Below are 56,662 nucleotides of genomic sequence, written 5' to 3'. Positions count from 1 at the left end.
AGAAGACGATCCGGCTGCTGAAGGCCTGCGTGCCCGCGGCGGTGCCCGGCATCGCCTTCCTCTCCGGCGGCCAGTCGGACGAGGAGGCGACCGCGCATCTCAACGCCATGCACAAGCTCGGCCCGCTACCCTGGGGCCTGACCTTCTCCTATGGCCGCGCGCTGCAGGCCGCGCCACAGAAGGCCTGGTCCGGCAAGGCAGAGAACGTCGCGGCCGGCCAGCGCGCCTTCAGCCATCGCGCGCGAATGAACGGCCTTGCCGCCAAGGGTGAGTGGCAAAGCAGCCTGGAACAGAAGGCAGCCTAGATCTTGTCGAACAAACCGCCTCCGCCGCGCCCGGCGCCGCGCCTTTATCTCGCGACGCCTGTCGTCGATGATCCCGCTGCGCTTGTCGCCGAGCTGCCGGGTCTGCTCGGCTCGGCCGACGTCGCGGCCGTGCTGCTGCGGCTGAAGGAGACCGACCAGCGCACCATGATCTCGCGCATCAAGGCGCTAGCGCCGCCGGTGCAGAAGGCGGGCGCAGCGCTGCTGGTCGAGGGCCATGCCGAGCTGGTCGCGCGCGGCGGCGCCGACGGCGCGCACCTGCCCGGCATCGCCGCGCTGAAGCAGGCGCTGCCATCGCTCAAGCCCGATCGCATCGCCGGCGTCGGCGGGCTGACGACGCGGCACCATTCCATGGATGCGGGCGAAATGGGCGCGGATTACGTGCTGTTCGGCGAGCCCGATGCGAAAGGCCAGCGTCCCCAGGCGCAAGCGATCGCCGAGCGGCTGGACTGGTGGGCCGAGCTGTTCGAGCCGCCCTGCGTCGGCTTTGCCACCTCGCTCGAGGAAGCCCACGACTTCGCCCTCAGCGGCGCTGATTTCGTGCTGGTCGGCGACTTCATCTGGTCCGATCCGCGCGGGCCCAAGGCCGCGCTGGTCGAGGCGGACGCCGCGATCAAGAAGGCGCACGCGACGGCGACGGCGAGCCAGAATGCTGCCGGCGGCGAGCACGGCTAGCGCCCGACATGAAGCTCCCCTGCATCACCATGCTGGCTACGCTGCTGCTCACCGGACCGGCGGCCGCGCAGCTTCAGATCACCCCGCCGGCCACCATACCGAGCACGACGCCTGAGAAGCAGAAGCCCGCGCCCGCCAAGAAGAAGGAGGCTGCGCCGAAGCCTGCGGCCTCGCCCAAGCCGGCCCCCTCCGCCAAGCCGACGCCGGCCCCGACCGTGATCCCGGCGCCGCCGACCGACAATTCCAACGCCGATCTGGTGTACGGCGCCTATCAGCGCGGCCAGTACAAGACGGCGTTCGAGCTCGCCACCGCCCGCGCGCAAGCCGGCGATCCCAAGGCGATGACCATGCTCGGCGAGCTCTATTCCAATGCGATGGGCATTCGCCGCGATTATGCCAAGGCGGCCGAATGGTACAAGCGGGCTGCGGACGCCGGCGACCGCGAGGCGATGTTCGCGCTCGCCATGCTGCGCATTTCCGGCCGCGGCGGCCCGGTCGACAAGAGCGAGGCCGTCAAGCTGATGGCGTCCGCCGCCAAGCTCGGCGAGCCCAGAGCGGCCTATAACCTCGCCCTGCTCTATCTCGATGGCCAGACCCTGCCGCAGGACGTCAAGCGCTCGGCCGAGCTGCTGCGCCAGGCCGCCGACGCCGGCCTGCCCGAGGCGCAATACGCGCTCGCGACGTTCTACAAGGAAGGCACCGGCGTTCCGAAGGACCCGGAACGCGCGGTGCGGCTGCTTCAGGCCGCCTCGCTCGCCGACAATGTCGACGCCGAGGTCGAATATGCCATCGCCATGTTCAACGGCACCGGTACGCCGAAGAACCAGCCGGCCGCCGTCGCCCTGCTCCGCAAGGCCTCCCGCCAGGGCAGCGCTATCGCACAGAACCGGCTGGCGTGGGTGTTGATCAACGGCGTCGGCACGACCATGGACAAGGTCGAGGGCTTCAAATGGCATCTGGTGGCCAAGACCGCCGGCAAGGGCGACCCGGAGCTCGACAAGCAATTGTCCGACCTGCCGGCCGAGGAGCGCGCCAAGGCGGAGGCCGCCGCCAAGAAGTGGCTCGGGAACAAATGACTTGACCCAATGACTTGACGCCAGCGCCCCTGCAGGGCACCCAAGGCGTCAAACAGGCGCGATGTCCCGCCCTTTCCCCCCGATCAAGACCGAAAGCTCATGCTGTATTCCGCCACTATCAACGTCATGGTCAAGGCTGCGCGCCGTGCCGGCCGCAGCCTCAAGCGCGATCTCGGCGAGATCGAGCATCTCCAGGTCTCGCTGAAGGGGCCGGCGAATTTCGTCTCGCTTGCCGACAAGCGCGCCGAGGAGATGCTCTACCAGGACCTCGCCAAGGCCCGCCCCGGCTACGGCTTCATCGGCGAGGAAGGCGGCACGCGGGAGGGCAGCGACAAGAGCCATACCTGGATCGTTGATCCGCTCGACGGCACCACCAACTTCCTGCACGGCATCCCGCAATTTGCGATCTCGATCGGGCTGTCGCGCGAAGGCACGATCATCGCGGGCGTGATCTACAACCCCGCCAATGACGAGCTCTACATTGCCGAGCGCGGCAAGGGCGCCTTCCTCAACGACCAGCGCCTGCGGGTGGCCGGCCGCCGCCAGCTGAACGAATGCGTGGTGGCCTGCGGCCTGCCCCATATCGGCCGCGGCAATCACGAGGAATTCCGCCGCGAGATGACGGCGATCCAGGACCGCGTCGCAGGCCTGCGCCGCTTCGGCGCCGCCTCGCTCGACCTCGCCTTCGTCGCCGCCGGCCGCCTCGACGGCTATTGGGAGCGCAATCTGCAATCCTGGGACATCGCGGCCGGTATGCTGATGGTGCGCGAAGCCGGCGGGACAGTGAGCGACATCAGCACGCCCGGCGATGCGCTGGTGACCGGGGACGTCGTGTGCGGCAACGAGTTCGTGCACGGGGAATTGGTCAAGATTCTGCGGAAGCCGGCGTAAGGCGGAAGCTGGCGCTCCAAATCCACTGTCATCACCCGCGAAAGCGGGTGATCCAGTATTCCAGAGACATCAGTTGGATACGGAGAAGCCGCGGCGTACTGGATGCCCGCCTTCGCGGGCATGACAGTCTGCCTTAGGGCTTCACTGGCGCCGGCGGACTATACCGCTCGCGTTCCTTCGCCGCCGCCGGCTCCCGATCCCCGCTCAGCACGCGCTGCACCGAGACGAAGAACACCGGCACCATCAGAAGCGCCAGGATCACCACCGCGATCATGCCGCCCATCACGATTGAGCCGAGCGCCTGCTGGCTGGCGCCGCCGGCGCCGTGGGCGATCGCCATCGGCAGCACGCCGCAGATGAAGGCAAGGCCGGTCATCAAAATGGGGCGGAAGCGCAGGCGGCAGGCTTCGATGGTGGCTTCCACCAGCGGCTTGCCTTCCTTGCGCAGATCCTTGGCGAACTCGATGATCAGGATCGCGTCCTTGGCGGCAAGGCCGATGATGGTGATCAGGCCGACGGTGAAATAGACGTCGTTGGGCAGGCCGCGCAGCATGGCGGCGACGACGGCGCCGACGATGCCGAGCGGCACGGTGAGCAGCACCGCGAGCGGAATGGTCCAGCTCTCGTAGAGCGCGGCGAGACACAGGAACACCACGAACACCGACAGCGCGAGCAGGAACGGCGCCTGCGAGCCGGACAGCTTTTCCTGCAGCGACTGCCCGGTCCATTCATAGCCGAAGCCGCGCGGCAACCTGTCGGCAAGCTGCTCCATCTCGGCGATGGCGTCGCCCGAGGTGAAACCGGGCCTGGCTTCGCCGGAGATGCGCACCGCCGGATAATAATTGAAGCCGGCGATCTGCGTCGGCCCGCGCGCCCATTCGACCGTGGCGAAGGACGAGAACGGCACCAGCTGGCCGCGGCTGTTCTTGACGTTGTAGTTGAGGATGTCCTCGGTCCGCATGCGGTCGCGGGCGTCCGCCTGCACCACGACGCGCTGCATGCGGCCGCGGTTCGGGAAGTCGTTGATGTAGTTCGAGCCGAGATTGGTCGAGATCGTGTTGTTGATATCCTCGAAGGTGACGCCGAACGCGCCGGCCTTCTCGCGGTCGATCATGAGATTGACCACACCTGCCTCGGGCAGGCCTTCGATATAGACCTTCTGGAGCACCGGGCTCGCATTGGCCGCCGCGATCAGTTGGTCGGCAGCGCGCATCAAGGCCGGATAGCCCTTCTGGCCGCGGTCCTGGAGACGGAACGAGAAACCGGAGGAGTTGCCGAGATTGTCGATCGGCGGCGGCTGCAGCGCCGAGATCTTGGCATCGCGGATCGACGAGCCGAGGTCGCGATTGACGTCGTTGACGATCGCGGCGGCGGAGTCGTTCGGGCCGCGCTCCGACCAGTCCTTCAGGGTGATGAACGCCTGCGCGGTGTTCATGCCCTGGCCGGAGAAGCTGAAGCCGGTGAGGAAGGTGACGTTGTCGACACCCGGCCGCGCGGCCAGATATTTCTCCACCTTCTCGATCACGGCCTCGGTGCGGGCATAGGACGAATCCGACGGCGTCTGCACGTCGGTGGTGATGAAGCCCTGGTCGTCGACGGGCAGGAAGCCGCCGGGCAGATTGACGAAGGCCCAGGACAGACCAACCAGCAGCGCGGCATAGACCAGCATCAGCCGGCCGGTGCGTTTCAGCGAAAAGCCGACGGTGCGCCCGTAATGGAATCTGGCCGCCTCCAGCAGGTGATTGAACCGACTGAACACGAAGTTGGTCGAATGACCGTGCCCCTTCGGCACCGGCTTCAACAGCGTCGCGCACAATGCCGGCGTCAGCGACAGCGCCAGGAATGCGGAGAAGCCGATCGCCGCGACCATGGTGACGGAGAACTGGCGGTAGATGATGCCCACCGAGCCCGGGAAGAACGCCATCGGCACGAACACCGCCATCAGCACCAAGGTGATGCCGATGATGGCGCCGGTGATCTGCGACATGGCTTTGCGCGTCGCTTCCTTCGGCGGCAGGCCTTCCTCGGCCATGATGCGCTCGACGTTCTCGACCACGACGATGGCGTCGTCGACGAGGATGCCGACCGCGAGCACCATGGCGAACATCGAGAGCATGTTGATGGAATAGCCGGCGAGCAGCAGTGCGGAACAGGCGCCGAGCAGCGCCACCGGCACCACGATGGTCGGAATGATGGTGTAGCGGATGTTCTGGAGGAACAGGAACATCACGACGAACACCAGCACCACGGCCTCGACCAGCGTCGTCAGCACCTTCTTGATCGAGGCCTCGACCACGGGCGTGATATTGTAGGGGATCTCGTAGGTGATATTGGCCGGGAAGAAGCGCGACAGCTCCTTCATCTTTGCTTCGACGGCGCTCGCGGTCGCCAGCGCATTGCCGGTCGGCGACATCAGCACGGACAGGCCGGCGGTCGGCTTGCCGTCGAGGCGGGTGTTGAACTGATAGCTGAGACCACCGACCTCGACGCGCGCGACGTCGCGCAGGCGCACGGTCGAGCCGTCGGCGTTGGCGCGCAGGATGATGGTGCCGAACTCGTCCGGCGAGGAGAGCTGGCCCTTGACCAGCACCAGCGCGGAGGTGCGCTGGTTCGACGTCGAGGGCTCGGCGCCGATGCTGCCCGAGGCGACCTGCGCGTTCTGCGCGGCAATGGCCTTGTTGACGTCGTCGGCGGTGAGCCCGTAGCCGACCAGCTTGGCCGGATCGACCCAGACGCGAAGGGAACGCTCGGTCGAATACAGCGTGGCGCGGCCGACGCCGGGAATGCGGCGGATTTCACCGAGCACGTTGCGGATCATGAAGTCGCCGAGTCCGACCTCGTCGAGGCTGCCGTCGGTCGAGTTCAGCGTGATGATCTGAAGCACGGCGCTGGAGGCTTCCTCGATCAGGATGCCTTGCTGCATCACCGCGCGCGGCAGGCGCGCCTCGACGCGCTTGATGCGGTTCTGCACCTCGACCGAAGCGGCGCTGGTATCGGTGCCCGGCTGAAAGTTGGCGATGATCTCGACCTGGCCGAGCGAATCGCTGGTCGATTCGAAATTGAGGATGTTGGCGGCGCCGTTGAGCTCCTCCTCGATCAGCCGCGTGACGCTGTTGTAGAGGTTTTCCGGCGAGGCGCCGGGATAGCTGGTCGAGACCGAGATCGAGGGCGGTGCGATGATCGGATATTGCGCGATCGGCAGCAGCGGCACGGCGATCGCACCGATCAAGCAGATGAACAGCGCGACCACCCAGGCGAAGATGGGCCTGTCGATGAAGAAACTCGCCATGGCGCGTTACCGCGTGAGCTGCTGGGCGTGCCGATTGTCCGCGGTCGCGTCCGCCTCCGACCAGGATTGCGGCCTGACCTTGTCGCCGGCCGCGAACTTCTGGAACCCTTCCACCACGACCTTGTCGCCGGCCTTCAGGCCCTCGGTGACGAACCAGAGTCCGTCTTGCACCGATCCGGTGCGCACCGCCTGCACCGCGATGTGGTTGTCGTCCTTGACGACGAACACCTCGCTGCCGCCGCCGCCATTGCGCTGGATCGCCTGCTGAGGCACCGCGATCGCATCGGAATCGAGACCCTGGTCGATACGAACCCGGACATACATGCCCGGCAGCAGCTCGCGCTTGGGGTTGGGGAACTCGCCACGCAACGTCACCTGCCCGGTCTGGGCATCGACCTTGGCGTCGGAGAACAGCAGCTTGCCGTCGAGCGAATAGAGCGTGTTGTCGTCGAGCACCAGATGCACCTTGGCGGCATCGGAGGCGATGCGCTCAAGGTCTCCGGTTTCGAAGGCGCGGCGGAGCTGGTTGAGCTCGGTCACCGACTGGGTGAAGTCGGCATAGATCGGGTCGAGTTGCTGGATGGTGGCGAGATTGGTCTCGTTCTGCACCGCGAGGGCGCCCTCGCTGACGAGGGCCGCTCCGACCACGCCGTCGATCGGCGCGCGCACGGTCGCGTAGTCGAGATTGAGTTTGGCGCGGGCGAGGTCGGCCTTGCGGCCTTCGACCTCGGCATGGGCCTGGCGTTCAGCCGCAATCGCCTTCTCGTTCTCGGCTTCCGGGGCGGCGCGATCCTTGGTGAGGGTGGCGATACGGTGCGCCTGCTGCTTCGCCTGCATCAACGCGGCCTCGGCCTTGGCGAGCGCAGCTTCGTTGGCCATCACCTCGACCTCGAACGGGCGCGGATCGATGCGGTAGAGCGCGTCGCCCGCCTTGACCTCGCTGCCCTGGCGGAACAGGCGCTCGACCACGATGCCGGACACGCGCGGCCGCACGTCGGAGACACGCGTCGGCGCGATGCGGCCCGGCAGCTCGCGCACCACGGCGCGCGGCTGCGGCTTGACGATGACGACGCTGACATCAGGGTGGGCCGACGGAGCGGTAGAGATGGCCGAGCTGGATTCCTCGCAAGCGCCCAACAGCGGCGCTAAGGCCGCGAGCATCATTGCAACGCATGCCGATCGCGCACGAAGTCCTGACATGAAGTGGGGTGCCCCGATATTGTTGAAACTCATCACTTCCGCGCGGAGCCCGTTCTGGACCGTTTCGCGCGCGGGTGATGTCGACAAAATAGAAGGCCCCTGCTGCGATGCAACGCACAGCGCAGGCGGCTCATTGTCACACAGCTTAAGCTACTGAGTTCAGAAGGCTTTTCCCGAGTCACTTGATTGTGAGTCGGGGTCCATCAACGCGTGCTGCGACGGAACGGCGCAATTACCCGGCGGCTTTCATCCGGTAGTGGCTGACGCCCCATTCGGTTCCACGGGCGTAGCCGAACAGGCCCGACGTCGCGAGCAGGAACCAGCGCCAGCGCCGCAGCCAGCGTGCGGTCTCCTCGCCGTAGACCTTGCGCAACGACGCCTCGATCGCGTCGCGATGCGCGTCGAAATTGACGAGCCAGTCGTTCGCGGTGCGCTGATAATGCGTGCCGCTCCAGCACCATTCCTTCTCGACCGTGAAGATGTCGTCGAACTGCCTGACCAGGTGATGGCTTGGCATCAGCCCGCCCGTGAAGACATGCTGCGCAATCCAGTCGTCACGATCGAGCCGGTCGACCAGCTGCGAGCCGGAGCGATGGGTGACGATTTGCATGAAGAACCGCCCCTCGGGGGCGAGCCATGACCGCAGACGGGTCATCAGCTTGCGCCAGTTCATCATCTGCTCGAACATCTCGACCGAGACGATGCGGTCGAACTGGCCGTCGGGCGCGAACACGTTCATGTCGGCGGTGACCACGCGCAGGTTCAGCAGGCCGCGCCGCTGCGCCTGCTCCTCGACATGGGCGCGCTCCGCCTGCGAGGTCGACACCGCCGTCACCTTGGCGTGCGGAAATTGCCGCGCCATCCACAGCGACAGCGAGCCCCAGCCGCAGCCGAGCTCGAGGATGGTCTGGCCATCGGCAAGACCGGCATGCTCGACGGTCTGACGCAGCGCTTCCTCCTCCGCCTCCTGCAAGGTGGTCGCTTCGGTCTTGTAGAAACAGCAGGAGTATTTGCGGCTCGGGCCGAGCACGTCCGCGAAGAACGCCGCGGGCACCTCGTCACGCCCGGCCGCGGCACCCTCGGCGATCGGCCGCAGCATCATCCGACCAGCGAAGGCGGCGTCAGTGGCCGCATCATGGCTGCCGAGGCGCGTTGCGGTGCGGGAGCACAGGCGCTGGATCGCGGCGCGGACCACTACGTCCGGCAACGGCACGCGTTCGGCAGTCCCGATGATCGCGGAAACGACGCTCATGCGCCCCCGAATGGCGAACTTCTGCAGATACCTGGGTATCAAAGCGCCGCTTCCGGCGCGGGTTCCCTGAGCCGGCCCCGAAATCGGCGTATCCGGCGCTTTTTTTGGGCCGGCGCTGTGCCATAGTGCGCACCGCAAGCAGCTTCGTAATGGATGATATCGGCCATGCCGTCAGGCACTTCGTCCCGCTCCACCATGGATATCGAGTACACCAAACTGTCCTCGCCCAGCGTCTTCCTGGTGCGGATGCTGGTCTTCCTGGTGCTGTGCACGCTGGTGGGCGTGGTGCTCTACAAGCAGATCATCCAGGCCTTCTTCGCCAATCCGGGGCTCAATGCCCTGATCGGAGGGGTGCTGTTCATCGGCATCATCCTGGCGTTCCGCCAGGTCATCCGGCTCTACCCCGAGGTCTCCTGGGTCAACAATTTCCGCATCGCCGATCCCGGCCTGGCCCCGGCCCGGCACCCGAAGCTGCTGGCGCCGATGGCGGCGATCCTCGGCGGCGAGCGTTCCGGGCGGATGTCGATCACCCAGACCACCATGCGGCACCTGCTCGATTCGATCGCGACCCGCCTGGATGAAGCCCGCGACATCTCGCGCTACATGACCGGCCTCCTGGTCTTCCTCGGTCTGCTCGGCACCTTCTGGGGCCTGATCGAGACGGTCGGCTCGGTTGGCAAGGTGATCGACGGGCTCAAGGTAGGGAGCGATTCGGGGGCGCTGTTCGACACGCTGAAGGAGGGCCTCGCCGCCCCCTCGGCGGCATGGGCATCTCGTTCTCGAGGCTCCCTGTTCGGCCTCGCCGGGTCGCTGGTCCTCGGCTTCCTCGATTTGCAGTCGAGCCAGGCCCAGAACCGCTTCTACACCGACCTCGAGGACTGGCTGGCCACCACGGTGCGCGAATATGGCAGCGGCGAGGTTGCGGTCGCCTCCGGCGGCGGCGGGGTCGCCAGCGGCGAGCTGCAGGCCGCGGTCGAACGGCTGCGCTCCGTGCTCGAGGAAGGCGGCACCAGCCGCGGCACCACCGCGGCGATGGCGAGCCTTGCCGAAGCGATCCAGGCGCTGGTCTCGCACATGCGCACCGAGCAGCAGATGATCCGCGAATGGGCCGACGGCCAGGGCGAGCAGAACCGCGAGATCCGGCGCCTGCTGGAGCGCCTCGCGCGCCAGCCGGAAAAGAGTTGAGACGGTGTCGTGCCCCCGCGATGCGGCATGAAATGATGCATCGCTGAGCCGGGGCCCAGCGTCAGGGACAATATGGGTCCCGGCTCTGCGCAGCAGCGTTGCACGCTGCTAGCCACGTCCGGGACACGAAAGTGGAGACGTAAATGGCTCTTGCCCGCGCCCGCCGCAACGAAGGCGGCCTCAATTACTGGCCCGGCTTCGTCGACGCGCTGTCGACGCTGGTGCTGTCGATCGTGTTCCTGCTGTCGGTATTCCTGGTGGTGCAGTTCTTCCTGTCGCAGGAGGTCACCGGCAAGGACAAGGCGCTGGAGCAGCTCAACGCCAAGATCGCCCAGCTCAACGAGCTGCTGTCGCTGGAGAAGCTCGGCAAGCTCACGCTCGACGACCAGGTCTCGCAACTCAAGGCCGGCCTCGCCTCGGCCGAGAGCGAGCGCGACCGCATCAAGGGCCTCTATGACGGCCTGGCGGCCGCCGGCAACGACGCGCAAGGCAAGACCTCCGAGCTCGGCAAGGCGCTGGATTCGGAGAAGGCGGTCTCGGCGCGGGCGCTGGCGCAGATCGAGGTGCTGAACCAGCAGATCAGCGCGCTCAGGCGGCAATTGGCGGCGCTGGAAGAGGCGCTCGACGCCAGCGAGAAGCGCGACAAGGAATCGCAGAACCGCATTGCGGATCTGGGGTCGCGCCTGAACGTCGCCTTGGCGCAGCGGGTGCAGGAATTGTCGCGCTACCGCTCCGAATTCTTCGGCCGGCTGCGCGCCATCCTCGGCAACCGCCCCGACATCCGCATCGTCGGCGACCGCTTCGTGTTCCAGTCGGAAGTGTTCTTCGACACCGGACAGGCGATGCTGCTGCCCGAGGGCCGCGCCGAGCTCGACACGCTCGCGACCGCGCTGATCGAGCTCGACAAGAAGATCCCGAGCGAGATTCCCTGGGTGCTGCGCGTCGACGGCCACACCGACGTGCGGCCGGTGAGCGGAGCGAACTTCAAGTCGAACTGGGACCTGTCGGCGGCACGCTCGATCTCGGTGGTTCAGTACCTGATCTCGCTCGGCGTGCCCGCGCAGCGGCTCGTCGCGGCCGGCTTCGGCGAATTCCAGCCGCTCGACCCGGGAAATACCGAGGAAGCCTACAAGCGCAACCGCCGCATCGAGCTGAAGCTGACGGAGCGGTAGTGGTGATTTTCGAGGCTGTCATTCCGGGGCGATGCGAAGCATCGAACTCTGGTGCGCGCTTGCGCACCAGAGATCCGAGGTTCCGGGTTCGCGCTTCGCGCGCCCCGGAGCGACCGTGTGGATCAATGAGCGCCCTGACCCTCCGCCCCTATCGTCCCGAGGACGAAGCCGCCGCGATCGACCTCTGGCATCGCACCTGGCAAGAGGCCTATCCGCAGATCGACTTTTCGGCCCGTCTGGAATGGTGGCGCGAGCGCTGGCGCAAGGATCTGGTGCCGAAGGCCTCGATCGTGGTGGCGGAACAGGACGGCGCGCTGACCGGCTTCGTCACCATCGATGGCGAGGGCTATCTCGACCAGCTCGTCGTCGATCCCGCGCATTGGGGCTCGGATGCCGCGCGGTTGCTCGTCGATGAAGCCAAGCGCTTGTCGCCCTCGGGCGTGACGTTGCTCGTCAACAAGGACAATGCCCGCGCCATCCGCTTCTACGAGCGCAACGGCTTTGCCCATGCCGGCGACGACGTCAACCCGACCTCGGGGCGGCCGGTGCTGAAGATGGCGTGGCAGGCGTGATCGCCCAAATGCAAACTGAGCTGTCATCACCCCGCCTAGTGCGCAATTGCGCACAGAGGCGTGTGATCCTGTATTCCAGAGACAGCAGTGATTGAACCGAGACGCCGCGGCGTACTGGATCGCCCGCCTTCGCGGGCGACGACATTGTGGATGAGGCAGCGATCGCAGCGCTTCACGTCGATCGCGCTGCGCCCTCACGCCCCCTCGAACTGCAGCCGCGCTAGCCGGGCATAAAGCCCGTTGGCCGCCACCAGCTCGGCATGGGTGCCCTGCTCGACGATCCGGCCCTGGTCCATCACCAGGATGCGGTCGCAGGACAGCACGGTGGCGAGGCGGTGCGCGATCACCAGCGTGGTGCGGTGGCGCATCAGCTCTTCCAGCGCGGTCTGCACCAGCGTCTCGCTTTCGGCATCGAGCGCGGAGGTGGCTTCATCGAGCAGCAATAGCGGCGCATCGCGCAGGATGGCGCGCGCGATCGCGATGCGCTGGCGCTGGCCGCCTGACAGCGTCACGCCGCGCTCGCCGAGCGGGGTCTCGAAACCTTCGGGCAGGCGGCGGATGAATTCGGCGGCATGGGCGAGCTCGGCGGCGCGTTCGACCTCGGCATCGGTGGCATCGGGCCGGCCGAAGCGGATGTTCTCGCGGGCGCTCGCGGCGAACACCACGGATTCCTGCGGCACCAGTGCGATGCGCGCGCGGAAATCCCTGGGATCGGCGGACTTGACCGGCACGCCGTCGAGCGAGATCGTGCCGCTGCGCGGGTCGTAGAAGCGCAGCAAGAGGTGAAAGATCGTGCTCTTGCCGGCGCCGGATGGGCCGACGATCGCGACCTTCTCGCCCGGGCGCACGGTGAACGACACGGCATCGAGCACATTGACGTCGCGCCGCGCCGGATAGGCAAAGCTGACCTGATCGAAGCCGACCTCGCCGCGTGCCGGCACCGGCAGGGCGCGCACTGAGGCGGGCGCGGTGATGTCCGGCTTCACGTGCAGGATCTCGAACAGGCGCTCGGCCGCGCCGGATGCCGCCGAGACCTCGCCCCAGACCTCGCTGAGCTGGCCGAGGCCTGCCGCGGCGAACACCGCATACAGCACGAACTGACCGAGCCGGCCCGGCGAAATCGCGCCGGTAAGGACGTCATGCGAGCCGACCCAGAGGATCGCGACCACACTGGCGAACACGATGAAGATGATGATGGCCGTGAGCACGGCGCGCGCCTGGGTCGAGGTGCGCGCGGCCTCATAGGCGTGCTCGACCTCGCCGCCGAAACGCTTCTCGGCGAACCCTTCGCTGGTATAGGCCTGCACGGTGCGGATCGCGCCGACCAGCTCGCCCGCATAGGCGGAGGCCTCGGCGAGCGTATCCTGCGCGTTGCGCGACAGCCGTCGCACCCAGCGCCCGAAGGCAACCAGCGGCAGCACGATCAAGGGGATGGCGAGCAGCACGAAACCCGACAGCTTCGGGCTCGTGATCACCATCATCGCCGTGGCGCCCAGGAACATCATCAGATTGCGCAGCGCGATCGACACGGAGGCGCCAACCGCCGATTTGAGCTGGGTGGTGTCGGCGGTGAGCCGCGAGATCAATTCGCCGCTGCGCGCGGAATCGAAGAAGGCGGGGGAGAGCGAGAGCAGATGAGCGAAGACATCGCGCCTGAGGTCGGCGACGATGCGCTCGCCGATCGTCATCACGAGGTAGTAGCGCGCAGCGCTGGCCAGCGCGAGCACGCCGACCACCGCGAGCATCACCGAGAAGTAGCTGTTGATCAGCTCGATGCCCTCGGGCGTCAGGCCGAAATCGATCATCCGGCGCACCGCGATGGGCACCAGCAGCGTGGTCAGGGCCGCGACCGTGAGCGCGACGAAGGCCAGCGCCGCCCGGCCGCGATAGCGGCTGACATAGGGCGCCAGCGCGAGCAGCGGCCGCAGCTTGGCGCGGCCCTTGGCCGGCTCTTCGATCAGCTCGGCTTCGATCGAGGGGGTGTCCGCGGCTTTCATTCCGGGCTGATCGACATATTGGTCATCAAGCCGTTCCACTGCGCTCATGAGATCTGGCCCATTGCATTCGTTTGCTCCCAATAGGCCGGTGCAAGAGTAGTGGCAAATCCGGGATGTCCCTTAGGGGCAAACCCGGTTTAGCCGCGCAAGCCCGCTTGTTTTGGCTGATGCCGTGAGGTATAGAGCCGGCCAAATCCGTCATTCGCGAGCCATCAGAACAGGCGCCGGGCGCCGAGGAATTTGCCATGAAAGCCGAAATTCATCCGGATTATCATACGATTAAGGTCGTGATGACCGACGGAACCGAGTACCTGACCCGCTCCACCTGGGGCAAGGAAGGCGACACGCTGAACCTCGACATCGACCCGAAGTCGCACCCGGCCTGGACCGGCGGCAATGCTCAGATCATGGACCGCGGCGGCCGCGTCTCGCGCTTCCAGAAGAAGTTTTCGGGCTTCCTCAAGAAGGACTGATCCGGCCCGCAAGGCTGGAGACGAAAACGCCCCCGGAAACCGGGGGCGTTTTTGTTTGTGCAACTGTCGTTCCGGGGCGATGCGTAGCATCGAACTCTGGTGCGCAAATTGCGCACCTTAGAATCCGGATTCTCAGGTGCGCAAGTGCGCACCTGAGTTCGCGCTTCGCGCGCCCGGAATGAAAGGCGGGACCTTACCGCTCGAACGCGGCCTTCAGCGCGTTGAGGTGCGGCACCAGCGGATTGCCGATTGCGACGTGCTCGGCCGGCGGGGTGTGGATGGTGGTGTCGAGGCGGCGCACGCGGGTCTGCAAACTCATCGAGCGATGGATCAGGTCCTGGAGCTGCGCAGGCAGCTTCTCGATGGTGTCGGCGGGGCCGGGATCGGCGGCGCTGAGCTTGACCTTGGTCTTCTCGCGATTGGCCTGGCTCAGCGTCATCTCGCCTTCCTTCACCGCGCGGTGCAGCAGCAGCCACGAGGCGAGCTGCATCAGGCGGGTGGTGAGGCGCATGCTCTCGGTCGCGTAGGTGAGGCTGACGGCACGGTCGAGCGCCTTGGCCTCGGTGCGGCCGGCACCGTCGAGATAGGCGGCGGTCTCTTCGACCAGATCCATGCCCTCGCGGAACAGAACGCCGAACGCCGCGGAATTGGTGAACCGCTCGCTCAGTTGAACGAGCGCGCCGTCGGCCTGCAAACGTTCCATGGTTAACGCCTCATACGCAACTGTTTGACTGTCCGGCTTTGGCGCCGGCTTTATGATGAACAAATCATTGCGCGGGCGAGACGCGGAGTCCAGTGACAAGCGCGGATATGGTTTCCGCGGGTCATTCCCAGGAATTCAACCGGGAATAGACGCAAAAAAAGAGCCGCCGGAGACCGGCGGCTTTGAAAGTTGATAACAGGGAGGCGTCAAACAGAGTGGACAGGAGCCACTCGGTGTCCAAACGAGGACAGTTCCAGTCATAAACTCGAAAGCTTAATCTGGAGTAAACGAGCGATTTTTTTGAGGGTTCGTTAGCCATGTCGGCCAGTGGCCGAGTGGGGTGCGGTGGCGCGTCTCTCTCCGCCGTCATTCCGGGGCACGACGAAGTCGTGAGCCCGGAATCCATAACCGCAGGCGGATGTGACGGTCGTTCACTAACGGCGTGCCCCTTTTCCATCGCCTGTGGCTATGGATTCCGGGCTCGGCGCTGCGCACCGCCCCGGAATGACGGGCGGGACTGGTCGAGATGGGTCCCGGCTCTGCGGAGCGTTCACTGCGTGCCGCACCGCGTCCGGGACAAGAAAGTGGCGACGACCGCTACGTCTTGAAAAAACTATCCGCCGCATCGCGCGAGGCGCGCTTTTTGGTGGCGGCTTGTTCCAGTCTTGCGATCTCGGTCTTGAGCAGGAGGACGCGCTCGGTCAGCTCCTCCACGGACAACAGTGAGAGATCCTGTCCGATCTCATGTGTGATCTTCCTGCGCGGGCGGTCGTCGTCTTCCGTCGCCATTCTCCTACCTCCCAAAGTTCACGCCGGCCCACAACGCCGAGGCGGTTGCCAGCCCGGATCGCGCTGGCTAAGCAAGGGCTCGTTCATCCCAGCACCTTTGCTCAAGGACACATCATGGACAAGCTGCCCGCGCAAATGACCGTGGTCGCCATCTCCAAGCCCGGCGGACCGGAGGTGCTGATCCCGGAACAGCGCGCCGTGCCGCAGCCCGGCCCGGACGAGATCCTGGTCAAGGTGATGGCCGCCGGCGTCAACCGGCCCGACGTCGCACAGCGCTCCGGCGCCTATCCGCCGCCGCCCGGCGCCAGCGACCTGCCCGGCCTCGAGATCGCCGGTGAGGTGGTCGCGGTCGGCAGCAACGCCAAGCGGCACAAGGTCGGCGACAAGGTGATGTCGCTGGTCGCCGGCGGCGGCTATGCGCAGTACTGCATCGCCCAGGACGCCCAGGCCATGAGCGTGCCGCCGGCGCTGTCGATCAAGGAAGCCGGCGCACTGCCGGAAACCCTGATGACGGTCTGGCACAACGTGTTCGAGCGCGGCGGCCTCAAGGCCGGCGAGACGCTGCTGATCCATGGCGGCTCCTCCGGCATCGGCACCATGGCGATCCAGCTGGCGAAGGCGTTCGGCGCCAAGGTGTTCGTCACCGTGGGATCGCAGGACAAATGTGATGCCTGCCTCAAATTGGGCGCCGACCGCGCCATCAACTACAAGACCGAGGACTTCGTCGCCGTGGTCAAGGAAGAGACCAACAAGGAAGGCGTCAACCTGATCCTCGACATGGTCGCCGGCGACTATGTCGACCGCAATTACGATGCCGCCGCGGTCGATGGCCGGATCGTGCAGATCGCAACCCTCAACGGACCCAAGGTCAGCGTCAACATCGCCAAGGTGATGGTCAAGCGCCTCACCCATACCGGCTCGACCCTGCGCCCCCGTACGAATGCGGATAAGGCGGCGATGGTGGCCGCAATCGAGCAGAAAGTGATGCCGCTTTTGCGCGAAGGCCGCGTCAAACCGCTGATGGACAGCACTTTCCCGCTGGAAAAGGCCGCCGACGCGCATCGCCGCATGGAGACGAGCGCACATATTGGCAAAATTGTGTTGGAGGTCTAGGCCGCTGACCCACAGGGCGGGCCGGAAACCCTTTGATTTTCCTCGCTTTCGTGGCATCTATCGCGACGCACCGAACCACTTAGGTCCGGTCTGAAATCAGCTCTTACTCAGAGTTTGCGTCGAACGCGGAGAACTGACCGTGCGTCTGATCAGGTGCCTCGCGCCCATCGCGCTGGGCCTCATGATTCTCGTCGCCGCGTATCCGGCGCGCGCGCTCGACGCCGTCAGCGTGCGCAGTGACGCGCCCGCGATCGACCTCACCGGCGTGCTCGAGCATCAGCGCAGCGATGCCGATCGCATCCAGGTCTCCACCGCGCCCGGCACCGACGGCATCGTCCGCCGCATCGAGGTGCGCGCCCGCGAAGGCGGCCAGAACTGGGTGGTGTTCGCGCTCGCCAACAACACCGACGACCAGCTCGATCGCCTGATCGTCGCCCCGCATTACCGCATCGTCTCCTCAGGGCTCTTGTGGCCGGACCTCGGCCTGTCGCGCATCGCCACCATCACGCCCTCGACCGGCGACCGGCCGGAGCGGCAGGAAAGCCCGACCGCGGACGTGTTCCGCATCACGCTCGATCCCGGCGCCGTCATCACCTTCGTCGCGGAGCTGCGCACCGACAAGCTGCCGCAGCTCTATCTGTGGGAGCCGGAAGCCTACAAGGACAAGGTCAACTCGTTCACGCTGTACCAGGGCATCGTGATCGGCATCTCCGGCCTGCTCGCGCTGGTGCTGACCATTCTGTTCGTGGTCAAGGGCAGCATCATGTTCCCGGCCGCCGCGGCGCTGGCCTGGGCCGTGCTGGTCTATATCGGCGTCGATTTCGGCTTCTGGGGCAAGGTGCTCGACATGTCGAACAACGCCGAGCGCATCTGGCGCGCGGCGGGTGAGGCGATCCTGGCGGCCACGCTCTTGGTGTTCCTGTTCGCCTATCTCAACCTCAGCCGATGGCATGTGCGCTATTCGCACATCACGGTGGGCTGGCTCGCCTTCCTGGGATCGCTGGTCGCGCTTGCCTTGTTCGATCCGGCGGTGGCCTCCGGCATCGCGCGCATCTCGCTGGTGCTGATCGCCTTCGCCGGCTTCGCGCTGATCGTCTATCTCTCCACCCACGGCTTCGACCGCGCCGTGCTGCTGATCCCGACCTGGTTCCTTCTCGTGGTCTGGGTGGTCGCGGCCGGCATGACCGTCGCGGGCTCCGTCACCAACGACATCGTCGGCCCGGCGCTGCTCGGCGGCCTCGTGCTGATCGTGATGCTGATCGGCTTCACGGTGATGCAGCATGCCTTTGCAGGCGGCGGCGCCACCACCGGTGTCGTCTCCGACATCGAGCGGCGCGCGCTGGCGCTGGCCGGCTCGGGCGATCTGATCTGGGACTGGGACGTGTCCGCCGACAAGGTCTTCACCAGCCCCGAGACCGAGGCCCTGCTTGGACTGAAGCGCGGCACGCTGGAAGGGCCGGCGGCCTCCTGGCTCGAAGTGCTGCATCCGCTCGACCAGGACCGTTTCCGCGCCGCGCTCGACAGCGTGCTCGACCAGCGCCGCGGCCGCCTGGTGCAGGATTTCCGCCTGCGCACCCCGGACGGCCATTTCATGTGGTTCGCGCTGAAGGCCCGCCCGGTGGTCGGCTCGGACGGCGAGGTCTCGCGCGTCGTCGGCACGCTCACCGACGTCACCGAGCTGCGCAACGCCGAGGAGCGCCTGCTGCACGATTCCGTGCACGACAACCTCACCGGCCTACCCAACCGCAAGCTGTTCATGGACCGGCTGGGCGCGGTCGCCAACTTCGCCAAGACCATGCCGACGCTGCGGCCGACGCTGATGGTGATCGACCTCGACCGCTTCAAGCAGGTCAACGATTCCGTCGGCATCGCGGTTGGCGATTCGATTCTGCTCACCCTCGCCCGCCGCCTCACCCGCATCCTGAAGCCGCAGGACACGCTGGCGCGGATGGCCGGCGATCAGTTCGGCCTGATCCTGCTGTCGGAGCAGGATCCCGCCCGCATCACCGCCTTCGCCGAGACCATCCGCAAGACCATCCGCGCGCCGATCGCCTTCAACGACCGCGAGATCTTCCTCACGGCCTCGATCGGCCTCGCGCTGTCCGATCCGCAAACGCAGCTGACGGACGAGATCATCAAGGACGCCGAGCTTGCGATGTATCATTCCAAGCGCATCGGCGGCGACCGCATCGACGTCTACAAGCCGGCGATGCGGGCGCGGAAGACCGATCGCCTGACGCTGGAGAGCGAGCTGCGCCGCGCCATCGAGCGCCAGGAGCTGACGATCCTGTACCAGCCGATCGTGCGGCTGGAGGATCGTTCGGTCGCAGGCTTCGAAGCGCTGGTGCGCTGGGATCACCCCAAGCTCGGGCGCATGGCGCCGTCGGAATTCATCAGCATCGCCGAAGAGACCGGCCTGATCGTCGACCTCGGCATGTTCGTGCTCGACCAGACCGCCAAGCAGCTCTCGGTGTGGCAGCGCGCGATGCGCTCGCGCGAGCCGATCTTCGCCTCCGTCAACGTCTCGTCACGGCAATTGCTGCGCCATGACCTGATCCACGACATCCGCACCGTGCTGTCGCGCTCCTCGGTGGCGCGCGGCACGCTCAAGCTCGAGTTGACGGAATCGCTGGTGATGGAGAACCCGGAGCACGCCGCGCAGATGCTGACGCGGATCCGCGAGCTCGGCACCGGGCTCTCGCTCGACGATTTCGGCACCGGCCATTCCTCGCTGGCCTATCTGCAGCGCTTCCCGTTCGACACCATCAAGATCGACCAGTCCTTCGTGCGCACCACCAACCGCGGCACCCGCCCGGTGATCCTGAAGTCGATCATTGCGCTCGCGCACGACCTCGGCATGGACGTGGTGGCCGAAGGCGCCGAGACCGATTCGGACGCGGTCGAGCTCTACCAGATGGGCTGCGAATACGCCCAAGGCTTCGCCTTCGGCGAGCCGATGGACGCCGACGCTGCGATGCGGCTGTTGACCGAAGTGCGGCTGGAAGCGGCGAGCTGATCGCTCTCTTGCTCTCCCCTGGAGGGGGAGGGTAAGTCTCTCGCTACCGCCGCCGATCGCTCTTCTGCTTCCTGAACCGCACGCTCGCACCATCCGGCATCCGTGTCGCGACGAAGCCCGCGGCGAGGCAGGCTTCGCGCTGCGGCATCTGGATGTCGGGGCTGCGCAGGCTGTCCCACCACGAGGCGCGATTGGCCGCGCGCGGCAGGGCCGCGCCGATGATCTCCTCGATCTGCTCGAAGCTCAGCACCAGCTCGTCCTGCTTCTGCCGCATCAGATAGTCGCGCAACGCGTCGTAGTCGTTCACAATCGTCCTCTCGTCCGAAAGCGGGTCTGCTCACACCGGGTCTGCCCAAAACCGTGAGCTGCGTAAACCGATTCTTAACTCACTACGGCAGCGCCGTCCCGCCTTAAACATCGCGCAAGCTTTCGGGCGCATCCACTTATGTCGGGAGCAAACGATGCTGTCTGTATGGCGCGACGCCATGGCCCGGCGGCCGTGGCGGATTTCGGCGAAACTGCTGATCATCTCGTCCGTCGTGACGGTGATCGGCTTTTCCGCCGTTTGCGTCAACGTGATGCTCGACATGCGCCGCGGCGAGGAGGCGCTCGCCCGCCAGACCCTGGAGAACCTCGCGACCACCATTCAGTCCGACGTCAGCCGCAACTTCGAGATCTACGATTTGTCGCTGAAGGCGGTCGCCGGCAACATGCTGCTGCCCGAGCTCGCGACGGTGTCGAAGCCGATCCGACACCTCATCCTGTTCGACCACGCCACGACGGCCAGGCATTTCGGCGCCATCCAGGTGTTCGATACCGAGGGCCGGCTGACCATCGACGCCTCCACGCTCGATCCCCTGCCCGAGAACCGGAGCGAGGAGGATTACTTCAGGATCCATCGCGACAATCCCGGCATCGGGCTGTTCATCAGCCGTCCGATGCTGTTTCGCGGCACTTATGCGATCGTGCTGAGCCGGCGCATCAGCGACACCGACGGCGGGTTTCTCGGCGTCGTCGCCGGCTCGATCCGCTTCAGCTATTTCCACGAATTGTTCGAGCAGCTGAAGCTCGATCCCGAAGACACCATCACCGTCCTCAAGCGCGACCGCACCATCATGATGCGGCGGCCGTTCGATCTCGACATCATCGGCACCAACCTGAACGATCGCCGCAGCTGGAGGGCCGACAATCTCCGAATCGGCGCCGCCTATTCGGGACAGGGCCCGGTCGACCCGACGCCTCGGCTCTATGTCCGCGGCGGCGACAGCGGACCGCTGTTCGTGGTGGCGGGCAAACCCCTGGCCGCCGTCTTCGCGCTCTGGGAGAAGGAGGCGTTCCGCATCGGCGCCGTGGTGCTGGCGCTCGCACTGTTCGTGCTGGGGTCGACGCTCGTGCTGGCGCGCGAGATCGGCCGGCGCGCCGAGGCCGAGCGCAAGCTGGAGGAGATGGCGACGACCGACGCGCTCACCGGCCTGAAGAACCGCCGCAAGTTCGATTCCGTCATCGACGTCGAATGGCGGCGCGCCATGCGCCAGAAGGCGCCGATCGCGCTGGTGATGATCGATGCCGATCACTTCAAGGCCTACAACGACAGCTTCGGTCATCAGGCAGGGGACCAGGTGCTGGTCGGCATCGCCATCTGCATTTCCGATTCGGTGAGCCGGGCCGGCGATTGTGCCGCGCGCTATGGCGGCGAGGAATTCGCCGTGCTGCTGCCGAATACGTCGCCCACCGACGCCTTCAAGGTCGCCGAGGCGATCCGGACCAAGGTGCAGGGCTGGTCAGATGAGCAGGTGATTTCGACGGTGTCCTGCGGCGTCGCCAGCCTGGTTCCCACCGCCGGCATGGACTGGTCGATCCTGGTTGCGGCCGCCGACAAGGCGCTCTACGCCGCGAAAGCCGGCGGCCGCAACCAGTCGGTGGTCGCGAGCCTGCCGAAGCTGTCGCTGGTGGCGTGAGGGCGGCTCCTCGCCATCATTGCGCGACGCGACTCACCAAACCATCGGTGTCGTCCCTGCGAACGCGACAGCGAAGTTTGTGGCTCGCTACTGCCCCAGATACTTCTTCATCTCCGCGATCAAGCCGTCACGCAGCTCGGGGCGCTTCAGGCCGTAGGCGATGTTGGCGCGCAGGAAGCCGGGCTTGGAGCCGCAATCGTGGCGCTCGCCCTCGAACTCGACGCCGTAGAACTTCTGCGATCTGGCAAGGCCGATCATGGCGTCGGTGAGCTGGATCTCGCCGCCGGCGCCGCGCTCCTGCGTTTCCAGGATCTTGAAGATCTCGGGCTGCAGGATGTAGCGGCCGGTGATCGAGAGGTTTGAGGGCGCGGTGCCCTTGGCCGGCTTCTCGACCATGCCGTCGACCTCGAACATCTTGCCGCTGCGCTTGCCGACGCCGCAGATGCCGTATTGATGGGTGAGATGGTCGGGCACCGCCTCGACCGCGACCAGATTGGATTTCTCGCCGAGCGATGATGCCATCTCGATCATCTGCTTGAGGCAGCCGGGCGTGTTGAGCACGAGCTCGTCGGGCAGCACGACGGCGAACGGCTCGTTGCCGACGATGTCGCGCGCGCACCAGACCGCGTGACCGAGGCCGAGCGGCGCCTGCTGGCGCGTGAAGCTGACGGCCCCCGCGTCGGGCTGGTTCTGCGCCAGGATGTCCTGCTCGGCCTTCTTGCCGCGCGCCGCCAGCGTCGCGTCGAGCTCGTACATCCGGTCGAAATGATCTTCGATGACGTTCTTGTTGCGGCCGGTGACGAAGACGAAGTGCTCGATGCCGGCCTCCTCGCCTCGTCATAGACGTACTGGATCAGCGGCTTGTCGACGATGGTCAGCATTTCCTTCGGCATCGCCTTGGTGGCGGGCAGGACACGGGTGCCGAGGCCGGCGACGGGGAATACGGCTTTGCGAATTTTCATGTGATTGATCGAATACCTGAGAGCCCATGGGAACGAAGCTGGGAACGGAGCAATTGCATTTGCTAACCTGTTTGCAGCCGCCAACAAAGGCGGATGTGGGGCCTCACTCGCGCAGAGTTAAGAAAAAGGCCGCCACCAAAATTTCACCTTTGTTAAGCTATTGGCAACCGTAACCAGGCCTCCTGATGGCGGATTTTTGAAAAGCCCGATGGGTGGGACATGATGCGATCGGTGGCAGGACAGGCAAGACGGACGGTATCCGCGACCGGCGCGATGATGGTTGCGGCCGCTTTGCTGCTGCCCGCCGGCGCGCACGCTCAGGCGCAGAACGGCCTGTCCAACCTGTTCGGCGGCATCTTCTCCGGCTCCAACGCGGCGCCATCGCAAGCCCCGCCGGCACCGGGCGGCGGTCAAACGGGAGCATTGCCCTGGACCGGCGAGGACGGCGCCTCCGGCCATCCCTTGATGACGGCGGCAGCAATCCGCGAGGCCGCCGGCAATTTCAACAATTGCGTCGCCGGGATGTGGCCCGATGCCGCACGGCGCGGCGTCACGCAGGAAAACTTCCAGCGCTTCACCGCCGGCCTCAGCCCCGATCTGCGCATCATGGACCTGATGGATTCGCAGCCCGAATTCACCAAATCGATCTGGGCCTATCTCGACATCCTCGTGAACGACAACCGGCTCGCCAAGGGCCGCGAGATTCTCGCCACATACAAGGCGCAGTTCGACGCCACCGAGAAGGCCACCGGCGTCGATCGCTACATCATCGCCTCGATCTGGGGCATCGAGTCCAATTACTCGACGCAGATGGGCGACCGCAGCGTGCTGCAATCGACCGCGACGCTGGCCTGCATCGGCCGCCGCCAGGCCTATTTCAAGGACGAGTTCCTGTCGGCGCTGGAGATCCTCAACCGCGGCGACCTCAGGCCGGAGCAGATGCGCGGCTCCTGGGCCGGGGCCTTCGGCCCGACCCAGTTCATGCCGACCGCGTTCAAGCGCTTTGCCGTCGATGGCGACGGTGACGGACGGCGCGACGTCGTCGACAATCCCACCGATCTGATCGCGTCGACCGCCAACAATCTGAAGAAGGACGGCTGGCAGGCCGGCCAGACCTGGGGCTTCGAGGTCGTGGTGCCCCAAGGCTTCAACTACATGCTGGCCGACCGCGCCAAGGCGATGCCGATCGCGCAATGGGAGAAGCTCGGGCTGAAGCGGGCGACGGGCCAGCCATTCCCGCATCCGGGCGAGAAGGCCTATCTGCTGGCGCCGGCGGGCGCGCAGGGACCGGGCTTCCTGATGCTGCAGAACTACCGCGTCATCATGAAGTACAACCCGGCCGAAGCCTATGCGCTGGCGATCGGCCATTTCGCCGATCGCCTGCGTGGCGGGCAGCCCTTCGTGCAGCCCTGGCCGCGCCAGGAGCGCGAGCTGTCGCGCACCGAGCGGCTGGAGCTGCAGCAGCTGCTGGCCCAGCGCGGCTTCTACAAGGGCACCCCGGACGGCCAGTTCGGCGGCCAGACGCGGGAGGCGCTGCGCAACTTCCAGGCCTCGATCGGGGTGCCGGCCGACGGCTTTGCCTCCTCCGATGCGCTGGATCGGCTGCGCGGACGGTAGAATCGCCCCGAAAGTAACCCTGAACAGGGATTTCGCCCGCCGCGCTTGACGCAGGCGGCTGTTCCCCGGTGTATGGGGCGAGAATCTGCAACGGAATTTGCCCGTTTCGCGCCCGATTCCGTTACTATATTGAGCCACTCCCGATTCCCGTTGCGCGTGCCCGAGATCGCATGTTGAAGAAGTCTTTGTTCAAGGCACTGACCGAGACCGGCCCGTTGATCGCGCTGGGGACGGCGCTTGCGATCCTGGTGGTGGTCGCAGGACCTGCCTCGGCGCAGTTCTTCAACTTCCCCGGCTTCGGCGGCCCGCCGCAGCGCTCGGCGCCGCCGCCACCCCGAGGTGGAGGCGGCGGCTGGTTCGGCGGCGACTTCTTCGCACCGTTCCAGCAGCAACAGCAGCAGGCGCCGCGGCAGGATTTTTCCCGTGCCCCGGCGCCGGCCAAGCGCGACACCATCCCCGAGAAGAACGTGCTGGTGCTCGGCGATGCCATGGCCGACTGGCTCGCTTACGGCCTGGAAGACGCCTACGCCGAGCAGCCCGACATGGGCGTGATCCGCAAGCACAAGACCGTTTCCGGCCTGATCAGGTACCAGCCCAAGGGCGAGCCCTCGGACTGGGCGGCGGCGGCAAGGGGCATCCTCGAGACCGAAAGGCCCGACGTCATCGTCGTCATGCTCGGCCTCAACGACCGCGCCGCGATCCGCGAGCCTGCGGCGGAGAAGACGGACAAGCCGGCCGCGGACAAGGACAAGAAGAACGACAAGGGCGCGCGCGGCAAGCCACCGGCAAAGCCCGGCGAGACGAAGCCCGGCACCGACACGGCTGCCAAGCCCGAGGACAAGCCGGCCGACGCCGACCTGCCGCAGGACGACGCCGACAACGCCGACACGCCTGCGGCCGCGCCGGAAAAGACTGCGCGCAATCCGAACGGCCTCTACGAATTCCGCGACGAGCGCTGGATCGAGCTCTACAGCAAGAAGATCGAGGAACTCGCGGCCGTCCTCAAATCCAAGGGCGTGCCGGTGCTGTGGGTCGGCCTGCCCGCGGTTCGCGGACCCAAGGGCACCGCGGATACGCTGTTCCTGGATTCGCTCTATCGCGAGGGCGCGGCCAAGGCCGGCATCACCTATGTCGACGTCTGGGACGGTTTCGTCGACGAAGCCGGCCGCTTCCTGCAGAAGGGCCCGGACTTCGAAGGCCAGATCCGCCAGCTGCGCAGCTCTGACGGCGTCTATTTCACCAAGGCCGGCGCGCGCAAGCTCGCGCATTATGTCGAGCGCGAGATCACGCGCCTGTTGGCCGGACGCTCCGGCCCGATCGCGCTGCCGAGCGAGCCCGCGACGCCCGACACCAGTGCCGAGCCCGGCAAGCCCGCGCCGCGGCCGCTGGCGGGGCCGATCGTGCCGCTGGTCGCGGCCTCGATCTCGACCGATCAATTGCTGGGCGGCCCGGGCTCGCGTCCCGCCGCCGTCGATGCGCTCGCTGCCAGGACGATGGTGAAGGGTGAGCCGCTGGCGGCGCCGGCCGGCCGCGCCGACGATTATGCCTGGCCGCGCCGCGAAGTCGGCCGCGAGCAGGCCAAGGGCGATACGCCGGTGGCCGCGACGACGCCTGAGGGCAATGCCGCCAATCCGACCGCGGCTGGCGCCGCCGCCGCGATCGCGCCGCCGAAACTGGCGCCGAAGAAGCCGCCGGTGCCGCCGCAGCAGCCGGCCCAGGCGACGCCCTCGTTCCGCGATTTCTTCGGCTTCGGCTCGCCGCAGCCAGGGCCGCCGCGTCAACTGGCGCCGGCACCGGGGCCGCGCAATCCGGCTCCCAATCCGGCGATCCCGCGTCCACCGGGCAACGTCGGCCGCTCCGCCGAGATGTTCCGGTAATCGCCGAACTGTCCCGGACGCGGCGCAGCACCTCCTGGTGATGCGGCGCAGAGCCGGGACCCAGCTCTCTCTACGTTCACAGAAGAATGAACCCCGGCTCTGCGCCGCAGCGCTTTGGCGCTGCAGCGCGTCCGGGGCACAAAAAGCGTGAGTTGCGTCAGCCCTTAATAGCGCCAGCGCGGCGGCGGACGGCGGGCGGGGCGCGACATCAGCAGCGCGAGCGCAAAACCGATGCCGCCGGCCACCATCAGGGCGCCGAGCGGATTGTCCTGCACCTTCTTCGACAGCGCCTGCGTGCCGTCGCGGAAGGTGTCGCCGCTGTTCTCATAGGCATCCTTGGCGTAGCTCGTCGCGGTGTCTGCGGCATCGCGCACGGCGTCCTTGGCCTGGCCGTAGAGATTCTGCACCGTGCCCGCAGCCTCGCGCGCCTTGCCCGATGCCTGTGTCTTGGCATCGCCTGCCATGTCTCCGATCGCGCCCTCCGCGCGCCCGGCAAATTCCTTGGCCGATCCAACAATCCGATCCGTGTCCATGATGCTCCTCCTCGGGGGTCAGCCCAAGTAACCGATCAGGAGCAGCGCAGTTCCAAGCGGTGACGAAAGTGTTGTCCGGACGGCTACAGAATCAGCCCGCCATCGACGACCAGCGTCTGGCCGATGATGTAGGACGACAACGGCGAGGCCAGGAACAGCGCCGCGCCCGCCATGTCGGCCGGCGTGCCCAATCGCCGCAGCGGAATGCGCGCGAGCGCGCCTTCGAGCCGCTTGGGATTATCGGTCGTCACCTTCGTCATCTTGGTGTCGACGAGCCCGGGAGCGATGCCGTTGACGCGGATGCCGTCCTCGGCCCAGGCCTCGCCCAGCGTTCGCGTCAATCCGACCGCGCCGGTCTTCGACGCGTTATAGGCGGGATTGCCCATGGTGGAATGATAGGCCGCAGTCGATGACACCATGATCAGCGCGCCCTTGGCATCCCGCAACATGGAATGAAACCGCGTCGCACAAGCCATCAGGCTCATCAGGTTGACCTCGACCACCTTGCGAAAGCCAGCCATCTCGAACTCGCCGCGGCGATAGAGCACCGCGCCCTGCGCCAGCACGAGCACGTCGAGCCTGTCGAAGGACGGCTTGAACGCCTCGATTGCACCGGGATTGCCGACGTCGAGCTGCGCGTAGGAAAGGCCCGTGAGATCGGAGCCTTCCTCCGCAGAATATTCCGCTGCGCGAGCCCGCGTGCCGCACACCGCGACCTGCGCGCCCCGCGTGCGAAAAGCCTGTGCGATGCCGTTGCCGATTCCGCTCGAGCCGCCGACGACCAGCACCTGCTTGCCTGAGAAATCGAGCTCGTTCGCCATCGCGGCCTCCCTTTTGTCTTGCTTGTTTGACCTGTCTGCGGATCGATGCCAGCCTTGTCAATCATAACAAGAACAAGCAGCGTTCCGAGGAAGCAGCATGTCAGGGTTCAAGGAGCTCAGCCGGTCCGTCAAGGGTCTGACCGTTCTCGTCACCGGCGCGGCCAGCGGCATGGGGCGCGCCACCGCGCGCGTGTTCGCCGCCGAAGGCGCCAACGTCGCCGTCACCGATTACGACGCGCAGGGCGCGCAGGCGGTAGCCGGGGAGATCGCCGCGCGCGGTGACGCAGGAAAAGCGTGGAAGCTCGACGTTGCCGACGGCGGCGAGATCAAGCGCGTGGTGAACGAGGTCGCCGCGCATTTCGGCGGGCTCGACATCGTCGTCAATAACGCCGGCATCTCCGTCCGCGTCGCGATCGACGACGAGAGCTATGAGGATGCCTGGGCCAGGGGCATTGCCGTGATGCTGACGGCGCATCCGCGCATCATCCGCGCCGCGCTGCCGCATTTGCGCAAGTCGCGATGCCCGCGCATCGTCAACATCGCCTCGACCGAGGCGCTCGGCGCCACCGCACTGCACAGCCCCTATTCGGCGGCGAAGGGCGGCGTTGCCAGCCTGACCCGCTCGCTCGCCGTGGAGCTCGGCCGCGAGGGCATCACCGTCAACTGCATCTGCCCCGGCCCGATCCGCACTGGGATCACCGACCGCATCTCCGAGGAGCACAAGACGATCTACGCCAAGCGCCGCACCGCGCTCGGCCGTTACGGCGATCCCGAGGAGGTCGCGCATATGACCTTGAGCCTGTGCCTGCCGGCCGCGTCCTTCCTCACCGGCGCGGTGATCCCGGTCGACGGCGGGCTGATGGCGCGGAACGCGTGAGTGGCTTGGATCCGTAGCCCGGATGGAGCGCAGCGCAATCCGGGGTGTCTTTCCGCGGGTGAGAATCCCGGATTACGCTGCGCTCCATCCGGGCTACGGGCAGCCATGCATAGCCAACGTTGACAACCAGGAGCGCGGGAGTAGCCTTTTCGTCGACAGAGCGGGACCAACCGCTCGCGACACGCGGGAGACAACGTCATGACGATCGCCATCCGGCAGCTGCAAAAACATTTCGTCGGCGAGGTGTCCGGCCTCGATCTGCGCAAGCCTCTCACCGAGGCCGAAGCACGCGAGGTCGAGGCCGCCATGGACAAATACGCGGTGCTGGTGTTCCACGACCAGGACATCACAGACGAGCAGCAGATGGCCTTCGCCCTGAACTTCGGTCAGCGCGAGGACGCCCGCGGCGGCAACATCACCAAGGCCGATGAATACCGCCTCACCTCGGGCCTCAACGACGTGTCCAACCTCGGCAAGGACGGCAAGCCGCTGCCGAAGGACAGCCGCGCCAATCTGTTCAATCTCGGCAATTGCCTGTGGCACTCCGACAGCTCGTTCCGCCCGATCCCGGCAAAGTTCTCGCTGCTGTCGGCGCGCGTGGTGAACCCGAAGGGCGGCAACACCGAATTCGCCGACATGCGAGCCGCCTATGACGCGCTCGACGACGAGACCAAGGCGGAGATCGAAGACCTCGTCTGCGAGCATTCGCTGATGTATTCGCGCGGATCGCTCGGCTTCACCGAATACACCGACGAGGAGAAGGAGATGTTCAAGCCGGTGCTGCAGCGGCTGGTGCGGACCCATCCCGTGCACCGTCGCAAGTCGCTCTATCTCTCATCGCATGCCGGCAAGATTGTCGGCATGAGCATGCCCGAAGGCCGGCTGCTGCTGCGCGACCTGAACGAGCACGCGACGCAGCCAGAGTTCGTCTACGTCCACAAATGGAAGCTGCATGACCTCGTGATGTGGGACAACCGCCAGACCATGCACCGCGTCCGCCGCTACGACCAGTCGCAGCCCCGCGACATGCGCCGCGCGACGGTGGCGGGAACGGAGCCGACGGTGCAGCAGCAGGCGGCGGAATAGGCGCGGCTCACACGCCGCTGTCGTCCCGGACAAGCGAAGCGCAGAGCCGGGCCCCGTAACCACGGGGAGCTGTTTGGCGAAGGCTCGTGGTCGAAAGCTCGCACCACACTCCTTGCCGGGAGTATGGGTCCCGGCTCTGCGCGCGCTTGAGGCGCGCTTGTCCGGGACGACACCGAGAGTGGGGCGCTAGCGTCTGAACAAACTACGCGTGCCCTGCCTCGTTCGAGAGCATGCCGGGATCGATACCGATCTTCTGCAACGCGCGGGTGTATTTGTCGTCGACGTCGTCGCCGAAGATCAAATCCGCATCCGCATCGCAATGCAGCCAGCCGTTGCTCTGGATCTCGGTCTCGAGCTGGCCCGGCGCCCAGCCGGCATAGCCGAGCGCGAGTATGGCGTGCTTGGGGCCGGAGCCGCTGGCGATGGCGCGCAGGATGTCGACGGTCGCCGTGAGGCAGACGCCCTCGTCGATCCGCAGCGTCGCGTTCTCGATGTAGAAATCGCTGGAATGCAGCACGAAGCCGCGGCCGGTATCGACCGGGCCGCCGCGCAACACCTTCATGCTTTCGGCATTCTCCGGCAGCTTGATGTGCTCGCCCTTCTTGATGATGCCGAGCTGCTGCAACAGCTCGGGGAAGTCGATGCTGCCGGCCGGGTGGTTCACGATGATGCCCATCGCTCCCTCCGCCGAATGGGCGCAGAGATAGATCACCGAGCGCTCGAAACGGGAATCGCCCATCACGGGCATCGCGATCAGCAGCCGACCGTCGAGATAACCGGCCGAATTGGGAAGCGCCGGACCCGCGCTGCGGGTGCTTTCGCCCGTTCTCTTTCCTGTGGGAGCCATCGGTAAAGCACTCCGGTTTCGATTCCTATCCTGATGTCGGACCTAGCCGCTGTCAAATCAAGGCCTGCCGGGATGCGATTTGGCAGCATCCATCACAAGCAATTCAATGGTTTGCCCCGGGGCGACCCTGTAAAGACGTGCCATGCTGACGAGAGTTCCCCTGCGTGCGGCGATTGGCGTCGCGACAACCCTGCTTGCGTCGTCGCTGGCCATCGCAGCCCGCGCCGACGACGCTTCGCCGTGGCAGCGCGACGGACATTCCGCGGTGCGGCTATTGGCGGGATCGCGCAGCGGCGCCGTCCTGCTCGGCGGTATCGCCTTCCAGCTCCAGCAAGGATGGAAGACCTATTGGCGTAGCCCCGGCGATTCCGGCGTTCCGCCGCGGTTCGACTTCTCGAAGTCGGACAATGTCGAGGCGGTGACGGTGATGTGGCCGGCGCCGCTGAAATTCGCCGACGGCGCCGGCGGCCATTCGATCGGCTACCGTGACCAGATCGTGCTGCCCCTGCGCATCGTCGCCAAGGCGGCCGACAAGCCCGTGACCTTGCGTGCCGAGATCAATTACGCCGTGTGCGAGAAGCTCTGCATTCCGGTCGAGGCCAAGGCCGAGCTCGGCTTCAACAGCGTCGCCTCGACCGAGGACGCCAATTTGCGCGCCGCGCTCGACACCGTGCCAAAGCCCGCCAATATCGGCGATCCCAATCCGCTCACCATCCGCGACGTCAAGCGCGACGGGCCCAAGAACGTCGTCGTCGACGTGGTCACGCCTGACAGCCGCAACGTCAATCTGTTCGTGGAAGGCCCGACGCCCGATTGGGCACTGCCGATTCCGGCGCCGGTGCAGCACGGCCCGCCCGGCGTGATGCGGTTTTCCTTCGAGCTGGACGGCCTGCCGCCGGGCGCCAAGCCGGATGGTGCGGCGCTGAAGTTCACGCTGGTCGGACCGGAGAAGGCCTACGAGTTCAATACGAACTTGGAATGAGTGCCGGTGAGCGCGAGTGAGTTGCTCGGCTCGCGCGTCACATTGCGCCGTCGTCCCGGACAAGCGCAGCGCAGATCCGGGACCCATAACCACAGGGCGTAGTTTTGCGAAGACTCGGAGTGACCAGCTCGCGTAGCGACTCCTCCCTGTGGTTATAGGTCCCTGCTTTCGCAGGGACGACACCGAGAGTGGCGCAGCAGCACGACGCCACCCAACCCAATCTTAACGAATGGTTGCTAATCCCTCGTCTGCCGCAGCATGCCGGGCGACCTGAGGGGTTTTCGAATTGGCCGTGATGGATGCAGAACCCGCAACGACCGGACCGGCCGGGCTGATCGCGCGACTGCGGGCCAGGCTGACGGGCGGGCCCAGCGAGGCCTCGCTGACGCGGCGGCTCGCCGGCACCATCTTCGTCATCCGCGTCATCAGCGCCGGGCTCGCTTATGTCTCGCAGGTGCTGCTGGCGCGCTGGATGGGCACGTCCGATTACGGCGTCTATGTCTATGTCTGGACCTGGGTGCTGCTGCTCGGCAGCATGATGGATTTCGGCATCTCGGCCTCGGCACAGAAGATCATTCCGGAATATCGCGCCAGCAACGAGCAGGCGCTGCTGCGCGGCTTTCTCTCCGGCAGTCGCTGGCTGACTTTTGCGGTGTCGACACTGGTCTCGCTCGGCCTTGCCGGCATCGTCGGGCTGCTGTCGCCCTGGATCGATCCGGCCGAGCAGCTGCCGCTCTATATCGGCTGCATGACCCTGCCTGCCTTCGTGGTTGCCAACACCCAGGACGGCATCGCGCGCTCGCACGACTGGATGCAGCTCGGCCTGATGCCGCAGTTCATCATCCGCCAGGGGCTGATCATCGCCATCACGGGCGCGGCCTTCCTGCTCGGCTATCATCTCGGCGCCGTCGCCGCGATGGTGGCGAGCGCAGGCGCGGTGTGGATCGCGATGACCGGACAGATGGTGGTGCTGAACCGCAAGCTCGCCGATCACATCGAGCCCGGTCCCAGCGCCTACGACATCCGCGGCTGGCTTGCCGTCTCGCTGCCGATCCTCCTGGTCGAGAGCTTCTATTTACTGCTGTCCTATACCGACGTGCTGGTGCTGCAACAGTTCCGTCCCTCCGACGAGGTCGGCGTCTACTTTGCGGTGGTGAAGACGCTGGCGCTGGTCTCCTTCATCCACTACGCGATGTCGGCGACGACGGCGCATCGCTTCGCCGAATACAACGCAAGCGGCGACAAGGCGCGGCTGTCGGCCTATGTGGCGCATGCGATCAACTGGACGTTCTGGCCGTCGCTGGCGGCGACCATCGTGCTGCTTGCTTTGGGCAAGCCGCTGCTCTGGTTGTTCGGGCCGCAATTCGTGGTCGGCTACGACATCATGTTCGTCGCCGCGATCGGGCTCGTGGTGCGCGCCGCGATCGGGCCGGTCGAGCGGCTGCTCAACATGCTCGGTCAGCAGAAGATCTGCGCGCTCGCTTACGCGCTGGCCTTCGTGATGAACGTCGTGCTCTGCATCGCGCTGGTACCGCGCTATGGCGGCCACGGCGCTGCCGCTGCGACCTCGATCTCCCTCACCTTCGAAACCGTGCTGTTGTTCTGGATCGTGCGGCAGCGCCTTGGCCTGCACGTGCTGGCGTTCGGGAAATAGGCGCTGCACGCCTTGATGCTCGGTGCTTTCGGGGGGAACAGCTCCGTCAGCGCACGCACGCGAACGAGGCAAAACGCCTCCGCTTTTTCAACGCGAGGCAATATTTTTCTTATTCTGCCGACGTGGTTGCGCACCAGGGGAACCTTATTCTACGTCATATTGCCTAACCGACCAGATCAACCTAAGATTATCCTAATATGTTCGATCCACTCTACGTCGCCTCTGGCTTTGGCGTCGGGCTGCTTGTCGGGATGACCGGCGTGGGCGGCGGCTCGTTGATGACGCCGCTCTTGATCCTGCTGTTCGGTGTTCATCCTTCCACGGCGGTCGGAACCGACCTGCTCTATGCCGCCGCGACCAAGGCCGGCGGCAGCGTGGTGCATGGCTGGTCGCGCAGCGTGCACTGGCCGGCGGTGCTGCGGCTCGCCAGCGGCAGCATTCCCGCGAGCGCGCTGACGCTGCTGGTGCTGTGGAAGCTCGACCTCAAGAGCGATTCCGAGCGCAGCCTGGTCAATCTGGTGCTGTGCTTCGCGCTGCTGCTGACCGCGACCTCGCTGATCTTCCGCAAGTCGATCATGGAGCGCTATCGCAGCCGGCTGGAGCGCGTCGACGATCGCACCACCGCGATCGCGACCGTCGTGACCGGCATCGTGCTCGGCGTGCTGGTCTCGATCTCGTCGGTCGGCGCCGGTGCGGTCGGCGTCACCGTGCTACTGCTGCTTTATCCGCGCCTGCCGATGGTGACCATCGTCGGCTCCGACATCGCCCATGCGGTGCCGCTGACGCTGGTCGCCGGCATGGGGCACTGGGCGCTCGGCGACGTGGATTGGGCCTTGATGGGCGTGCTGCTGATCGGCTCGCTGCCCGGCATCATCGTCGGCAGCTACAGCGCGACGCGCGTGCCCGAGACGGTATTGCGCCTGACGCTTGCCAGCGTGCTGTTCGTCGTCTCCGGCAAGATCATGTTTGCCGAGCTGAACCTGTCCTCGGCGTTGGTCACCGCACTGGCCTGGACGCATTGAGGGTCCGGCCGAACGACAGAGCCGTAGTTTCGTGGGGTGGGCAAAGCGAAGCGTGCCCACCGTTCTTTCTCAATCGCAGAGTGACCGGGCACGGCGCTGGCGCGCCTTCGCCCACCCTGCGGCTACGGCCTCGTTGCGGATCCTTACGCCGCGGTCCAGCCGCCGTCGATCGAGAGATTGGTGCCGGTGATCTGGGCGGCGTCGTCGCTGCACAGGAACAGCGCCAGCGCGGCGACCTGCTCGGAGGTGACGAATTCCTTGGTCGGCTGCGCCGCGAGCAGCACGTCGTTGATGACCTGCTCGCGCGTCAGATTGCGCGCCTTCATGGTGTCGGGAATCTGCTTCTCCACCAGCGGCGTCCAGACATAACCCGGGCTGATGCAGTTGCAGGTGATCTTGTGAGTCGCGACCTCCAGCGCCACGGTCTTGGTGAGACCGGCGATGCCGTGCTTGGCCGAGACATAGGCCGACTTGAAGGGCGAGGCCACCAGCGAGTGGGCGGACGCCGTGTTGATGATGCGGCCCCAGCCCTTCTTCTTCATGCCGGGCACTGCAGCGCGGATGCCGTGGAAGGCGGAGGACAGGTTGATCGCGATGATCTGGTCCCACTTCTCGATCGGAAACTCCTCGACCGGCGAGACGAACTGGATGCCGGCATTGTTGACGAGGATGTCGACCGAGCCGAACGTCGTCTCGCCGAGCGCGATCATCCCGGCGATCTCGGCGGGCTTGGTCATGTCGGCGGGCGAATAGATCGCCTTCACCTTGAACTCCTGTTCGATCTTGGCGCGTTCCTTCTCGATGTCCTCCGGCGTGCCGAAACCGTTGATGACGACGTTGGCGCCGGCGCCGGCGAACGCACGCGCATAAGCGAGCCCGATGCCGCTGGTGGATCCGGTCACGACGGCGTTCTTGCCTGACAGACTACCCATTTGATTCGCTCCTTTTTGCCGGGGGCGCGGAGACGTCCCCCGTGAGGTCGTAGGTCACCATGGTCTCGCCGGACTGCGGCCGCTCGAGCCAGGCCTTGTGGCGCATCGACAGGTGCACGTCGTTCACGCCGGCCTCCCAATGCTCGACCATGGCGACGTGTGAGAAATCGTAATCCTTCGACGAAGATTCGTAGTTCTTGCTGCGGTAGATGAGATGCACCACGGTGACGGTGCTTTCGCGCGACACTTTCGCGAGGAATTCGACGGACGGATCGTTCTTCAGGTAGTCCGGCAATTTGCCGATCAGGTCGCGCACGGCCTTGCGGGCGTTGTGCAACTGCTTGTTCTTGTCGGTGTTCATCCGCGTGCGGCTGGAATAGCGGATGTCCTTCTCGCGCTCGGCGGCCTCCAGCAGCGAGGTCGGCAGATCGCCGCGCGCCGAAAACAGGTCGACCTGGAAGATCAGCATGTCGCGGTCGACCTCGGCATCGAGCACGTAGTCGAGCGGGGTGTTGGAGGCGATGCCGCCGTCCCAATAATGCTCGCCGTCGATGATCACCGAGGGAAAGCCGGGCGGCAGCGCGCCGGAGGCCATGATGTGCTCCGGGCCGATCTTCTTGCCGAGCTTCTTGAGCTCGTAATTGTCGAAATATTTGAAGTTGCCGGAGGTGACGCCGACCGCGCCGACCGACAGGCGGGTCTTCAGGTCGTTGATGCGGTCGAAATCGACGAGGCGCTCCAACGTCTTCTTCAAGGGCGCCGTGTCGTAATAGCTCTGGGCTTCGGGATGCCCCGGTGGCCAGAGCGGCGCCGGCGGGACGCGCGGGACGAAGAAGCCGGGCACGCCGAAGGTGGCGATCAGCGCGGCACTGGTCGAGTTGAACAGTTCGCGGCTGTGATCGCTCTTGCCGATCGGCTTCCACGGCACCGGCGCGGAGACCATCTCCCAGAATTCCTTGAGCCGCTTGACGCGGGTCGGCCCCTCGTTGCCGGCGATGATGGCGGCGTTGACCGCGCCGATCGAGATGCCGGCGACCCATTCCGGCTCGAAGCCGGCGCCGCACAGCGCCTGATAGGCGCCCGCCTGGTAAGAGCCGAGCGCGCCGCCGCCCTGCAGGACCAGGACGCGTTGCGCATGCGCGGGGATGCTGGCGGATTCCGGGCTACGATCTGTCATCGGGGAACATTAGCAATGGCGCACCACCGTGGCGACACTCCGCGACGGCGTCAATGCATGCCGCGATCAAGTCTGGCTCATCGTTCCGTCGAGGCCAGGATCATGGTCCAGAACACCTTGTACTTGGTGCCGGGGGCATAGCTCGCCGCGATGCCCAATTTTGTGACACCGCTCTTGAGCATGTTGGCGCGGTGCGGAGGCGAGTCGCGCCAGCCGGAAAACGCTTCCGCCAGCGTATGATAGCCGGCCGAGATGTTCTCGACCGCGACGGTGGCGGGATAGCCGCCGGCGGCGAGGCGCTTGGCCAGGGGCGCGCGGACGTCATGGTCCATCTTGTTGGCGGCGGCCATGGCCTGGGATTGGGATTCCGCAAGCCGCATCAGATCGGGGTCGACCACGACCGTGCCGAGCATGTTGTTCTGGCGGTATTGCGAGATCATGATCGCGGCCGCTTGCGCATCGAGCTTGGAGCCCGGGACGGCCATGTCCGTATACATCGACGGCTGCTGGACGGGCGTCTCGTTGCCGGCACAGCCGGCGAGCAGCAAAGTGATGAGAATTGCGGCCGCAGCGCGCATGAAGGTGCCCCCGAATGAGGGGCCGTTGTTGCATATCAACAATGGCTGAAAGGTGAATTTTGAAGAAAATTTGAGCCGTCATCGCAGGGGCAGTGCGCAGCACTGAACCCGGCATCTCGCGCGACAAGCTCGGGTTTCCGGGTTCGATGCTCCGCATCGCCCCGGAATGACGGGCTTCAGCCCGCAAATATCCGGTAACGGCGTGGCTCAAGCCCGATCGTGTCGCCGGCGCGCAGTTCCTTGTCGCGGGGGGCATCGATCTCGATGGTCTTGCCGCCTGACAATGCGACCTCGGCCCGCTGCACGGGGCCGAAATTGCGGACATGCTGCACGGCGCCCTCGAAGGTGCCGCTGCCGGGCGGGCCGACAACCATGTCATGTCGCCGCACGAACAATCGCGACGCGCCAGGCACGAGCCCATCCGCCGCAAGGGCGAGCGGCCGATCGTCGAGCCTGACGACGCCGCCCTCGACCTGCACCGGCAACTCGATGGATTCGCCGATGAAGCCGTGGACGAAGGCGCTTGCCGGGCTCTCGTAGACGTCGTCGGGCGAGCCGATCTGCTCGATCCTGCCCTTGTCCATGACTACGACGCGGTTGGCGACTTCCAACGCCTCCTCCTGGTCGTGGGTGACGAAGATCGAGGTGACGTTGATCTCGTGGTGCAGCGAGCGCAGCCACCTGCGCAGCTCCTTGCGCACCTTGGCATCGAGCGCGCCGAACGGCTCGTCGAGCAGCAGGATGCGCGGCTCGATCGCGAGCGCGCGGGCGAGCGCGATGCGCTGGCGCTGGCCGCCGGAGAGCTGGCTCGGATAGCGGCCGGAAAGCCAGTCGAGCTGGACGAGGTCCAGCAACTCCTTGACGCGCGCGCGGATGGTCGCTTCGTCCTTGCGGACCCCGCGCGGCTGCACGCGCAGGCCGAAGGCGACGTTCTCGAACACCGTCATGTGGCGGAATAGTGCGTAGTGCTGGAACACGAAGCCGACATGCCGCTCGCGCGCGCCCTGCGCCAGCGCGTCCTCGCCGTTGATGAGGACTTCACCGGCGTCGGGCCAATCGAGGCCGGCAACGATCCGGAGCAGCGTGGTCTTTCCCGATCCCGACGGTCCGAGCAGCGCCACCAGCTCGCCGCTGTCCACCTTGAGGTCGACGCCGTCGAGGGCCTTGAAGCTGCCGAACGTCTTGACGAGATTTCTGACTTCAATGGTCACTTGCCTGTCCCTCGTCCAGATGGCGTTCCAGTACCGTCTTGGCGATCAGCGTAATCAGCGCCAGCATCGCGAGCAAGGAGGCAATCGCGAAGGCGGCGACGAACTGGTATTCGTTGTAGAGGATCTCGACCAGCAGCGGCATCGTGTTGGTCTCGCCGCGGATATGGCCGGAGACGACCGAGACCGCGCCGAACTCGCCCATCGCCCGCGCGTTGCAGAGCAGGACGCCATAGAGCACGCCCCATTTGATGTTGGGCAGCGTGACGCGGAAGAAGGTCTGCAGGCCCGAAGCGCCGAGGGAAATCGCGGCCTCCTCCTCCTGCGTGCCCTGCTCCTGCATCAGGGGAATCAGCGCACGCGCCACGAACGGGAAGGTCACGAAGGTGGTGGCGAGCGCGATGCCGGGCACCGCGAACAGGATCTGAATGTCGTGATCCCTCAGCCAGCTGCCGAAATAACCTTGCGCGCCGAACAGCAGCACGAAGACGAGGCCGGAGATCACCGGGCTCACCGAGAACGGCAGGTCGATCAGCGTGATCAGAAAGGTCTTGCCCGAGAAATCGAACTTGGCGATCGCCCAGGCCGCGACGAGACCGAAGACGAGGTTGAGGCCGACCGAGATCGCCGCGACGATCAACGTCAGCTTGATCGCGGCCAGCGCCTCCGGCTCGGCGAGTGCGGCGAAATAGGCGACGATCCCCTTGGAGAAAGCCTGCGCGAACACGACCACCAGCGGCAGCACAACGAAGATGGAAAGAAAGATCATCGCCAGCGCGATGATGATGATGCGCACCGGCCGCGGTTCAGTGCGGAGGTTGTCCCGCGCCGCCGTCGCATGCGCCTGTGCCCTGGCCCGGGCCTCGGCGTCGGGGCCCGAGAGAGAAACGGAAGCTGCGATCTGCATCGTCATGGTCCGTCCTCAACGCGCCGGGATCCGGCTCTGCGCCCAGCGCTGGAGCCGGTTGACGAACAGGATGATGACAAAGGACACGACGAGCATGACCACCGCGATGGCGGTCGCGTCGGCATAGCGGAACTCGGACAGGCGGATCACGATCAGGAGCGGCGCGATCTCGGAGACGTTGGGCAGGTTACCGGCAATGAAGATCACCGAGCCGTATTCGCCGACGGCGCGGGCAAAGGCGAGGGCGAGCCCGGTGAGCAGCGCCGGCGCCAGCGAGGGCAGGATCACGCGCGTGATGGTCTGCCAGCGGTTGGCCCCCAGGCTGCCCGCGGCCTCCTCGATCTCGGGATCGAGGTCCTGCAGCACCGGCTGCACCGTGCGCACCACGAAGGGGATACCGATGAAGATCATGGCGACGAAGATGCCGACCGGCGTGAACGCCACCTTGATGCCGAGCGCCGCAAGCGGCGCCCCCAGCCAGCCCCTCTCGGCGAACAGCGCGGTCAGCGCGACGCCCGCGACCGCCGTCGGCAGCGCGAAGGGCACGTCGACGATGGCGTCGAACAGCCGGCGGCCGGGAAAGCGGTAGCGCACCAGCGCCCAGACGATGATGCTGCCCATGACGAGATTGACGCAGGCCGCGGCGAAGGCGAGGCCGAAGGAGACGCGCAGGGCATTCAGGGTGCGGCGGCTGGAGAGGATATTCCAGAATTGTTCGGGACTGAGCTCGAGCGATTTCAGGAACAGCCCGGCGAGCGGAATGAGGATGATGACGGACAGCCAGGACAGCGTCAGTCCCATCGTGAGACCGAAGCCCGGCAACGTCCGGCGTCGTGCTGCGATTGCGCTCACCAGGCCCCCTGCAAAAGCCTCTTAAGACAGCATCCGATCAGTTCTTGTAAATCTGGTCAAAGATGCCGCCGTCGGCGAAATGTTCCTTCTGCGCCTTGGTCCAACCACCGAAAACGTCGTCGATCGTAAATAGTTCGAGCTTGGCGAAGGCGTTTTCATATTTCTTTGCGATCTCGGCATCGCGCGGGCGGTAGAAGTTGCGCGCGGCGATCTCCTGACCTTCCCTGGTGTACCAATATTGCAGGTACGCGTCGGCGGCGTTGCGCGTGCCCTTCCGGTCGGCGACCTTGTCGATGATGGCGACCGGCGGCTCGGCCAGGATCGACTGCGGCGGCGCTACGATCTCGAACTTGTTGGCGCCGAACTCCTTCAGCGCGAGGAACGCCTCGTTCTCCCAGGCGAGCAGCACGTCGCCGACGCCGCGCTCGACGAAGGTCACGGTGGCGCCGCGCGCGCCAGTATCCAGCACCGGCACCTGCTGGTAGAGCTTTCCGATGAAATCCTTGGCCTTGTCGGCTGAGCCATATTTCTTCTGCGCAAAACCCCAGGCCGCAAGATAATTCCAGCGCGCACCGCCCGATGTCTTCGGGTTCGGCGTGATCACGGCGACGCCCGGCTTGACCAGATCGTCCCAGTCCTTGACGGCCTTGGGATTGCCCTTGCGCACCAGGAACACGATGGTCGAGGTATAGGGTGATGAATTCTGCGGCAGCCGCTTCTGCCAGTCGGCCGCCGTAAGGCCCTTGGCCGCGATCGCATCGATGTCGTAGGCGAGCGCGAGCGTCACCACGTCGGCCTGCAAGCCGTCGATCACGGCGCGGGCCTGCGAGCCGCTGCCGCCATGCGACTGCTTGATCTCGACGCTCTTGCCGGTCTCCTTCCGATAGGCATTCGCAAATGCCTTGTTGAACTCGGCATAGAGCTCGCGGGTCGGATCGTACGACACGTTCAACAGGTTGATGTCAGCGGCGACAGCCGAGCTTGCCAAGAAACCTGTCAAGACGAGGCCTGCAGCGAGCGGAACGATACGGCGCATCATGTCCATCTCCATTCACTTCACCGACGTCGGTGTCGGCGAAGGCAGGCGAAACTCGCGGCGAAACGCGCTCAAGTCAACGAAACCGGATTTCCTTGTTCGCAGCGTGGCAGCGTGGCTGTGCTACGAAGCCTTCATCGTGTGAATGCCGCATTCTGTCTTGGCCCGGCCGCGCCAGCGACCGGCGCGCTCATCCTCACCTTCGGCCGTTCTGCTCGTGCAAGGCATACACCCGACCGACCGGAAACCGGAGGCGACCAGGGGATGACGCGGCAATTTGGCGCGGACGAAGATCGCCTCGAGTTCCTCGCGCGAGACGTTGGCGAACGGATTGAATTTCAATCGCACGCCGTCGTCCTCGACGACCGGAATGTCGGTGCGCGCATTGCCCTGGAAACGCTTGCGGCCGTTGAGCCAGGCATCAAAGGGCTTCAGCGCGCGCGCCAGCGGCTCCACCTTGCGGATCCGGCAGCAGGCGTCCGGATCGGAGAACCAGAGATCGCGGTCGGGATCCTCGCGCGACAGGGTCTCCTCGGCCGGCTTGATCGAGCGGACATCCTTCAGACCCAGCGTCGCAATCAACGTGTCACGATAGGCCAGCGTCTCCTCGAACAGCCAGCCGGTGTCGAGGAAGATCACGGGGATCGCCGGGTCGACATCCGCCATGACCTTCAGCAGCGTCGCCGATTCGGTGCCGAAGGACGACACCAGCGCCAGCTTCTCGCGCCCGACCGTCTTCAGCGCCGCGGCAACGATCTCCGCGGGCGAGGCGTCGCGCAAGGCGCGATCGAGCTCCTGCGCGGAAGGCAGCGCAGAAACGGAGAGCCGAGCGAGCTGAGAGGGAACGACGTTCACGTGCCGACACCCTCGGAATGACGCAGCTGCATGCGCCGGTGCAGTGCGGTGATGCGGCCGTCGCCGGTCGGCTGGTAGAACACCGAATAGCGCTTGGCAGTCTCCATGAAGGCCTCCGCGTCGGCCTGCTTCTTGACCTCGAAGGCGTCGAAGCCGGCGCGCAGCATGAACACGAACTGGTCGCGCAGCACTTGGCCGGTCGCACGCAGCTCGCCGCGATAATCGTAGCGCTCGCGCAGCAGGCGGGCCTGGCTGTAGGCGCGGCCGTCGCGGAAGGTCGGAAACACCAGCGCGACGGCAGCGACCTTGCCGAGATAGGGCACGAGCTCGCTGATGTCTCGGTTGTTGGGCCAGATCACCCCGACCTTGCCCGAACGGTTGAGCAGGGTGTCGGCCTCGGCCAGAAAGCGCTCGGCCGGCACCAGGATGTCGCCGCCCTCGGGCACCGGCGTGTCGACGGCGAGCTTGGCGAAGCTGTCGCCCGTGATCTTTCCGCCTTTAACGAGTGGCATAGACGCGCTCCTTGAAGGGTTCGACGCCGAGGCGCTTCACGGTGTCCATGAACAGCTCTTCGGGCCGCTCGCGCAGCGCCAGATAGGCTTCCACGATGTCCTCGACGACGTCGGCGACCTCGTCGAACTTGACGCCGGGCCCGATCAAGGTGCCGAGCGCGGCGTTCTCGTCGGCACGGCCGCCGATGGTGATCTGGTAGACTTCCTCGCCGTTCTTCTCGACGCCGAGAATGCCGATATGGCCGACATGGTGATGGCCGCAGGCATTGATGCAGCCGGAGATGTTGATGTGGAGCCGGCCGATCAGATTGGCGAGCTCGTGATTGGCGAAGCGCCGCGTCAATTCCTGCGCGATCGGGATCGAGCGCGCATTCGCCAGCGAGCAATAATCGAGCCCGGGGCAGGCGATGATGTCGGTGATCAGATTGACGTTGGGCGTCGCCAGCCCGAGCTTGTCGAGCGCCTTCCACAGCGCCGGCAGGTCGCGCTTGGCGACATGCGGCAGCGCCAGGTTCTGCTCATGACCGACGCGGATCTCGCCGAAGGAATATCTGTCGGCGAGATCGGCGAGCGCATCCATCTGCTCGGCGGTGGCATCGCCAGGAGGCCCGCCCGTCGGCTTCAGCGAGATGGTGACGATCGAGTAGCCCTGTACCTTGTGCGGGGCCACCGAGTTCTTGCGCCACGCCTCAAAATCGGGATCGGCGGCGGCCTGGCGCAGCTCGTCCGGCATATGCGGCAGCTTTTCGTAAGCCGGATAGGTGAAGCGCGAGCGGATGTCCTCGATCACCTCGTCGTCGATCTGGAGCGAGGAGTTGCGGATGTGCTGCCACTCGTCCTCGACCTCGCGGGAGAATTTTTCGATGCCGAGCTCGTGCACCAGGATCTTGATGCGCGCCTTGTAGATGTTGTCGCGCCGGCCGTACTGATTGTAGACGCGCAGGATCGCCTCGATGTAGCTGAGGACGTCGCGGCCGTGCACGAAATGCTTGATGGTCTTGGCAATGAACGGCGTGCGGCCGAGACCACCGCCGACCAGCACCTCGAAGCCGGTCTCGCCCTTCTCGTTCTTGATCAGGCGCAGGCCGATGTCGTGGATCTTGATCGCGGCGCGGTCGTGGTCCGATGCGGTGATCGCGATCTTGAACTTGCGCGGCAGGAACGAGAATTCCGGATGCAGCGTGGTGTGCTGGCGGATCAATTCCGACCAGATGCGCGGGTCCTCGATCTCGCCGGGCGCGACGCCCGCCCATTGGTCCGAGGTGACGTTGCGCATGTTGTTGCCGGAGGTCTGCATCGCATGGATACCGACCTTGGCGAGATCTTCCAGCGCGTCCGGCAATTCGGCGAGCTTGATCCAGTTGAACTGGATGTTCTGCCTTGTCGTGAAATGGCCGTAGCCGCGGTCGTATTTCCGCGCGACATGCGCCAGCGCCCGCAGCTGGTTGGTCGCCAGCGTGCCGTAGGGGATCGCCACGCGAAACATGTAGGCGTGCAATTGCAGATAGACGCCGTTCTGCAGGCGCAGGATCTTGAACTCGTCCTCGGTGAGTTCGCCGGACAGCCGCCGCTTCACCTGGTCGCGGAACTCCGAGACGCGCTCGTTGACGAGCGTGCGGTCGATTTCGTCGTAAGCATACATAAGAAGATGCCTTAAGCCTGGGCCGACTGTCCGATGGTGACGCCGGTGCGACGAATCTGTTCACGCAGATTGCCGGGTTCGATCTTGCCGTCGGCGCCGACCTGCACCGGGGCGATATAGGGGCCGATCGCGCCGACGTCATCGGCGACCGACTCCGCAAGCAACGCCTTGGCCTCGTCGGAGTTGCGCACGATCGCGGCTTCCGACAGGTCCGCGGACCAGCTCTTGGCGGCGGTGCGGTAAACCACGATGCCGTCCCAGGTGCGGTTGGCGGTCACGATCGAGGGGCCGGCGATCTTGATCTTCTTCTGTTCGAGCGGAGAGGTCATTCGGCTGCATCCAATAGGTCAGACATGATTTGGTTGGGTGTCTGGCGGCGAAGCGAACCGGCATGCCGGACCACCTCGCCGATGATGAGAATGGCCGGACCGCCGCTGGCTCGCCGCGCGAGCTCGGGAAGTTCGCGAAGCGTGCCGATCGCGCCTTGCGCATCGGGGCGCGTGACGCGGGCGAACACGCCGACCGGCGTCTCCGGCGAGCGGCCCGCAGCGAGCAGGCCCGCGCGCACGGCAGCTGCCGCGGACACGCCCATGTAGACGACGACGGTCATCCTGGTGTCGGTCAGCGCCGACCAGTCCACCGCTTCCGCGTCGCGCGCCTTGTGCGCCGTGAGGAAGGTGATGCGGGTCGCTTCATGACGGTAGGTGAGCGGCACCTCGAAATCGGCGGCGCCGCCGAGGCCTGCGGTGATGCCGGGAACGATCGAATAGGAAACGCCTGCGGCGCGCAGCGCTTCGATCTCTTCGCCGCCGCGCCCGAACACGAAGGGATCGCCGCCCTTCAGTCGCACCACCCGTTGGCCGGCTTGCGCGGCCTCGATCATGCGCTTGTTGATGGCGTCCTGGCCGATGCCGGGCTTGCCGACGCGGCGGCCGACGGCAACGCGCGTGGTGTCGCGGCGGATGCGGTCGAGAATTTCACCCGAGACCAGCTCGTCATGGAAGACGATGTCGGCGTCCTGCAACGCGCGCAGCGCCTTGATGGTGAGAAGATCGGGATCGCCGGGACCGGCGCCGACCAGCGCGACCGAGCCTTGCGGCTTGTCCGCGCGCGCGAATTCGGAAGGATCGGAAATGGCGTTGAGGGCGGCGTCGGCTTCGCTCTTGCGGCCGGCGAGCACGGCGGCACCGATCGGACCGTCGATCACCCGCTCCCAGAAGCGGCGGCGCAGTGCAAACTCGGCGATACGTTCGTTGATGGATTTGCGGAAGCCGCCGATGAACTCGGCGAGTTCGCCGATGCGCGCCGGAAGCAGCGCCTCGATCTTCTCGCGGACGCGCCGTGCCACCACCGGGGATGTGCCGCCGGTGCCGACCGCGACCACGACGTCGCCGCGATCGACGATCGCCGGAAAGATGAAGCTCGAATGCCTCGAGATCGTCCATGACGTTGACGGGGAGCCCAAGCGCCTTGGCGCGAATCGACATCGCCACCCCGACGTCGCCGGCGCCTGCGCAGACGACGGCGATGACGCCCGAGAGATCGGCAGTGAGCGGATCGCCGGTCAGGATTTCGAGACGCGCGGCGTCTTCCGCGCCGAGGCCGAGATCCTGATTGCCGTCGATCGCGTGCACACGGATGCGCGCGCCGGCCGCAGCGAGCACGCGCAGCTTGGCGCGCAAAAGCTCGCCCGCGCCGATGAGAACCACCGGACCGGCCTTGAGATCGAGGAATACCGGCAAGAACCGCATACGATACTCGCTTCCCCCACTTCCGGGGTTGACTGGAATTATTTTCTATATATGTGTCGTTTCGAGCGCGCAAAGAGAAAATTTTTTCTTCTCTTCCGCATCGCAACTATAGAATTTTCGCCTCCAAACGCAAAGTGGCAGAGATGCATCTTCTCAAGGACAATTCCGCTTCGGTCGGAGTGAGCAGCAAAGCCCCCCTCGCACGCCCGGGCTCGCAAGAATTTTCTGCCGATGTTGCGCCGAGCATGGACCATCTCGACCAGCTCGAGGCGCAGAGCATTTACATCTTCCGCGAGGCCTTCGCCCGGCTGAAGAAGATCGCGCTGCTGTGGTCGCTCGGCAAGGATTCCAACGTCATGATCTGGCTGGCGCGCAAAGCGTTCTTCGGCAAGATGCCGTTCCCGGCCCTTCATGTCGACACCGGCAAGAAGTTTCCCGAGATGTACCGCTTCCCGCGATCATTACGGCAAAGAGTGGGATCTCGATCTGCGCGTCGAGCCCTGCCCGCCCATCGATGCCGTCGATCCGACATTGCCGCCGGCCGCCCGCTCCGCCGCGCGAAAGACCGAGGGCCTCAAGATGGCGCTCGCCAAGTATGGCTTCGACGGTCTGATCGCCGGCATCCGCCGCGACGAGGAAGCGACCCGCGCCAAGGAGCGCGTGTTCTCGCCGCGCGGCCTTGAAGGCAATTGGGACGTGCGCGACCAGCCGCCGGAGTTCTGGGATCATTTCAACGCCTCGCCGCCGCAAGGCGCGCATTTGCGCATCCATCCGATCCTGCATTGGACCGAGGCCGATATCTGGGCCTACACCAAGCGTGAGAACATCCCGATCATCCCGCTCTACCTGTCGAAAGACGGCAAGCGCTACCGCTCGCTGGGCGATCAGGACATCACCAACCCCGTGAATTCGACGGCGTCGACTATCGACGAGATCCTGATCGAGCCTCGAGCAGACCAAGGTCCCGGAGCGCTCGGGGCGCGCGCTCGACCACGAGACCGAGGACGCCTTCGAGCGCCTTCGTGTCGCCGGCTATCTCTGACCCCAAGGACGCATCGCGGTCATGAACATGCTCGTCACCCCCGCTTCGCCTGCGACCCCGAACGGCACCACCCGTCCGCAAGTGCGCATCGTCATCGTCGGCCATGTCGACCACGGCAAGTCGACGCTGGTCGGCCGCCTCTTGCACGAGACCGGTAGCCTCCCCGACGGCAAGCTGGACATGCTGAAAGCCGTCAGCGCGCGGCGCGGCATGCCGTTCGAATGGTCGTTCCTGCTCGATGCGCTGCAGACCGAGCGCGACCAGGGCATCACCATCGACACCACGCAGATCCGCTTCCGCACCAATTCGCGCGACATCGTGCTGATCGACGCGCCCGGCCACGCCGAATTCCTGCGCAACATGATCACCGGCGCCTCGCAGGCCGACGGCGCGGTGCTGATCATCGACGCGCTGGAAGGGGTGCGCGACCAGACACGGCGGCACGGCTACCTGCTGCATCTGCTCGGCGTGAAGCAGGTCGCGATCGTCGTCAACAAGATGGACCGCGTCGACTTTTCCGCCGATCGCTTCAAGGAGATCAGCGACGAGATTTCCGCGCATCTGAACGGCCTCGGCGTGTCGCCCACGGCGGTGATCCCGATCTCGGCGCGCGACGGCGACGGCGTCGCCGAGCGCACCGGCCGTATCGGCTGGTACACGGGACCGACGGTGGTCGAGGCACTCGATCACCTCGAAGCCGGCGCGGGCGCTGGAAGCGCTGGCGCTGCGCCTGCCGGTGCAGGCGATCTACAAGTTCGACGACCGCCGCATCGTGGCGGGCCGCATCGAATCCGGCAGCCTCAAGGCCGGCGACGAGATCGTGATCATGCCCGCCGGCAAGATCGCCCGGATCAGGACGGTCGAGAGCTGGCCGGTGACACCGGTCACGGGGCGGCAAGGCGCCGGCCGTTCGGTCGGCATCACGCTCGACCGCGAATTGTTCATCGAGCGCGGCGACATCGTCGCGCATGCCGGCAGCGCTCCGCGCGAGACGCGGCGCTTGCGTGCGCGCATCTTCTGGCTGCACGACAAGCCGCTCGCCAAGGGCGACCAGCTGCTGGTTCGCTGCGGGCCGAAGGAAAGCCGCGCCACCGTGGTGGCGATCGAGAAGGCAGTCGATCCGGGCGAGCTCGAAAGCAGCGAGAACAAGGCGATCGGCCGCAACCATGTCGGCGAGATCGATATCTCGCTTTCGAATCCGATTGCCACCGATCCCTACACCGAGAACCCGCGCACCGGCCGGCTCGTGATCGAGGTCGCGGGGCGCATCGCCGGCGGCGGCCTGGTGCTGTCGGTCGATGCCGGCCAGCGCGCCGTGCCCGTCGACATCGTACCGGTGGAATCGGCCCTGCGTCCCGACGAACGCTCCGCGCGCTATCAGCACAATGGTGCCGTGGTCTGGCTCACCGGCCTGCCCGCTTCCGGCAAATCGACGCTCGCCAAGGCACTGGAGCGACGGCTGTTCAGCAATGGCGGCTCGCCGATCCTGCTCGACGGCGACACGCTGCGCGCCGGCCTCAACAGTGATCTCGGCTTCTCCGCTGCGGACCGCAGCGAGAACATCCGCCGCCTCGCCGAGGTCGCGACGCATCTGGCGCGCAATGGCCACATCGCCATCGTCGCCGCCGTCTCGCCGGCCCGCGAGGACCGCGCGAGTGCGCGCCGCATCGCCGACACCGTCTTCCGCGAGATCCACGTCGCGACGCCGGCCGACGTATGCGAGGAGCGCGATCCCAAGGGCCATTACAAGAAGGCGCGCGCCGGCGCGCTGGCCTCGTTCACTGGCATCGGCAACGACTACGAAGCGCCGCAGGCGGCCGAGCTCGTGATCGACACCTCGACACGGACGGTCGCCGAGGCCGCCGACGAGATCGAGCGCATGCTGAAGACGACCGGCGTGCTGTTCGACGAGGCCGTGGACCTCGCCGCGAATATTTGAGCGTACGCTGCTTGTTGGCGCGCTCACTGTCACCACGAAAGACAGTGCATTCCCTCCCCCTTGCGGGGAAGGGTTAGGGAGAGGGGTTCACACGGGGACTCTCTCCATCAGAGTGAGCCGATTTCGTCGTCAATTCCAACACACCTTTTGCTTGGCTACCCCTCGCCCCCGCAAGGGGGAGGGAGCGCAGTTGCGCGCGCGGCGCCAAGCTGGGCTCAATCGTGTAGAACCAGCAACCTCCCTGACCTCGCTTGACATTTTGACAAATCCCTGGGGTCTTCTCACCGCCCCGGTTTTGGGGCTAATAGGGCCCCGAAAGCCGCCCTCGTGGGCGCATTTTGCTGCTGTCGGGTCAAAAGCAGCCAAAAAACAGCCATTTCCAACAAGAAAGCCCATCATGAAACGCGTCGACGCCCACGGATTGAAGATCGCCCCTGTTCTGTTTGATTTCATCGCCAAGGAAGCGGCCCCGAAAACGGGGATCGCACCGGATGCGTTCTGGGCCGGGGTTGCGGCCATCGTCAGGGACCTGGGGCCGAAGAACCGTGCGCTGCTGGCTTTCCGCGACACGCTGCAGGCCAAGATCGACGACTGGCATCGTGCCAATAAGGACAAGGCGTTCGACCTCGCCGCCTATACCGCCTTCCTGAAGGAGATCGGCTATCTCGTCCCGGAGCCGGCGACCCAGAAGGTCGAGACGGCCAATGTCGACGAGGAGATTGGCCGGATCTGCGGCCCGCAGCTCGTCGTGCCCCTCACCAATGCACGCTATGCGCTGAACGCGGCGAACGCACGCTGGGGCTCGCTCTATGACGCGTTCTACGGCACCGACGCGATTGCGCACGACGCTGCCGAGAGCGGCAAGGGCTACAACAAGGCGCGCGGCGACAAGGTGATCGCCAAGGCCAAGGCGTTCCTCGATAACGCCGTGCCGCTGGCGACCGGCAGCCACACCGACGTCACCGCCTACAGCGTCGTCGCGGGCCAGCTCGCGGTGAAGCTGAAGAGCGGTAATGCCACCGCGTTGAAGAACGCGGCACAGTTCGCGGGTTTCCAGGGCGATGCGGCGGCGCCGAGCGCGGTGCTGCTCGTCAACAACGGCCTGCATATCGAGGTCAAGATCGACCGCAGCAGCGCCATCGGCAAGGACGATCCGGCCGGCGTCGCCGACATGATCATGGAGGCTGCGGTCTCCACCATCCTCGACATGGAGGACTCGGTTGCCGCTGTCGATGCCGAGGACAAGGTGCTGGTCTACCGCAACACGCTGGGCCTGATGAACGGCACGCTGTCGGCCGACTTCGAGAAGGGCGGCAAGACGCTGACGCGCTCGCTCAACGCCGACCGCCTCTACAAGACGCCCGACGGCAAGGATGAGCTCAAGCTGCACGGCCGCAGCCTGCTGTTGATGCGCAATTGCGGTCACCACATGTTCACCGACGCGGTGCTGGACGAGAAGGGCCAGGAGATTCCCGAAGGCCTGCTCGATGCCGCCGTCTCCGGCCTGCTCGCCATCCACGACCTCAAGGGCAACTCCAAGGTCAAGAACAGCCGCACGGGATCTGCCTATATCGTCAAGCCGAAGATGCACGGCCCGGACGAGGTGTCGCTGACCTGCGAGCTCTTCGACCGCGTCGAGAAGATGCTGGGCCTGCCCGATAACACGCTCAAGGTCGGCATCATGGACGAGGAGCGGCGCACCACGGTCAACCTCAAGGCCTGCATCCAGCGCGCCTCCAAGCGGATCATGTTCATCAACACGGGCTTCCTCGACCGCACCGGCGATGAGATCCACACCTCGATGGAAGCGGGCCCGATGATCCGCAAGAACGAGATGAAGGCGCAGGCCTGGATCAAGTCCTATGAGGACTGGAACGTCGACATGGGCCTGACCTGCGGCCTGCCCGGCCACGCCCAGATCGGCAAGGGCATGTGGGCCGCCCCCGACAAGATGGCGGACATGCTGGCGCAGAAGCTTGGTCATCCGCAGGCCGGCGCTACCACGGCCTGGGTCCCCTCACCGACCGCGGCGACGCTGCACGCGCTGCACTACCACCAGGTCAACGTGACCGCGCGGCAAGAGGAGCTCGCCAAGGGCGGACCGCGCGCGAAGCTCTCGGACATCCTCACCATTCCGGTGTCGAAGTCGAACTGGGCGCCCGACGACGTCAAGCAGGAGATCGACAACAACTGCCAGGGCATTCTCGGTTATGTCGTGCGCTGGATCGACCAGGGCGTCGGCTGCTCCAAGGTGCCCGATATCCACGATGTCGGCCTGATGGAAGACCGCGCCACCTTGCGCATCTCCAGCCAGCATCTCGCCAACTGGCTGCACCAGGGCGTCATCACCGAGGCGCAGGTGATGGAATCGCTGAAGCGCATGGCAGTCGTCGTCGACAAGCAGAACGCCGGCGATCCGATCTACAGGCCGATGGCGCCCGCCTTCGACGGCGTCGCCTTCAAAGCCGCATGCGATCTCATCTTCAAGGGGCGCGAGCAGCCGAACGGCTACACCGAATACATCCTCACCGCGCGCCGCCGCGAGGCCAAGGCCCTTGGATAAAGGCCCTTGGATAAAAAGGCTCTTGGATAAAAAGGCGCTGGCCTGAGCACGATCAGTTGAATGACAAAAGCCCCGGCGCGAGCCGGGGCTTCTTCGTTGGGCGAAACGCCGCGGCAGGCCGCGGAACAGGCCGCGCGGCGCTTGCGTTGTCCGGCCATCAACCCACGGGAGATGGTCATGGACTGGAATCGAATCGAAGGAAACTGGAAGCAGTTCAAGGGCTCGGCCAAGGAGAAATGGGGCAAGCTCACTGACGATGACCTCAGCTTGATCGAAGGTCGCCGCGAGCAGCTCGAGGGCCGGCTCCAGGAACGCTACGGCAAGGCCAAGGACCAGGTTCGGCAGGACGTCGACGACTGGCTCAAATCGCTGCATTGAGCGCAGCACCAAAGAAGCCCCGGCTCAGGCCGGGGCTTCTTTTTTGAGGTGTAGCCCGGATGAGCGCACATCCGGGACCGTTGTTGCGCCTTCCCGGATATCGCTGCGCTCATCCGGGCTACGATACCTGGGCTAGAATACCGCGAGATATTTCAACAGGGACACGATGCCGATGATGATGACGATGACGCGCGCGATCTGCTTGGCGCGACCATCCATCGGCAGCATGTTGATGAGATAAAGGACGAGAATGACGACGAGAAAAGTGACGAGCACGCCCACCAGCATCGCGAGACCCCCTTCAGGCAAATTGCGACCACTATCCTAACGCCTGACGGTTGCGCTGGTTCCAGTACTGCAACCCATTGCAATTTCTAGAAAATACGCACTCCCCTACTCCTTCGCCACAACCGGCACCTGGCGGAATCTGGCGCGCACCGAGTCCGGCAGCGGCGAGAAGTTCATCGCGACGCCGCCGCGGCGGTCGTTGGCATTGCGGCTGGCAACCACGAGACCATCGGCGCCGGCGACGATGTCGCCTTTGCGCAGCGTCGGATCGTCCTCGACCTTGACCTGCGCCAGTCCGACGGAATCCTTGCCGTTGCAGGTGCAACCCGAGACGATCTCGTTGCGATAGCGGTAGGCATTGGGCAATTCGGAATAGGATTTTCCCTTGTCGGTGGTGGCGTCGTCGATGTTGCCGCCATAGACCAGCGAGGTCTCGGACGCCGGGCAGAAGCTCTTGCAGGATTGCGCCTTGCTCTCGGCATCATTGCCTTGCGCCGGGAAGTAGCGGCCATCGCAACCGCGCACGCAATAGGCCGTCCCGCCACCATAGGCGGCGCGCTGGCGCGGGGCTTCATAGCGCGGCATGTCGTCGTTGGGGAAGGGCATACGGATCTGGGGCGGCGGCCGCCGGAAGCCGCCGAACAGGGCCGAGAAGAAATCCTCCGCATGCGCCGAGGGTGTCTGCGCCACGCCGCCGGCAGCAATCACCAGGATTGCCAGACCGGCAGCCAGCTTGCCGTTCATACCTCTGCTCATGTCACCTCACTCAAACCCTAGTTCACGGCCGAGGACGCCGAGATATTCAGCGCGTGCCTGCCCGAAGGCAGCGTCGTCACGGCCGGACGCTTGCGCACGGGGTCGCCGTCCCTGGCCATCAGCGGCGCATTCTTCGGCAGCACCACGACCTTGGCGCCGACATTGACGCGGCCGAACAGGTCGACGACGTCCTCATTGGTCATGCGGATGCAGCCGGAGGAGACGAACTTGCCGATCGTGGAGGGATCGTTGGTGCCGTGGATGCGGTACTGGCTGGAGCCGAGATACATCGCACGCGCGCCAAGCGGGTTGCCGGGGCCGCCGGCGACGAAGCGCGGCAGATAGGGCTGACGTGCGATCATCTCGGCCGGCGGGTGCCAGTCCGGCCACTCCGCCTTGCGGCTGACGCTCTGCACGCCGGACCAGGTAAAGCCTTCGCGGCCGACGCCGACGCCATAGCGAATGGCGCGGCCGTTGCCGAGCACGTAGTAGAGATAGGTGTTGTTGGTGTCGATCACGATGGTGCCGGCGGGCTCGCTGCGGTCGAAGCCGACGATCTGCCTGCGCAGGCGATCGGGCAGCTGGGCATCTTCGTCCTCGGCTGCCTGCGGCGCCTCGTTCACGGTGCCCTGCGGGTAGCCTTGATCCTGCGCGTAGGATTGCGGCTGCATCGGGCTGTAGCCGAACGTCTGCGCGCTCGCGCCGCCGAGCGGTACCCCGAGCAGGAGGGTTGCGAAGGCGAATGCGGTGACGACGCGCGGCGACGAGCTGCGACGGACTGCAGAGAACTTTGTCATGTGCTGCCCCGTGGGATGTGTGCATCAGGGTGATGCGCTGTCCCATGAACTCCGCGGGGGCGATCCAAGTTCCGGCGCAGCGCGCGGCATCCTTGTCACAGTCAAGCGAGCGTGGCTTCACGAAGCCGCGATGGAACCGCCGTACGGCTCGCGCATTATCCGTCACCAATGGGCGCGCGGTGCGAGGCTTCCGTGCGGGAGAGAGATTGTGCGCGTCCTTCCGAGCGAGAGCTTGATTCCCGGCAACAGCGCAGGCGACCCGCTTCCCGACAGCCGTGTCGAGCTGCCGCCGGTGATCCGCCGCACGGAGTTCGTCGCCTTTGCGCTCGCCGGCCTGTTGCTGATTGCCGTCGTCACCGTGCTCTACGTCGGAAGGGCTTTCTTCCTGCCTGTTGTGATGGCCTTTGTCACCGGCACCATGCTGTCGCCCGCGGCGGGCTTCCTGGAGCGGTACAAGGTCCCGCGTGCGGTCGGTGCCGTTCTGATCGTGGTCGCCGGGACCGCAGTGGTCGCCTTCGTCGTGGCGCTGATCGCCTCGCCGGCAATCGAGTGGAGCACCCGCCTGCCGGAGCTCGGCGCGCGGCTGAAGGACAAGTTGCACGTGTTCGACCGGCCGCTTTCGCTGTGGCGAGAGACGCAAGCCATGCTCGGCGGCTCCGAAGGATTGCCGAGCATCCACATGCCGAAGGTCGAGTGGGTGCAGCCGACGCTGGAATTCCTGTCACCGACCTTCACCGAATTCCTGCTGTTCTTCGTCACCCTGATCCTGTTCATCGCCAGCTGGCGCGACCTGCGGCGCGCCATGATCATGAACTTCGGCGATCACGACGCGCGGCTTCGCACGCTCCGGATTCTCAACGAGATCGAGGAGCATCTCGGCAATTATCTGCTGACAGTGACGCTCATCAACGTCGGCGTCGGCGTCGGCACCGGTCTCATCTGCGCGTTCACCGGCATGCCCAATCCGGCCGGGCTGGGTGCGCTTGCAGCAACGCTCAACTTCATTCCGATCATCGGGCCGGTCGCGATGTTCGTCGTGCTGGTCGTGGTCGGGTTGGTTGCCTTTCCGACCATCGGCGGCGGCCTGATGGCGGCCCTGGCCTTCGCCGGTCTCACCTTTCTGGAAGGGCACTTCATAACCCCGACCATCATCGGCAGGCGGCTCGCGCTGAATGCCCTTGCAGTTCTGCTTGCGCTGGCATTCTGGACCTGGATGTGGGGTCCGATGGGCGCGTTCCTGTCGTCGCCGCTCCTGATCGTGGCGCTGATCCTCAAGGAGCACCTGTTGCCGGCGGATTCGCCGCAGCTGCCGGGGGACTGACCGGTTTCCGTGAACGGAACTTCCCCGGTGACGAAACGTTTTCCGGCTATCGCAGCCGTCAACAGTTCGGAGCTCCCGATGTCCACGACCAGTGCCGAAGCCGGGATGAAAGACTGGACCGACAAAGCCACCAGAGAACGCCTCGAAAAGGATGTAGCAGCCGTGAAAAGCGATATCGCCGCCCTGACCGACCAGATTACCGACGCGCTCAACACCTTTGCCAATTCCACCAGCAAGCAGGCCCGCCGCGGCTACCGCCAGGCGCGCGAGAATGTCGACACCGCGATGGACGACATGTCGGAGCGCGGCAGCGCGATGATGGGCGCGGCCCAGGAGGCCTATGGATCGATCGAGGAGACGCTCGAAGACGCGATCACGCAGCGGCCGCTCGCGACCGTCGGACTCGCGCTCGGGATCGGCTTCCTGATCGGAGCCGCCTGGCGCCGGTAGGACACGCGAGGGGGCATTGGAACGGCGGCGTTACGGCGCCGCCGTTGCCGGCTTGTGGACGGACTGGGCTGTTGGGGATTTGAGGAGCAAAGCCATGTTTCAGCGCATCATCGACGGGATCAGTGCATCCACCGGCACGACGGTGCGGCTGACCTCCCTGGCCGCGGGCGCGGCGTTCGCGCTGTTCATCACCACGTGCTTCCTGTGCGCGGCGGCATTCATCTCCGTGCTCAACAATTACGGTCCCGTGCAAGCCTGCCTCGCGGGGGCGGGCGTTTTCTTCCTCCTGACCCTGGCCGCAGCAGTGAGCTACTGGGCCTACAAGCGCGAGCTGCGCAAGCAAGCCCAGATCGCGGCCGAGCGCGCCGCGAAGTCGGCGGCCTCGAGCATGCTTGCGGACCCCATGCTGCTCGCCACCGGGCTCCAGATCGTTCGCGCCATCGGTGTCAAGCGGCTGTTGCCGATCCTGGCGATCGGCGGCGTTGCCCTCGGCATCCTCGCGAGCCGCGCCGCCGGCATGTCCGACGAGGTGTCAGCCGAACCGGCCGAGTAAGGACGGGACCACGTCAAGAAGATTTCGCGAAAGGCGAGCCCGCAGCAGCACTCATTCGCCTAATCTTGCGTCGTTTTGAGAGTCCGACCATCACTCACGCAAACGCTACTCGGACGGGCCGCCGGTTGCCGCTAAAAGCGTCACCCTGATTCTCAAAGCTAATTTGCTCAATGAAACCGTCCGTCCAGGCAAACCTTGCCGCATTCCGTCATGACGCCAGGTTGTATTTGACGCTCGGCATCGCCAATTTGTCGGTTTTCGTCGACCACATCCCGAACAACATCGTCAACTTGCTGACGCTGCGCAACTTCGGTTTCAGCGGCGCCGCCGACCTGTTCGTCTTCGTGGTCGGCTATGGCGTCGCGGTCATCTACGGCCGGATCGCGCTGGAGCGTGGCTATCTCGTCGCTGCAACACGCATCTTCCGTCGCGTCTGGCGGCTCTATGCGGCCTATGTCGTGCTGTTCGTGATCTACATCGCTACCATTGCCTACGTCGCCTCGCAGTCGATGGCGCCGGAAATCATCCACCAATACAACATCTCGGGAATCCTCGAGCACCCGCTGCGCATCCTGGTCCGCGGCCTCGTGCTCCAGGAGGAGCCGCTGAACCTCGATCTCCTGCAATTGATGATCCCGCTGATGGCCTTCTTTCCCTTGGCCCTGTGGGGGCTGTTGCGGTGGCCGAACGTGACGCTGGCGGCATCGGTCGCGCTGTATCTTGCCGCGCGCTGGTTCGACTGGAATTTCCGGGTCTATCCGGATCAGGAATGGACCTTCAACCCGCTGTGCTGGCAGATGCTGATGGTGCTCGGAGGCTGGTTCGCCGTGACAGGCACATCGGGGCGCACGCCACGCCACATGCCCTGGCTACGGATACTGGCCGGGAGCTATCTGGTATTCGCGATGGCCGTCACCTTGCTGCGCCATTCGCCGCAATTGTCCCATTACTTGCCGGACCTTCTCCTCGCCGGCATCCCGCCGACCGACAAGGAAAATCTCGCGCCCTATCGCGTGGTTCACTTCCTCGCACTCGCTTTCCTCGCGACCCATCTCATTCCGGCCGATCACCCCGGCCTGAGTTTGAAGCCGCTCCAGGCGGTCATCAGATGCGGCGAGGAATGGCTTGCCGTGTTCTGCGTCGGAGTGTTCCTGTCGTTTGCC

General features: G+C 65.6%; 50 protein-coding genes and 4 pseudogenes (2 of these 54 running past the window's edge). 28 read left to right on the top strand and 26 right to left on the bottom strand.

What is annotated here, in order from left to right; genetic code table 11:
* The 4 genes from ACETMP_RS28395 to ACETMP_RS28380 all read left to right on the top strand — a co-directional run.
* Positions 1-305, top strand: the 3' end of a protein-coding gene (locus ACETMP_RS28395; RefSeq protein WP_375158725.1) for a class I fructose-bisphosphate aldolase. It extends 721 nt beyond the left edge of the window; only the last 305 of its 1,026 coding nucleotides appear in the window; its start codon lies off the left edge, out of view; its stop codon occupies positions 303-305.
* Between the two features lie 3 nt (positions 306-308).
* A complete protein-coding gene (locus tag ACETMP_RS28390) occupies positions 309-998 on the top strand; it encodes a thiamine phosphate synthase (protein ID WP_375158724.1) in 690 nt (229 codons plus the stop codon).
* Between the two features lie 8 nt (positions 999-1,006).
* Complete coding sequence (locus ACETMP_RS28385; protein WP_375158723.1) at positions 1,007-2,074, top strand: HcpA family protein; 1,068 nt, start codon at positions 1,007-1,009, stop codon at positions 2,072-2,074.
* Between the two features lie 99 nt (positions 2,075-2,173).
* A complete protein-coding gene (locus tag ACETMP_RS28380; protein WP_375158722.1) occupies positions 2,174-2,965 on the top strand; it encodes an inositol monophosphatase family protein in 792 nt (263 codons plus the stop codon).
* A gap of 133 nt (positions 2,966-3,098) precedes the next feature.
* Here the strand turns inward: ACETMP_RS28380 and ACETMP_RS28375 are convergent, their stop codons facing one another.
* The 3 genes from ACETMP_RS28375 to ACETMP_RS28365 form a co-directional block, all read right to left on the bottom strand.
* Positions 3,099-6,254: a multidrug efflux RND transporter permease subunit gene (locus ACETMP_RS28375; RefSeq protein ID WP_375158721.1), complete on the bottom strand. Its 3,156-nt coding sequence runs from the start codon at positions 6,252-6,254 to the stop codon at positions 3,099-3,101.
* Positions 6,255-6,260: 6 nt separating this feature from the next.
* Entirely contained in the window at positions 6,261-7,454 is a 1,194-nt protein-coding gene (locus tag ACETMP_RS28370; protein WP_375158720.1) for an efflux RND transporter periplasmic adaptor subunit, read from the bottom strand.
* Between the two features lie 232 nt (positions 7,455-7,686).
* On the bottom strand, positions 7,687-8,706 hold the full coding sequence (locus tag ACETMP_RS28365; protein ID WP_375158719.1) for an SAM-dependent methyltransferase: 1,020 nt from the start codon (positions 8,704-8,706) through the stop codon (positions 7,687-7,689).
* 165 nt (positions 8,707-8,871) lie between these two features.
* On the opposite strand from ACETMP_RS28365, the pseudogene ACETMP_RS28360 reads away from it, so the two are divergent.
* The 3 genes and pseudogenes from ACETMP_RS28360 to ACETMP_RS28350 all read left to right on the top strand — a co-directional run bounded on the left by ACETMP_RS28360 (position 8,872) and on the right by ACETMP_RS28350 (position 11,635).
* A pseudogene (locus ACETMP_RS28360) lies at positions 8,872-9,891 on the top strand (flagellar motor protein MotA).
* Between the two features lie 143 nt (positions 9,892-10,034).
* A complete protein-coding gene (locus ACETMP_RS28355; RefSeq protein WP_375158718.1) occupies positions 10,035-11,063 on the top strand; it encodes a peptidoglycan -binding protein in 1,029 nt (342 codons plus the stop codon).
* Between the two features lie 125 nt (positions 11,064-11,188).
* Positions 11,189-11,635 carry a GNAT family N-acetyltransferase gene (locus ACETMP_RS28350; protein WP_375158717.1) on the top strand — a complete coding sequence of 149 codons (447 nt, stop codon included), beginning with the start codon at positions 11,189-11,191 and terminating at the stop codon, positions 11,633-11,635.
* A 194-nt stretch (positions 11,636-11,829) separates the two neighbouring features.
* Here ACETMP_RS28350 and ACETMP_RS28345 read toward each other — a convergent pair whose 3' ends face one another.
* The gene (locus tag ACETMP_RS28345; protein ID WP_375158716.1) at positions 11,830-13,680 is read right to left on the bottom strand and encodes an ABC transporter ATP-binding protein/permease; all 1,851 of its coding nucleotides are present in this window, start codon (positions 13,678-13,680) and stop codon (positions 11,830-11,832) included.
* Positions 13,681-13,877: 197 nt separating this feature from the next.
* Between ACETMP_RS28345 and rpmE the strand changes: the two genes are divergently transcribed.
* Positions 13,878-14,105: a 50S ribosomal protein L31 gene (rpmE, locus tag ACETMP_RS28340; protein ID WP_011084323.1), complete on the top strand. Its 228-nt coding sequence runs from the start codon at positions 13,878-13,880 to the stop codon at positions 14,103-14,105.
* 193 nt (positions 14,106-14,298) lie between these two features.
* Here the strand turns inward: rpmE and ACETMP_RS28335 are convergent, their stop codons facing one another.
* Together ACETMP_RS28335 and ACETMP_RS28330 are read right to left on the bottom strand one after the other, a co-directional pair.
* Positions 14,299-14,808 (bottom strand): DUF1465 family protein, encoded by a 510-nt coding sequence (locus ACETMP_RS28335; protein WP_126259787.1) that lies wholly within the window; start codon positions 14,806-14,808, stop codon positions 14,299-14,301.
* 597 nt (positions 14,809-15,405) lie between these two features.
* Entirely contained in the window at positions 15,406-15,597 is a 192-nt protein-coding gene (locus ACETMP_RS28330) for a DUF1192 domain-containing protein (RefSeq protein WP_375158715.1), read from the bottom strand.
* A 114-nt stretch (positions 15,598-15,711) separates the two neighbouring features.
* Between ACETMP_RS28330 and ACETMP_RS28325 the strand changes: the two genes are divergently transcribed.
* Both ACETMP_RS28325 and ACETMP_RS28320 read left to right on the top strand, forming a co-directional pair.
* A complete protein-coding gene (locus tag ACETMP_RS28325; protein WP_375158714.1) occupies positions 15,712-16,710 on the top strand; it encodes an NAD(P)H-quinone oxidoreductase in 999 nt (332 codons plus the stop codon).
* A gap of 139 nt (positions 16,711-16,849) precedes the next feature.
* Positions 16,850-19,726, top strand: coding sequence for an EAL domain-containing protein (locus ACETMP_RS28320; protein WP_375158713.1), 2,877 nt, complete (start codon positions 16,850-16,852; stop codon positions 19,724-19,726).
* 43 nt (positions 19,727-19,769) lie between these two features.
* Here the strand turns inward: ACETMP_RS28320 and ACETMP_RS28315 are convergent, their stop codons facing one another.
* Complete coding sequence (locus ACETMP_RS28315) at positions 19,770-20,033, bottom strand: hypothetical protein (protein WP_126259784.1); 264 nt, start codon at positions 20,031-20,033, stop codon at positions 19,770-19,772.
* A gap of 154 nt (positions 20,034-20,187) precedes the next feature.
* Between ACETMP_RS28315 and ACETMP_RS28310 the strand changes: the two genes are divergently transcribed.
* Positions 20,188-21,684, top strand: coding sequence for a diguanylate cyclase (locus tag ACETMP_RS28310; protein WP_375158712.1), 1,497 nt, complete (start codon positions 20,188-20,190; stop codon positions 21,682-21,684).
* Positions 21,685-21,771: 87 nt separating this feature from the next.
* On the opposite strand, the pseudogene ACETMP_RS28305 reads toward ACETMP_RS28310, so the two are convergent.
* Positions 21,772-22,646, bottom strand: a pseudogene (locus ACETMP_RS28305) (UTP--glucose-1-phosphate uridylyltransferase).
* Positions 22,647-22,868: 222 nt separating this feature from the next.
* Here ACETMP_RS28305 and ACETMP_RS28300 point away from each other — a divergent pair.
* The gene (locus ACETMP_RS28300) at positions 22,869-24,263 is read left to right on the top strand and encodes a lytic murein transglycosylase (RefSeq protein ID WP_375162012.1); all 1,395 of its coding nucleotides are present in this window, start codon (positions 22,869-22,871) and stop codon (positions 24,261-24,263) included.
* Positions 24,264-24,433: 170 nt separating this feature from the next.
* Entirely contained in the window at positions 24,434-26,140 is a 1,707-nt protein-coding gene (locus ACETMP_RS28295) for a DUF459 domain-containing protein (RefSeq protein WP_375158711.1), read from the top strand.
* A gap of 164 nt (positions 26,141-26,304) precedes the next feature.
* Here the strand turns inward: ACETMP_RS28295 and ACETMP_RS28290 are convergent, their stop codons facing one another.
* Positions 26,305-26,673, bottom strand: coding sequence for a CsbD family protein (locus tag ACETMP_RS28290; RefSeq protein WP_375158710.1), 369 nt, complete (start codon positions 26,671-26,673; stop codon positions 26,305-26,307).
* An 83-nt stretch (positions 26,674-26,756) separates the two neighbouring features.
* On the bottom strand, positions 26,757-27,494 hold the full coding sequence (locus ACETMP_RS28285) for an SDR family NAD(P)-dependent oxidoreductase (protein WP_375158709.1): 738 nt from the start codon (positions 27,492-27,494) through the stop codon (positions 26,757-26,759).
* 97 nt (positions 27,495-27,591) lie between these two features.
* Between ACETMP_RS28285 and ACETMP_RS28280 the strand changes: the two genes are divergently transcribed.
* Both ACETMP_RS28280 and ACETMP_RS28275 read left to right on the top strand, forming a co-directional pair.
* On the top strand, positions 27,592-28,371 hold the full coding sequence (locus tag ACETMP_RS28280) for an SDR family NAD(P)-dependent oxidoreductase (RefSeq protein ID WP_375158708.1): 780 nt from the start codon (positions 27,592-27,594) through the stop codon (positions 28,369-28,371).
* Between the two features lie 198 nt (positions 28,372-28,569).
* Entirely contained in the window at positions 28,570-29,457 is an 888-nt protein-coding gene (locus ACETMP_RS28275) for a TauD/TfdA dioxygenase family protein (protein ID WP_375158707.1), read from the top strand.
* Between the two features lie 202 nt (positions 29,458-29,659).
* Here ACETMP_RS28275 and ACETMP_RS28270 read toward each other — a convergent pair whose 3' ends face one another.
* Entirely contained in the window at positions 29,660-30,304 is a 645-nt protein-coding gene (locus tag ACETMP_RS28270) for a YqgE/AlgH family protein (RefSeq protein ID WP_375158706.1), read from the bottom strand.
* Positions 30,305-30,446: 142 nt separating this feature from the next.
* Between ACETMP_RS28270 and ACETMP_RS28265 the strand changes: the two genes are divergently transcribed.
* The 3 genes from ACETMP_RS28265 to ACETMP_RS28255 all read left to right on the top strand — a co-directional run bounded on the left by ACETMP_RS28265 (position 30,447) and on the right by ACETMP_RS28255 (position 33,962).
* Positions 30,447-31,286: a protein-disulfide reductase DsbD domain-containing protein gene (locus tag ACETMP_RS28265; RefSeq protein ID WP_375158705.1), complete on the top strand. Its 840-nt coding sequence runs from the start codon at positions 30,447-30,449 to the stop codon at positions 31,284-31,286.
* A 286-nt stretch (positions 31,287-31,572) separates the two neighbouring features.
* Complete coding sequence (locus ACETMP_RS28260; protein WP_375158704.1) at positions 31,573-32,940, top strand: flippase; 1,368 nt, start codon at positions 31,573-31,575, stop codon at positions 32,938-32,940.
* A gap of 197 nt (positions 32,941-33,137) precedes the next feature.
* Positions 33,138-33,962, top strand: coding sequence for a sulfite exporter TauE/SafE family protein (locus ACETMP_RS28255; RefSeq protein WP_375158703.1), 825 nt, complete (start codon positions 33,138-33,140; stop codon positions 33,960-33,962).
* A 143-nt stretch (positions 33,963-34,105) separates the two neighbouring features.
* Here the strand turns inward: ACETMP_RS28255 and ACETMP_RS28250 are convergent, their stop codons facing one another.
* From ACETMP_RS28250 to ACETMP_RS28220, 7 genes are all read right to left on the bottom strand, one after another.
* Positions 34,106-34,894 carry a 3-hydroxybutyrate dehydrogenase gene (locus tag ACETMP_RS28250; protein WP_375158702.1) on the bottom strand — a complete coding sequence of 263 codons (789 nt, stop codon included), beginning with the start codon at positions 34,892-34,894 and terminating at the stop codon, positions 34,106-34,108.
* Positions 34,887-36,071, bottom strand: coding sequence for a DUF3734 domain-containing protein (locus ACETMP_RS28245; RefSeq protein WP_375158701.1), 1,185 nt, complete (start codon positions 36,069-36,071; stop codon positions 34,887-34,889). Before ACETMP_RS28245 ends, ACETMP_RS28250 begins: the two co-directional genes overlap by 8 nt.
* Before the next feature lie 77 nt (positions 36,072-36,148).
* Positions 36,149-36,649, bottom strand: a complete 501-nt coding sequence (locus ACETMP_RS28240; RefSeq protein WP_375158700.1) for a CAP domain-containing protein — start codon at positions 36,647-36,649, stop codon at positions 36,149-36,151.
* Positions 36,650-36,825: 176 nt separating this feature from the next.
* Positions 36,826-37,860 (bottom strand): sulfate/molybdate ABC transporter ATP-binding protein, encoded by a 1,035-nt coding sequence (locus tag ACETMP_RS28235; RefSeq protein WP_375158699.1) that lies wholly within the window; start codon positions 37,858-37,860, stop codon positions 36,826-36,828.
* Positions 37,850-38,770: a sulfate ABC transporter permease subunit CysW gene (gene cysW / locus ACETMP_RS28230; protein ID WP_375158698.1), complete on the bottom strand. Its 921-nt coding sequence runs from the start codon at positions 38,768-38,770 to the stop codon at positions 37,850-37,852. Before cysW ends, ACETMP_RS28235 begins: the two co-directional genes overlap by 11 nt.
* Before the next feature lie 9 nt (positions 38,771-38,779).
* A complete protein-coding gene (gene cysT / locus ACETMP_RS28225; protein WP_375158697.1) occupies positions 38,780-39,616 on the bottom strand; it encodes a sulfate ABC transporter permease subunit CysT in 837 nt (278 codons plus the stop codon).
* 37 nt (positions 39,617-39,653) lie between these two features.
* A complete protein-coding gene (locus tag ACETMP_RS28220) occupies positions 39,654-40,655 on the bottom strand; it encodes a sulfate ABC transporter substrate-binding protein (RefSeq protein WP_375158696.1) in 1,002 nt (333 codons plus the stop codon).
* On the opposite strand from ACETMP_RS28220, the gene ACETMP_RS28215 reads away from it, so the two are divergent.
* Entirely contained in the window at positions 40,654-40,797 is a 144-nt protein-coding gene (locus tag ACETMP_RS28215) for a hypothetical protein (RefSeq protein WP_375158695.1), read from the top strand. The two genes, ACETMP_RS28220 and ACETMP_RS28215, sit on opposite strands and share 2 nt — an antisense overlap.
* On the opposite strand, the gene ACETMP_RS28210 is transcribed toward ACETMP_RS28215, so the two are convergent.
* The 5 genes and pseudogenes from ACETMP_RS28210 to cysG all read right to left on the bottom strand — a co-directional run bounded on the left by ACETMP_RS28210 (position 40,776) and on the right by cysG (position 45,412).
* The gene (locus tag ACETMP_RS28210) at positions 40,776-41,507 is read right to left on the bottom strand and encodes a phosphoadenylyl-sulfate reductase (RefSeq protein ID WP_375158694.1); all 732 of its coding nucleotides are present in this window, start codon (positions 41,505-41,507) and stop codon (positions 40,776-40,778) included. The genes ACETMP_RS28215 and ACETMP_RS28210 overlap by 22 nt on opposite strands.
* Positions 41,504-42,019, bottom strand: coding sequence for a DUF934 domain-containing protein (locus ACETMP_RS28205; RefSeq protein ID WP_028138498.1), 516 nt, complete (start codon positions 42,017-42,019; stop codon positions 41,504-41,506). The genes ACETMP_RS28210 and ACETMP_RS28205 overlap by 4 nt, the downstream gene beginning before the upstream one ends.
* Entirely contained in the window at positions 42,006-43,661 is a 1,656-nt protein-coding gene (locus ACETMP_RS28200; RefSeq protein ID WP_375158693.1) for a nitrite/sulfite reductase, read from the bottom strand. Before ACETMP_RS28200 ends, ACETMP_RS28205 begins: the two co-directional genes overlap by 14 nt.
* Positions 43,662-43,672: 11 nt before the next feature.
* Positions 43,673-43,990: a DUF2849 domain-containing protein gene (locus ACETMP_RS28195; RefSeq protein ID WP_135166566.1), complete on the bottom strand. Its 318-nt coding sequence runs from the start codon at positions 43,988-43,990 to the stop codon at positions 43,673-43,675.
* A pseudogene (cysG, locus tag ACETMP_RS28190) lies at positions 43,987-45,412 on the bottom strand (siroheme synthase CysG). Before cysG ends, ACETMP_RS28195 begins: the two are co-directional and overlap by 4 nt.
* A gap of 53 nt (positions 45,413-45,465) precedes the next feature.
* On the opposite strand from cysG, the gene ACETMP_RS28185 reads away from it, so the two are divergent.
* The 5 genes and pseudogenes from ACETMP_RS28185 (at position 45,466) to ACETMP_RS28165 (ending at position 51,334) form a co-directional block, all read left to right on the top strand.
* Positions 45,466-46,095 (top strand): phosphoadenosine phosphosulfate reductase family protein, encoded by a 630-nt coding sequence (locus tag ACETMP_RS28185; protein ID WP_375158692.1) that lies wholly within the window; start codon positions 45,466-45,468, stop codon positions 46,093-46,095.
* Positions 45,992-46,612 carry a phosphoadenosine phosphosulfate reductase family protein gene (locus ACETMP_RS28180; RefSeq protein ID WP_375162011.1) on the top strand — a complete coding sequence of 207 codons (621 nt, stop codon included), beginning with the start codon at positions 45,992-45,994 and terminating at the stop codon, positions 46,610-46,612. Before ACETMP_RS28185 ends, ACETMP_RS28180 begins: the two co-directional genes overlap by 104 nt.
* Positions 46,536-48,393, top strand: a pseudogene (gene cysC, locus ACETMP_RS28175) (adenylyl-sulfate kinase). The gene ACETMP_RS28180 and the pseudogene cysC overlap by 77 nt, the downstream one beginning before the upstream one ends.
* Before the next feature lie 397 nt (positions 48,394-48,790).
* Positions 48,791-50,956, top strand: a complete 2,166-nt coding sequence (locus tag ACETMP_RS28170; RefSeq protein WP_375158691.1) for a malate synthase G — start codon at positions 48,791-48,793, stop codon at positions 50,954-50,956.
* A gap of 177 nt (positions 50,957-51,133) precedes the next feature.
* A complete protein-coding gene (locus ACETMP_RS28165) occupies positions 51,134-51,334 on the top strand; it encodes a CsbD family protein (protein ID WP_164718867.1) in 201 nt (66 codons plus the stop codon).
* 132 nt (positions 51,335-51,466) lie between these two features.
* Here ACETMP_RS28165 and ACETMP_RS28160 read toward each other — a convergent pair whose 3' ends face one another.
* The 3 genes from ACETMP_RS28160 to ACETMP_RS28150 all read right to left on the bottom strand — a co-directional run bounded on the left by ACETMP_RS28160 (position 51,467) and on the right by ACETMP_RS28150 (position 53,175).
* Positions 51,467-51,622, bottom strand: coding sequence for a Thivi_2564 family membrane protein (locus ACETMP_RS28160; protein WP_008546817.1), 156 nt, complete (start codon positions 51,620-51,622; stop codon positions 51,467-51,469).
* Between the two features lie 105 nt (positions 51,623-51,727).
* Positions 51,728-52,378 carry a DUF2865 domain-containing protein gene (locus tag ACETMP_RS28155; RefSeq protein ID WP_375158690.1) on the bottom strand — a complete coding sequence of 217 codons (651 nt, stop codon included), beginning with the start codon at positions 52,376-52,378 and terminating at the stop codon, positions 51,728-51,730.
* Between the two features lie 17 nt (positions 52,379-52,395).
* A complete protein-coding gene (locus ACETMP_RS28150; protein WP_375158689.1) occupies positions 52,396-53,175 on the bottom strand; it encodes a L,D-transpeptidase in 780 nt (259 codons plus the stop codon).
* 208 nt (positions 53,176-53,383) lie between these two features.
* Here ACETMP_RS28150 and ACETMP_RS28145 point away from each other — a divergent pair, with 208 nt between their 5' ends.
* From ACETMP_RS28145 to ACETMP_RS28130, 4 genes are all read left to right on the top strand, one after another.
* Positions 53,384-54,496 carry an AI-2E family transporter gene (locus tag ACETMP_RS28145; RefSeq protein ID WP_375158688.1) on the top strand — a complete coding sequence of 371 codons (1,113 nt, stop codon included), beginning with the start codon at positions 53,384-53,386 and terminating at the stop codon, positions 54,494-54,496.
* Between the two features lie 78 nt (positions 54,497-54,574).
* Complete coding sequence (locus tag ACETMP_RS28140) at positions 54,575-54,946, top strand: YqjD family protein (protein ID WP_028138509.1); 372 nt, start codon at positions 54,575-54,577, stop codon at positions 54,944-54,946.
* Between the two features lie 94 nt (positions 54,947-55,040).
* Positions 55,041-55,499, top strand: a complete 459-nt coding sequence (locus tag ACETMP_RS28135) for a hypothetical protein (RefSeq protein ID WP_375158687.1) — start codon at positions 55,041-55,043, stop codon at positions 55,497-55,499.
* Positions 55,500-55,669: 170 nt separating this feature from the next.
* On the top strand, positions 55,670-56,662 hold the 5' portion of the coding sequence (locus ACETMP_RS28130; protein ID WP_375158686.1) for an OpgC domain-containing protein. Its footprint extends 150 nt past the window's final position; 993 of the gene's 1,143 nt are visible here — the first part of the coding sequence; its start codon is at positions 55,670-55,672; its stop codon lies off the right edge, out of view.

Origin of the sequence: Bradyrhizobium dasycarpum, from assembly GCF_042019905.1 — a bacterium.
GTDB classification, from domain to species: domain Bacteria; phylum Pseudomonadota; class Alphaproteobacteria; order Rhizobiales; family Xanthobacteraceae; genus Bradyrhizobium; species Bradyrhizobium japonicum_B.
The sequence above is the reverse complement of the archived record's forward strand: the minus strand, read 5'-3'. Positions and strand labels throughout refer to the sequence as shown.

Bases quoted from the DNA above. Each gene is read 5' to 3' on its own strand.
- ACETMP_RS28385 (WP_375158723.1), top strand. From the start codon at position 1,007: ATGAAGCTCCCCTGCATCACCATGCTGGCTACGCTGCTGCTCACCGGA.
- ACETMP_RS28380 (WP_375158722.1), top strand. From the start codon at position 2,174: ATGCTGTATTCCGCCACTATCAACGTCATGGTCAAGGCTGCGCGCCGT.
- ACETMP_RS28375 (WP_375158721.1), bottom strand. From the start codon at position 6,254: ATGGCGAGTTTCTTCATCGACAGGCCCATCTTCGCCTGGGTGGTCGCG.
- ACETMP_RS28370 (WP_375158720.1), bottom strand. From the start codon at position 7,454: ATGTCAGGACTTCGTGCGCGATCGGCATGCGTTGCAATGATGCTCGCG.
- ACETMP_RS28365 (WP_375158719.1), bottom strand. From the start codon at position 8,706: ATGAGCGTCGTTTCCGCGATCATCGGGACTGCCGAACGCGTGCCGTTG.
- ACETMP_RS28355 (WP_375158718.1), top strand. From the start codon at position 10,035: ATGGCTCTTGCCCGCGCCCGCCGCAACGAAGGCGGCCTCAATTACTGG.
- ACETMP_RS28350 (WP_375158717.1), top strand. From the start codon at position 11,189: ATGAGCGCCCTGACCCTCCGCCCCTATCGTCCCGAGGACGAAGCCGCC.
- ACETMP_RS28345 (WP_375158716.1), bottom strand. From the start codon at position 13,680: ATGAGCGCAGTGGAACGGCTTGATGACCAATATGTCGATCAGCCCGGA.
- rpmE (WP_011084323.1), top strand. From the start codon at position 13,878: ATGAAAGCCGAAATTCATCCGGATTATCATACGATTAAGGTCGTGATG.
- ACETMP_RS28335 (WP_126259787.1), bottom strand. From the start codon at position 14,808: ATGGAACGTTTGCAGGCCGACGGCGCGCTCGTTCAACTGAGCGAGCGG.
- ACETMP_RS28330 (WP_375158715.1), bottom strand. From the start codon at position 15,597: ATGGCGACGGAAGACGACGACCGCCCGCGCAGGAAGATCACACATGAG.
- ACETMP_RS28325 (WP_375158714.1), top strand. From the start codon at position 15,712: ATGGACAAGCTGCCCGCGCAAATGACCGTGGTCGCCATCTCCAAGCCC.
- ACETMP_RS28310 (WP_375158712.1), top strand. From the start codon at position 20,188: ATGCTGTCTGTATGGCGCGACGCCATGGCCCGGCGGCCGTGGCGGATT.
- ACETMP_RS28300 (WP_375162012.1), top strand. From the start codon at position 22,869: ATGCGATCGGTGGCAGGACAGGCAAGACGGACGGTATCCGCGACCGGC.
- ACETMP_RS28295 (WP_375158711.1), top strand. From the start codon at position 24,434: ATGTTGAAGAAGTCTTTGTTCAAGGCACTGACCGAGACCGGCCCGTTG.
- ACETMP_RS28290 (WP_375158710.1), bottom strand. From the start codon at position 26,673: ATGGACACGGATCGGATTGTTGGATCGGCCAAGGAATTTGCCGGGCGC.
- ACETMP_RS28285 (WP_375158709.1), bottom strand. From the start codon at position 27,494: ATGGCGAACGAGCTCGATTTCTCAGGCAAGCAGGTGCTGGTCGTCGGC.
- ACETMP_RS28280 (WP_375158708.1), top strand. From the start codon at position 27,592: ATGTCAGGGTTCAAGGAGCTCAGCCGGTCCGTCAAGGGTCTGACCGTT.
- ACETMP_RS28275 (WP_375158707.1), top strand. From the start codon at position 28,570: ATGACGATCGCCATCCGGCAGCTGCAAAAACATTTCGTCGGCGAGGTG.
- ACETMP_RS28270 (WP_375158706.1), bottom strand. From the start codon at position 30,304: ATGGCTCCCACAGGAAAGAGAACGGGCGAAAGCACCCGCAGCGCGGGT.
- ACETMP_RS28265 (WP_375158705.1), top strand. From the start codon at position 30,447: ATGCTGACGAGAGTTCCCCTGCGTGCGGCGATTGGCGTCGCGACAACC.
- ACETMP_RS28255 (WP_375158703.1), top strand. From the start codon at position 33,138: ATGTTCGATCCACTCTACGTCGCCTCTGGCTTTGGCGTCGGGCTGCTT.
- ACETMP_RS28250 (WP_375158702.1), bottom strand. From the start codon at position 34,894: ATGGGTAGTCTGTCAGGCAAGAACGCCGTCGTGACCGGATCCACCAGC.
- ACETMP_RS28245 (WP_375158701.1), bottom strand. From the start codon at position 36,071: ATGACAGATCGTAGCCCGGAATCCGCCAGCATCCCCGCGCATGCGCAA.
- ACETMP_RS28240 (WP_375158700.1), bottom strand. From the start codon at position 36,649: ATGCGCGCTGCGGCCGCAATTCTCATCACTTTGCTGCTCGCCGGCTGT.
- cysW (WP_375158698.1), bottom strand. From the start codon at position 38,770: ATGACGATGCAGATCGCAGCTTCCGTTTCTCTCTCGGGCCCCGACGCC.
- ACETMP_RS28215 (WP_375158695.1), top strand. From the start codon at position 40,654: ATGTCCATCTCCATTCACTTCACCGACGTCGGTGTCGGCGAAGGCAGG.
- ACETMP_RS28220 (WP_375158696.1), bottom strand. From the start codon at position 40,655: ATGATGCGCCGTATCGTTCCGCTCGCTGCAGGCCTCGTCTTGACAGGT.
- ACETMP_RS28205 (WP_028138498.1), bottom strand. From the start codon at position 42,019: ATGCCACTCGTTAAAGGCGGAAAGATCACGGGCGACAGCTTCGCCAAG.
- ACETMP_RS28200 (WP_375158693.1), bottom strand. From the start codon at position 43,661: ATGTATGCTTACGACGAAATCGACCGCACGCTCGTCAACGAGCGCGTC.
- ACETMP_RS28195 (WP_135166566.1), bottom strand. From the start codon at position 43,990: ATGACCTCTCCGCTCGAACAGAAGAAGATCAAGATCGCCGGCCCCTCG.
- ACETMP_RS28180 (WP_375162011.1), top strand. From the start codon at position 45,992: ATGGCGCTCGCCAAGTATGGCTTCGACGGTCTGATCGCCGGCATCCGC.
- ACETMP_RS28170 (WP_375158691.1), top strand. From the start codon at position 48,791: ATGAAACGCGTCGACGCCCACGGATTGAAGATCGCCCCTGTTCTGTTT.
- ACETMP_RS28165 (WP_164718867.1), top strand. From the start codon at position 51,134: ATGGACTGGAATCGAATCGAAGGAAACTGGAAGCAGTTCAAGGGCTCG.
- ACETMP_RS28160 (WP_008546817.1), bottom strand. From the start codon at position 51,622: ATGCTGGTGGGCGTGCTCGTCACTTTTCTCGTCGTCATTCTCGTCCTT.
- ACETMP_RS28155 (WP_375158690.1), bottom strand. From the start codon at position 52,378: ATGAGCAGAGGTATGAACGGCAAGCTGGCTGCCGGTCTGGCAATCCTG.
- ACETMP_RS28150 (WP_375158689.1), bottom strand. From the start codon at position 53,175: ATGACAAAGTTCTCTGCAGTCCGTCGCAGCTCGTCGCCGCGCGTCGTC.
- ACETMP_RS28140 (WP_028138509.1), top strand. From the start codon at position 54,575: ATGTCCACGACCAGTGCCGAAGCCGGGATGAAAGACTGGACCGACAAA.
- ACETMP_RS28135 (WP_375158687.1), top strand. From the start codon at position 55,041: ATGTTTCAGCGCATCATCGACGGGATCAGTGCATCCACCGGCACGACG.